Raw genomic sequence first — 57,671 nt, forward strand, 5'->3', positions numbered from 1 at the left:
GTGACCATATTCATCCTGTATCAGGTGCAGATACTCGATCAGCAAATCCCGCCGAACCGGCGCATCGCCCAGCAAAACACGCACATCCGAAAGCGCACCATCCTCATACTGACGACCCTTCGGCGTTCGACGACCCTTGCCCTTTCCAGATTTCCAGACACCTTTTGTATCGTCCAGAGCCATGTCGCCCTCCAAGCTTACAATATTCCTATTGTGAATTTAATTTTCCTATTGGTCAACGCTTGCTTGACCTAAATCTCAAGAACAAATGTTCGGGTGGCAATGGAAACGCCCTTACCGGCCCATCATCTCCGCAGATACGATACCGCCCAGAAATCATCGTGACCCAAGCCGTCATTTTGGGGTGCAAAAACGCCGTTTTGGGAGAACACCTTGGCGAAAACCGAACGCACGCTGTGTCCATAGGTGCGTTGCCATTACGGTTTCTCTCCAAGACGCTCGTCACACCAAAACACTGCCGAATGTGTGCGCAGTCTCCGTGTCGAAAAATCTACATCTACGCCGCGTTGCTTTACGCTGGCATCGTGCCAAGGAATCGTGATTTGCAGCCTTTCGTTGCATGCGTATGATGCCTTTCTCTGTCGTTTGCCCCTCAGATTTCGGGTGTCTCGGCTGAGGATCGGAATGATGCCGTGGGCAAAATTTTATCTAAAGTTTCGTCAAATTTGGCGGGTTGGAACATTATGTTAGATTCTCTCAACCGCCGGACCAGCCACCGAGTTTGGTTAGGGATGATCACATTCCTGGTGCTTTTCATTCTGTTAGGGGTGCCGCTTTCCCAGCGTTTTCAGATCTCAAATATCGGTCCTGAAGAAAATGGATTGATCGAAACCCTGGAGCTTTTCCTGCTGACGTTGGGCGGATTGCTTTGGTTGCCGATCTTCATTTCCGAGCCACATTGGTCGATTCGCGTGTTCGTAGCCAATATTTGCTTTGTCGGCGCGGGACGAGAAATCTCGTGGTTGAAGGTCTATGGTGTAAGCGAAAGAGCGGTTGATATAGCGAAGGCCGGACATCTTGTGGTGCTCGTCGCTTGTCTTCTCTGGGTGGGCGCGTTCTGGATGCGCAAAGACACTCGTTTGCGGCACCTGTTCCAGCAATTTTGGGCCGGGAAAAGAGGCCATTGGCTCATCTTGGGGTTCGTATTGATATTGTCGGGTGATACGTTCGAAAAGGGTCTTTTTGAAAGCTCGTCGCACGTGTTCTGGGAGGAATGGTTGGAAATGATGGGCTATCTGGCGATTTTGCTCGCCGGTGTGTTGCCGAGCTGGGCTATCAGCGAAAGCCGTCCACCAATCCTGTGTCGCGTCGAACAAGACGGCTGACATGCGGCGCTGTGTGTTTTGATATCCGTGAAGCATGGCGTTTGTATCAGTCCAACTTTGACGAATTGTGGTTGATGCTGGTCTGAGGGTCTCGGCTCACTACAAGCTCACTCAGAAAGGTGTCAGCGGCCAATGTGGCCACCAACCCTGTTTCAGCCGCGCATTCATCGCGTTAAGCATCAGCCAATCGCGATTTGCCGCGCCTTTTCGACCAAGACTTCTGCCTGCCGGATCGATGCATAGTCGATGAGGCGACCATCAAGCGATACCGCGCCCTTGCCGGCGGCTTCGGCCTCGGCCATCGCTTTGAGGATGCGTTCGGCGCGGTCGACCTCTTCCTTGGACGGGCTCATCACTTCGTTGGCCAATGCGATCTGGCTCGGGTGGATCGCCCATTTGCCTTCGCAGCCGATCACAGCCGCACGGTAGGCCGCCGCTTTGTAGCCTTCGGGGTCCGAGAAATCGCCGAATGGGCCGTCAATCGGGCGCAACCCGTTGGCGCGCGCGGCGACGACCATGCGCGAGATTGCATAGTGCCACATGTCACCCCAATGGTTGGCCCGATTTCCGTCTGCATCGGGGTCGGTCAGCACGGCATAATTTTCGTTTACGCCGCCGATAACGGTCGTCCGCGCGCGGGTGCTGGCGGCATAGTCGGCGACACCGAAATGCAGGCTCTCGTTTCGCTTGGATGCGGCGGCGATTTCATGGACGTTTTGCATGCCCAAAGCGGTCTCGATAATGTGTTCGAATCCGATACGTTTTTTGAAGCCTTTTGCATCCTCAATCTGGGTCACCATCATGTCGATGGCATAGACGTCCGCAGCGGTCCCGACCTTCGGAATCATGATCAGATCCAACCGCTCTCCGGCCTGCTCCACGATGTCCACCACGTCGCGATACATGTAGTGGGTGTCCAGTCCGTTGATTCGAATCGACATGGATTTGGTGCCCCAGTCGATCTCGTTGAGGGCCTTGATGATGTTCTTTCGCGCCTGCGGTTTCTCATCCGGTGCGACCGCATCCTCAAGATCGAGAAAGATCACATCAACGTCTGATTCTGCCGCTTTTTCAAACATTTGCGGCTGACTACCGGGCACGGCAAGTTCGCTGCGATTGAGCCGAGCGGGGGCCTGCTCGATGGGGTGAAAGCTCATGGGAAAAAGACTCCTGTTCGGGGTTGCATCCAATGCGGCCTATGCAGGAATGAAAAAATCTTTCCTGTCAATCAATATTTGGGGCCGGGTTTTGGCGCAGATCGGAGCTCAGCTATCGCTCTCGTCGGTGCCCTGCCCAGGCAGTCGATTGGAGTAGAAAAACGCGATGGCCTGGGCACGATTCTTGACTGAGAGCTTTTCGTAGAGGTTTGAGAGGTGAAATTTCACCGTGTTGGTCGAGATGCCGAGGGTCTTGGAAAGCTCGCGATTTGTCAGCCCTGTCGAGAGCGCTTCGAGCATGGTGCGCTCGCGGCGCGACAGCGTGTGGATCGGGTCTTTTTGCAGCTCGCGCACGTCGAGAAACGGGAACACCATTTTGCCCGCGGCTACATCGGCGCAGGTGTCGAGCAATCCGGTGACCGTACCGCTGCGATCGACAAATCCGGCGGCACCCGCGGCCATGGCAGCCCGATGTGCGTCGCTGCCTTGGTCGGCGTAAACCACCAGTCGCGGCGCCTGCTCCTGTTCGCGCAAAACCTCGATCAGCTTTGCGCCGCCCAGCACGGGCAGTTTCCAGTCGATCACCCCCACCTGCACTGGCACCCGCATGACCGTGCCAAGAAAACCTTCGGCGGTGGCGCTCGTCGCAACAAGCGAGAATCGCGGGTCGCGTTCAAAGAACTCGGACATTGCCGACAGAACCAGTGGATTGCTGTCTGCGAGCATGACAGAGATCGGAGCGTCGGATTTGTCAACTGCTTGCAATTTAAGCGTTTCCTTGAATATACTACCCATCTAGGTAGGTAAGATTTCGGTACACAATGGTATTCTTACCTGAAAGTATAGGTATTTTCCCACCCAAATAGATACCCAAAAGCAGGAGTATCTTACGTTGTTGAAAAAGTCGAGCGGGTGTTTCCTGACATTAAGCAAAAATAACCGACAGGAACTCGCAGCCATGACCAACACAATCTTTGCGCCGCTGGACATTCCCCACACTCTGGCCGCTGGCCCCGGTCCCGGCAATACCGACCCCCGTGTTCTGGCACGGTTTGCCAGCGCGGGCACTGCGGATCACATGCAGCCGGATGTTCTGCGCGGCATGGTCGAATGCAAGCAAATGCTGCGCGACGTGATGGGCACAGACAACGTTTACACCTTTGGCGTTGCCGGAACGGGGTGGAGCGGTCTGGACGTGATGTTCAGCGCGGTGATGCCCGGCGATACGGTCGTAGTGTTCAACAACGGCACCTTCTCGGGCATTGATGGCCTGACGGTTCGGATGAAAGCCGCCACCGCCGAAGAGCTGCGTGCCGATCCCTTCGATCCAAAACCTGCGTCGGTCACGATCATCGACGTGCCGCACGGTCAATCGGTGACGGGCGAAATCGTCGAGGCAGCCCTCAGCGAACACAAACCCAAATGGGCCGCAATGGCGCATTGGGAAACCGGCTCGGGCCGGGTGAATGATATCCGGGGGTTCTCGGATGCCTGCGACCGCCAAGGAGTCATGGGGTTGGTCGACGCCGTGTCCTCCCTCGGTGTCGAGGACTTCCGCATTGATGATTTCTCGGGGGTCGCAGGCTGGGCGTCGTGCCCGCAAAAAGGCATCTGTTGTTTGCCTCTGACCTATGCGCCGGTTTCGTTTACTGATCGCTATATCGCCGAGTTGCGCAGGACCGGGTGTCGTACCTTTGTGCACAACCCGGTCCTCGAAGCGCGCCACTGGGGCATCGTCGATGGACAGGATGTTGAAAAGGGCACCTATCACCGCACTCACAGCCCCTATGCCGTCGCCGCCTTTCACGAGGCATTGCGGATCACTCTGCAACACAGCGTACCGCAGCGGGCGCGGGACTATGCCTTTCACGAAGCGGCATTGCGCGACGCAGTAACGGCGATGGGCTGCACCGTGACCTCGAACATGACGTCGCTGGTCGTGCTGAATTTGCCCGAGGCCCTTGCTGGGCGCGAGATGGAACTGGTGCAGGCGTGCCGGGCGCAAGGGTTTGGCATCTGGCCGACGCTTTCGGCTCCGGTGCAGGTTCGCATCGGAATCCTGAACTTGCTGACATCAGAGGCAATCGCCGAGATCGTTACGCGTTTTGCCAAGGCGATGCAGGACATGGGAGCGGAGGTCGATCTGATCGCGATCCAAAGCCAGCTCAACCGACATTTCGATACGGCCATCGCCGCAGAATAGGCAACGCTTTGGGAGGAGCTTAGTAATGGATATCCACGAATACCAGGCCAAGGAAGTTCTCAGCAATTTCGGCGTCGCGATCCCACAGGGTGCGCTCGCTTATAGCCCGGAACAGGCTGCCTATCGCGCCCGCGAAATGGGGGGCGAACGTTGGGTGGTCAAGGCGCAGGTTCACGCAGGTGGCCGCGGTAAGGCGGGTGGCGTCAAGGTTTGCGACAGCGATGTCGAGATCCAAGAGTGCACCGATGAGATGTTTGGCAAGAAACTGGTCACGCATCAGACCGGCCCCGAAGGCAAAGGGATTTATCGCGTCTACGTCGAAGCGGCGGTGCCGATCGACCGAGAGATTTACCTTGGCTTTGTGCTCGACCGTTCCAGCCAACGGATCATGATCGTCGCCAGTGCCGAGGGCGGCATGGAGATCGAAGATATCTCTGCCGAACGCCCAGAGAGCATTGTGCGCGCAACCGTCGAGCCCGCGGTCGGTTTGCAGGAGTTTCAATGCCGCGAAATCGCGTTCAAGCTCGGGATCGATGCCGCGATGGTGCAGCAACTCGTGCGCACCTTGCAAGGATGCTATCGCGCGTTCACCGAGCTCGACGCCACGATGGTCGAAATAAACCCGCTGGTTATAACAGGTGATAACCGCATCCTTGCGTTGGATGCCAAGATGACCTTTGACGACAATGCCCTGTTCCGGCATCCGCAGATTTCCGAATTGCGTGACAAGAGTCAGGAAGATCCGCGTGAAAGCCGGGCGGCTGATCGCGGCCTGTCCTATGTCGGACTGGATGGCAATATCGGTTGTATCGTCAATGGTGCCGGTCTGGCGATGGCAACGATGGACACGATCAAGCTGGCCGGTGGCGAGCCTGCAAACTTTCTGGATATCGGCGGCGGTGCAACACCCGAGCGCGTGGCCAAGGCGTTCCGGCTGGTGATGTCGGACAAGAATGTGCAGGCGGTTCTGGTCAACATCTTTGCCGGGATAAACCGTTGCGATTGGGTTGCCGAAGGTGTCGTGCAGGCGCTCCGCGAGGTTCAGGTCGACGTACCCGTTATCGTCCGACTGGCTGGAACAAACGTCGCCGAGGGTCAGAAAATTCTGGCGCAAAGCGGTCTGCCACTGATCCGCGCAACAACATTGAACGAGGCCGCCGAACGCGCCGTGGGCGCATGGCAAAGCGATCTCAACCAAGCGACCAAGGTGAGGGCAAGCTGATGAGCATTTTTCTGGACCGCGACACCAAGGTTATCGTGCAGGGCATTACGGGCAAGATGGCCCGGTTCCACACCAAGGACATGATCGAATACGGCACCAATGTCGTCGGCGGTGTTGTCCCCGGCAAAGGTGGCGAGACCGTCGAAGGCTTGCCGGTCTTTGATACTGTCAAGGATGCGGTTGCCGAAACCGGGGCCGAGGCGACGCTGGTCTTTGTGCCACCTCCGTTTGCTGCGGACAGTATCATGGAAGCCGCTGATGCGGGCATCCGGTATTGCGTTTGCATCACTGATGGCATCCCTGCGCAGGACATGATCCGCGTCAAGCGGTACATGTACCGTTACCCGAAAGAGCGGCGGATGGTGCTGACCGGACCGAACTGCGCCGGAACTATCAGCCCCGGCAAGGCGCTGCTGGGGATCATGCCGGGACATATCTATTTGCAGGGGAATGTTGGCATTGTCGGACGGTCGGGCACGCTGGGCTACGAGGCGGCGGCGCAGCTGAAAGAGCGCGGCATCGGCATTTCGACCAGCGTCGGCATTGGCGGTGATCCGATCAATGGCTCGTCCTTTCGCGATATTCTAGAACATTTCGAAAGCGACGACGACACTGATCTGATTTGTCTGATCGGGGAAATCGGTGGTCCGCAAGAGGCCGAGGCGGCCGAGTACATTCGCGATCATATCAGCAAACCCGTGGTCGCCTATGTCGCCGGTCTGACCGCACCCAAAGGCCGCACGATGGGCCATGCCGGCGCGATCATTTCGGCCTTTGGCGAAAGCGCCAGCGAAAAGGTCGAGATATTGACCGCCGCTGGCGTGACGGTCGCGGAAAATCCGGCGGTGATTGGCGAAACCATCGCGCGTGTCATGCAATAGGAGGGATGTCAGATGACAAAACCTAAGGTTCTGGTAACGCGCCGCTGGCCAGCGGCGGTCGAAGCCCAGCTTAGCCAACATTTCGATGCGGTTCTGAATACGTCCGACGTTCCGATGACGCCAGAGGATTTCAAGGCGGCCCTTGCATCTTATGACGCGGTGCTGCCAACCGTGACCGACAAGATCGGCGCTCCGGCGCTGGAGCTTGCGCGGCCACAGACCAAGATACTCGCGAATTATGGCGTTGGGTTCAGCCATATCGATATGGCGCGGGTTTCCGATCACGGCATCTGTGTGACGAACACGCCGGATGTTCTCAGCGAATGCACCGCCGATCTGGCGATGACGCTCCTTTTGATGGTGGCGCGCCGCGCCGGCGAAGGCGAACGTGAGGTCCGCGAAGGCCAATGGACCGGCTGGCGGCCGACCCATCTGGTTGGAACCAAAGTGTCCGGCAAGACGCTTGGCATTATTGGCTATGGCCGTATCGGCCAGCAAATGGCACGTCGTGCACATCATGGGTTCGGCATGAAAATCATCGTACAGAACCGCAGCAAGGTTGCGCCCGAGGTTCTGGCAGAATGTGGTGCAACCCAGGTGGACAGCATTGACGATTTGATGCCGCTTTGTGATTTTGTGTCGCTGCATTGTCCCGGTGGTCCGGAAAACCGCAATCTGATCAACGCGTCGCGGCTGAACCTCATGCGCCCCGACGCCTTTCTGATTAACACGGCGCGGGGCGAGGTGATCGATGAACTGGCGCTGAGTCAGGCGCTTTGGTTTGAAACTATCGGCGGTGCGGCGTTGGATGTTTTCGATGGCGAACCTCGTATCAACCCTGTGCTACGCGACTGCGACAACCTCGTGATGTTGCCCCATCTGGGCAGTGCAACGCGCGAAGCGCGCGAGGCGATGGGTTTCCGTGTGATTGATAACCTTCGTGACTTTTTCGAGGGCCGCGCCCCGCGCGACAGAGTCAATTGATCGGGGCCGAAGCGGTCACCATAAAGTCCGCGCCCGGGTATGCCGATGGATTGCGGGCAGACCTGTATGAGCTGTGGCGCAATGTGATTGCGCATCGCGCGCCGCATGTTCTGCCCGCGCTGGAAAACGGTCAGGGTCCAATTGGGCATGACACCAATCCGGTGCCGTTTCTTCAAGCGTTGAACATCTGGTTTCATCTCTTGAAGATCGCCGAAGAGAATGCCGATATGCGCACCCGGCGTCTTGTTGAGACGCAGGAAGGCCCGGATGCCGTCGAGGGTAGTTTTGCCCGTGCCCTGGCGCAATTCCCTGATACCTCGGCAGATGATTTCTCTCGCGCTGCGCACACGCTTTCGGTTGGTCCGACCATTACGGCCCATCCGACCGAGGCCAAGCGGGTCACCGTGCTCGAAATTCACCGCCGCATCTATCGTTCGCTCGTCAAACTGGAAACCCAGCGTTGGACGCCGCGCGAACGCGCCGACGTCATGGCCGATATAGAGAGTGAAATTGACCTTTTGTGGTTGACCGGAGAATTGCGGCTGGAACGACCTACACCGGTTGACGAAATCGAATGGGGGCTGCAGTTCTTTCGTGACAGCCTGTTTGATGCGGTGCCCCAGTTTTATGACCGGTTTCAGAGGGCGGTTTCGGAACGCTATGAAGGGTTTCCTGAAACTCGGCCCTGCGTGCGCTTTCATTCCTGGATCGGTGGCGACCGCGATGGCAATCCGAATGTGACGGTGGATATCACCAAGAGGGCGCTTGCCAGATCTCGCGCCACCATTCTGGAAAAGTACCAGACCGACCTGTCGAACGCCGCCAGCCAGTCCAGCATCAGCGTAGCGATTGTGGATATTCCATTGCCTGCCCTCAAAGGACTGCAGGCGGTGATCAAGGGGGCTGGTCCCGATGTCGCGCCGCGCCACGCCAACCCCGGCGAGATTTTTCGCCAAGCGATCAGCGCCATCGGCGCTCGCATTGTCGCCACGCGCGATCAGGCTGGGGAAGGTGCCTACCTTCAAGTCGCCGATTTCGTGTCTGATCTGCGCCGGGTCGAGGCTGCATTTGCGTCGGTCCATGCGGATCGACTGGCCTCGCGCCTGATCCGCCCTATCCGCTGGCGGGCCGAAGTGTTCGGGTTTCGTACGTTTACCCTGGATATTCGGCAAAATTCGTCTTTCACGACCAAGGCCCTTGCCGATATCTGGCAGCGTACCGGTGCCGCGCTGGACTATGGAACAAGCGACTGGTCAGCGCGCTTGCGCCGCGAATTGGGCAGCGCAGATTTGCCGTGGATCGAGCGGACCCAGCTTGCGGATGAAACCCAAGAACTGCTGTCTCTGTTGGATCTTATGAAACAGACGCGCCTTGGAGCGGATCGGCACGCGCTTGGGCCATTCATCCTGTCCATGACGCGATCCTGTGATGATCTGCTGGGAGTGTTTCTGCTCGCCAGATACGCAGGTTTTGGCGCGGAAAAGCTGGATTTGCGTGTGGTACCATTGTTTGAAACCATCGACGACCTGCGCGCGGCTCCGCAGATACTGAATGATCTGCTTGCGGTGCCGTTGGCGCGCCGCAGCCTCAAGGCCGATGGCAATTTGGTCGAGGTCATGCTGGGCTATTCCGACAGCAATAAGGACGGCGGGTTCATGTGCTCTACCTGGGAGCTGGAAAAGGCGCAACGCAACATTTCGCGTGCGCTTGAAGCCCATGGTGTGCGACCCGAGTTCTTTCACGGGCGCGGTGGGTCGGTCAGCCGCGGTGGTGCGCCCACCGAACGCGCCATTGCCGCACAGCCCCGAAACACGATCAATGGCCGACTGCGCACGACCGAGCAGGGCGAAGTGGTATCGTCGAAATTCGCCAATCGGGGAACCGCGCTGCACAATCTGGAATTGCTCGCCTCATCGGTTCTGACGCAGTCGCTGGATACGAGGCCACAACTGACGCGGCCCGAGTTCAATGATGCGCTTGAGGCGCTTTCTGGGATGTCGCAGACCGCCTATTGCACTCTTTTGCGCAAACCCGGTTTCATCGACTATTTCCAACAGGCCAGCCCGGTCGAAGAACTGGCGATGCTGAAAATGGGATCGCGGCCAGCGCGTCGGTCCGGCGCGCAGACGCTGGACGATCTTCGGGCGATCCCCTGGGTATTCGCGTGGTCGCAAAACCGACACCTGATTACCGGGTGGTACGGTTTTGGCACGGCGGTGGCCTCGTTCAGGCGGGTGCGCGGGTCAGAGGGTGACAGGCTTCTGGCAGAGATGCTCAGACATTCTCGTCTGTTCCAGCTGATCGTCGATGAGGTCGAGAAATCGCTGTATCATGCGGATATGGATATCGGCGCGCGTTATGCATCGCTGGTTCCAGATGCGACGGTGCGCAACACGATTTTTGACAGTATACGGCGCTCGTATGATCAGAGTTGCATCGAGCTTCGCTCCCTGACAGGAACACCGGAAATCGGCGCCCGCTTTCCCAACATGTGCACCCGGTTCGGACGCGTTCGTGGCGAACTTGACCGCATACACGAGCTTCAGGTCAGCTTGCTGTCCCGCACACGTCAATCGTCGCAAGACATGGATTCCACCCCGTTGTTGCAATCGATGAACTGCATCGCGACCGGCCTCGGCTGGACAGGGTAATCCCACTTTTCAGGAGATGACACTTATGAATGCCCCGCAAAAACCCAATGGCTTTTTCACGCAATCCTTGACGGCCAGTGACCCCGAACTGTTTGTCACGATCACAGGCGAGCTGGGCCGCCAGCGAGACGAGATCGAGCTGATCGCCAGCGAAAACATTGTCAGTCGGGCGGTTCTTGAGGCGCAAGGCAGTGTCCTGACCAATAAATACGCCGAAGGGTATCCGGGGCGACGTTATTATGGTGGCTGCGAGTGGGTCGATGTGGCCGAGACGCTTGCGATCGATCGTGCGAAGGCGTTGTTTGGCTGCCAGTTTGCCAATGTTCAGCCAAATTCCGGCAGCCAGGCAAACCAAGGGGCCTTTCAGGCGTTGATCGCTCCGGGTGATGCGATCCTTGGGATGAACCTTGCCAGTGGTGGGCACCTGACGCATGGGGCCGCGCCAAACCAGTCGGGCAAATGGTTCAACGCCGTGCAGTATGGCGTGCGCAAAGAAGACAACCGGATCGATTATGAGCAGGTGCAGGCGCTTGCGAGCGAACACAAACCCAAGCTGATCATCGCAGGTGGTTCGGCCATCCCACGTCAGATCGACTTTGCCAAGTTTCGCGAGATTGCCGACAGCGTTGGTGCGCTGTTGATGGTGGATATGGCGCATTTCGCCGGGCTGGTTGCTGCGGGTGAACACCCGTCGCCGTTCCCGCACGCGCATGTCGCGACCACCACCACCCACAAAACCCTGCGCGGGCCGCGCGGCGGCATGATCCTGACCAACGACGAGACGATTGCCAAAAAGGTCAATTCAGCAATTTTTCCGGGCATTCAGGGTGGTCCTCTGATGCATGTGATTGTGGCCAAGGCTGTTGCATTCGGCGAGGCCTTGCGACCCGAGTTCAAGACCTATCAAAAGCAGGTTCGGGCCAATGCGGTTGCCCTAGCGGATCAACTGATGAAAGGCGGGCTTGATATCGTGACCGGTGGTACCGACACGCATGTGATGCTGGTCGATCTTCGGCCCAAGGGCGTCAAAGGCAACTCCACCGAAAAGGCGCTGGGCCGGGCGAACATCACCTGCAACAAGAATGGCATCCCGTTTGATCCGGAAAAACCGACTGTAACCTCGGGCATCCGGCTGGGAACCCCTGCCGGAACGACGCGCGGCTTCGCGGAGACCGAGTTTCGAGCGATCGGTGATATGATCGTCGAAATCGTCGACGGGTTGGCGGCCAATGGGGATGATGGCAACGGTGAGATCGAATCCAGCGTGAAGGACAAAGTTGCAGAGCTTTGTTCACGGTTTCCATTGTACGCCGATCTCTGATCTGCGAGGCTCCGGGCGACCAAGACGAGCAATGCCGTGACAAAAGCAACAGTGATCGACCAGATCGGCGGTGAAACCGCCCTTCGCAAGCTGGTGAATGACTTCTACGACCTGATGGAGACCATCCCCGAGGGGCAATCCTTGCGGATTCTGCACGCCCGGGGCCACGGTATTCCCCTAGCGCGGCTGGAGTTGTTCGACTTTCTGTCCGGGTTCATGGGCGGGCGGCGGCATTACATGGAAAAGCACGGACATATGGATATCAAGCTGATCCATGCGCATGTGCCGATTGCAACCCAGGATGCCGAAGACTGGTTGACCTGCATGGATCGGGCATTGGCGATGAACCAACTGAACGGTCCCGAGATTGACAAGCTGCGCGCTGTGTTCCGCCGGCTTTGTCTGATGTTGGTGAACGATCTGGAGCCTTGGGGGGTCCCGTCGGCGTCACCGGACGCTTCCTGAAACCCTGATCCAAAACGTGGAAAGGCCGCCACCGGAAACTCCGGCAGCGGCCTTTTTTGATTTCTGGAGTGCGTTCAGATGTCGAGTGTGTGCATCTGTTCCCATTGCGAAAAGTGAGACACGAAGGAATTCCATTCTTCACGCTTCATCTTGAGGAAGGCGGCGGAAAACTCTTCACCCATTGCTGCCTTCAGTTCCTTGTCACGGTCGTAGAACCGCAGGGCATCCAGCATATTGAGCGGCAGTTTCGGCGCGCCGCGCACCTTGTGGCCCTCGGCATACATGTCGATGTCGTGACGCTTGCCGGGGTCTGCCTTGGACCGCACACCGCTGAGGCCGGCGGCGATAATCACTGCTTGCAACAGGTAGGGGTTCACCGCGCCGTCGGGCAGGCGCAATTCGAACCGGCCGGGTCCGGGAACACGCACCATGTGGGTGCGGTTGTTGCCTGTCCAAGTGACTGTGTTGGGTGCCCATGTTGCACCGGACATGGTGCGCGGCGCGTTGATCCGCTTGTAGCTGTTCACCGTGGGGTTGGTGATCGCGGCGAGCGCGCTGGCGTGTTTCATGATGCCGCCGAGGAAATGCGCACCTTGCTCAGACAGGCCCAGTTCGGCAGTTTGGCTATCGCCCTTGGCGCCGGCAAAGACGTTGATCTTTGACTCGCTGCCCGGCGCGTCCCACACCGAGATATGCGCGTGGCACCCGTTGCCTGTCAGGCCTTCGATCGGCTTGGGCATAAAGGTCGCGCGAAAGCCGTGTTTCTCGGCAACCGACTTGGCCATGAACTTGAAGAAGCTGTGCTTGTCAGCGGTTTTCAGAACATCGTCGAAATCCCAGTTCATTTCGAACTGGCCGTTCGCGTCCTCGTGATCGTTCTGATAGGGGCCCCAGCCCATCTTCAGCATGTAGTCACAGATTTCGCGTACCACGTCATAGCGGCGCATGACGGCCTGCTGGTCATAGCAGGGCTTGGCAGCGGTATCGAATTCGTCGCTGATCTGCGATCCGTCAGGTGTCAGCAGAAAGAATTCGGCTTCAATTCCGGTCTTGACGTGCATGCCTTCTTCGGCGGCTTCGGCAATCAGTCGCCGCAGCACGTTGCGCGGGGCCTGAGCAACGTCCTCGCCTTCCATCACGCAGTTGGCGGCGACCCAGGCAACTTCGGGTTTCCAGGGCAGTTGAATGACCGATTCAGGATCGGGAACGGCCAGCATGTCGGGATGTGCCGGGGTCATGTCGAGATAGGTCGCAAAGCCAGCAAAGCCCGCGCCATCCTCTTGCATGTCGGCGATGGCTTGTGCGGGCACCAGCTTGGCACGCTGGCCACCGAAGAGATCTGTGAAGGAGATCATGAAGTACTTGATGTTGTTCTGTTCTGCGAAGGCGGCCAGATCTATCGTCACGGTTCGTCTTCCTTTCCCTGTTATAATTAAAAGTGGCGCAGCCTGTTGGCTGCGCCTTGGTGTCCGTTTCAGAAGCCGGATTTGCCGGGGTACCAGTCGGTACCGGCGAGCGGCACCTTGGCCATTGCGGCGGCTTCCATAGTCAGTGCACAGAGGTCTTCTGGTTCGAGGTTGTGCAGGTGGTTGTGCCCGCAAGCCCGTGCAATCGTCTGCGCTTCAAGGGTCAGAACCTTGAGATAGTTCTTAAGTCGTCGACCGCCTTCGACCGGGTCAAAGCGCGCCATCAGGTCAGGATCCTGTGTGGTGATACCCGCCGGATCGCGGCCTTCGTGCCAGTCGTCATAGGCACCGGTGGTGGTGCCTAGCTTTTGGTATTCGCCTTCCCATTTCGGGTCGTTGTCTCCAAGGGCGACCAGTGCGGCAGTCCCGATGGCGACAGCGTCTGCACCAAGTGCGATGGCCTTGGCGACGTCGGCACCGGTGCGGATGCCGCCTGATACGATCAACTGCACTTCGCGGTGCATGCCCATGTCCTGCAGCGCCTGAACGGCGGGACGAATGCAGGCGAGTGTCGGCAGGCCGACGTGCTCGATAAAGACATCCTGCGTCGCCGCGGTGCCGCCTTGCATTCCGTCCAGAACGACAACATCAGCCCCGGCTTTCACTGCCAGCGTGGTGTCATAATAAGGACGGGTGCCGCCGATCTTGATATAGATCGGAACCTTCCAGCCCGTGATCTCGCGGATTTCGAGGATCTTGATTTCCAGATCGTCGGGTCCGGTCCAGTCTGGGTGACGGCAGGCAGAGCGTTGGTCGATGCCCTTGGGAAGGTTGCGCATCATCGCGACGCGGTCGCTGATTTTTTGGCCCAGCAGCATACCGCCACCGCCGGGTTTTGCACCCTGACCGACAACGATTTCAATGGCGTCCGCCTTGCGCAGATCGGCAGGGTTCATCCCGTAGCGCGAGGGGAGGTATTGATAGACCAGCTTGTTCGAATGGCCACGTTCCTCGGGTGTCATCCCACCGTCGCCAGTTGTGGTTGACGTACCGGCGGCAGAAGCACCACGGCCCAACGCCTCTTTTGCAGGGCCGGACAGGGCGCCAAAGCTCATCCCCGCAATGGTCACTGGAATGTCCAGTTCGATCGGGTTCTTGGCAAAACGGGTGCCAAGCGTGACGCGGGTATCGCATTTCTCGCGATAGCCTTCGAGCGGATAGCGTGAGATCGATGCACCGAGGAACAAGAGATCATCAAAGTGCGGCACCCGGCGTTTTGCGCCACCGCCACGAATGTCATAGATGCCTGTCGCAGCGGCACGCCGGATCTCGGCATTGATCGGATTGGTAAACGTCGCGGATTGGATCGGCTCTGTCCGGGGAATGGCGGGCTCTGTCTGATCTTTCATGTCCATCTCCTCAATACGCCGCAGCGTTGTCGACATCGAAATTGTAAAGCTGGCGAGCTGAACCGTAGCGTTTGAATTCTTCTGGCTTGGCATCTGCTCCGGCACGCTCAAGCAGATCGCGCAGGATTTCGATATGCTCGGGGCGCATCTCTTTTTCGATGCAGTCGGCACCAAGGCTCTTCACTGAACCGCGCACGAACAGCCGCGCTTCGTACAGCGAGTCACCCAGTGCGTCGCCGGCATCGCCGCAGACAACCAGATTGCCGGATTGCGCCATGAACGCGGACATATGGCCGATGTTGCCGTGCACGACGATGTCGATGCCCTTCATCGAGATGCCACAGCGCGAACTAGCGTTCCCTTTGATCACCAGCAAACCGCCGTGGCCGGTCGCGCCGGCGTATTGGCTGGCGTCGCCTTCGATGATCACTGTGCCGGACATCATGTTCTCGGCCACACCCGGTCCGGCAGAGCCGTGCACCTTGATCGTGGCCTGGCTGTTCATGCCAGCGCAGTAATATCCGGTCGACCCCATGACGTTGACTTCGATAGGGGCGTCAAGGCCAACCGCGATGGCGTGGCTGCCGCGGGCGTTGACCACTTCCCAAACGGTCTGGTTCGTGTTTTCGGCCTGCGCGTGCAGGGCTTCGTTGAGGGCGCGCAGCCCTTGGGACTCCAAATCAAATGTCTGCATGTCAGTGGTTCCAGAAGTAAACGGTTGCGGGCTCGGGCTCCCAGACACGGGCGGTGTCGATGCCCGGCAAATTGACCAACGCACGGTATTCGCTGCCAAAGGCTACATATTGATCGGTTTCGGCCATAACGGCGGGCTTGCAGGCGATCGGGTCACGGACAACGCCAAACCCATCCTTGGTGCCGACGACAAAGGTAAAGAAACCGTCGAGATCTTCGAGGCTGCTTTCCAATGCTTCGCCCAGCGTGCTGCCGGTCTGCATTTTCCACGTCAGATAGGCGGCGCCGACTTCGGTGTCGTTCTGGGTTTCGATGTGAATACCCTCGCGGCGCAGCTTGCGGCGCAGGCTGTTGTGGTTCGACAGCGATCCGTTGTGCACGAGGCACTGATCAAGGCCGGTCGAAAACGGGTGTGCGCCCAATGTCGTCACGGCGGATTCGGTCGCCATGCGCGTATGGCCGATGCCATGGCTGCCGCTCATCTGGGACAGGTTGAACCGGGCCGCGACATCTTTGGGAAGACCGACTTCCTTGTAGATCTCCATGGTCTCGCCGGTGCTCATGAATTTCACCCCCGGACGCAGCTCCGGCAGCGCCTGACGGGCCTCGGCGATCTTGTCGGCGGGGATTTCAAGTACGGCATGGGTGTCTTTCACCACAACCGCCACAGGCGCATCGATCACCTTGGACAGATCTTCGCCAAGCGTAGCGAAATCGGCGTCCGGCGCATCGGACTGCACTGTCAGCTTTGCTGCTTCTTTGCTCTCGCTACCATAAATCGCGATACCTGCGCTGTCTGGCCCCCGATCTGTCATGGTGACAAGCATGTCGGTCAACAGAGCGCCGAGCTGTGGCTCAAGCGATTTGTCTTTGATGAATAGTCCAACGATTCCGCACATGGCGCCGACCCTTTCAATTAGCTTCTGTCAGACGGTAGCACCGAAATTCAGGCGCATCAACTGATAAGAAACTTTTTTACCTTTTAGGAAAGTGGAGGGCGCCGAACAAGGTCGGCGCCCCATTTGTCTTGTCAGTCTGGTTAGGTCAGTATCGTTCGAGCGCGCGTGTAACCTTTTCCTTGTCGCCCACCCTGCGTGCCTTTTCCAAATGTTCGGACTCACGTTTGAACTGAATACGGTGCCATCCAATCCAGAACGCAATACACAGGACGGTCAGCAGAACTTCAGAGCCCTGAAAGGGATAGATCGCACTCACGTCGGCCAGATCGACGGCCCAGTCTTTGTAACCGATAGTAGACATGTCAGATTCTCCTCTCAGTGTTGCGCCAGAATGGCTTTGTCGGCTTCGATGATCGCCTCTTTGGCGTCTTCGTAGGCGTGGTGCTCGGCGTAATCGAGGCCTTGGAGTTCCACTTCACGCGGGATGCGCAGGACGCCCATTCCAGCCTGGAGTTTGCTGACCAGAAAGGCTGGCAGAAACCCGAGAACGAAGAACATGATCACAGCGCCCAATGTCTGACCCAACGGGTTGACGGTGGCATAGCCCTCGTATGGGGACGAAGGCGCGCCCCAAAGAACGAAACCCGCGATGATCAGACCGACAACGCCGGAATATCCGTGCACGGCGACGGCTCCGACTGCATCGTCCAGCTTGAACCGCTTCTCGACCCAGAAATGCAGGTTGTAGACAATCACAACCCCGACGGCACCGATCAGCATGGCTTGGATCGGGTGATAGAGGTCGTTGCCTGCCGAAGCGGTGATCACCCCGGCAAGCCCGCCCGAGAAGGTCCAGAATGCGTCGCCTTTGCTGACCAGATACGCTGCCATGAGGCCACCTGACAGGGACATCAGGAAATTGAACGTGATCGCGGAAAGTGTGGTCGGCGCGAGGTAGATATTGGTTGCCGTCCAGGTGGTTCCGACGATCTGACCATCAATGACTTCGGGGGCGATAATCGGCACGTTGCATGCCGCATAAAAGCCCCAGAACCCGGTATAGATCAGGAAGATCCCGATGGTCAGCATCCACGGATTGTGCGGTGGAATATCGCGCGGCGTGCCGTCCTTGGCGAATTTACCCAGACGCGGGCCCAACACCATGATCACGCCCAGCGCGTAGCCACCCGCTACGGCATGGATCACACCGGATGCATAAGCGTCGTGGTAGCCAAGGTATTTGACCATCCATCCGGCATAGTGCCAGCCCCACGCTGCGTCGATGATCCAGAAGACCGATCCGATCAGTACGGCGTGAACCCACAGAGCGCTGGAACGGATGCGTTCAATCACAGCGCCGGACACGATCGAGGCCGCGGTCCAAGAGAACAGCAGGAAGGCCGCCCAGAACACGCCGGTGATTCGGTCGTCGAGGTTTGTGGCCATGTTTTGCGACCATGGCAGATTGGCGTCGGCCATTTCGTGGTTCAGCCCGCCAAAGAAAGGAAAATCCGGAAAGGCCCAGTAAATCCACCATCCGAACAGAAAGAATGTAACCGTGACCAGCGGAATGATCATGATGTTTTTCATCAACGTGTGCATGTGATTACGGTTCCGGCTGGCGCCGACTTCGTACATGCAAAAGCCCACATGGATCAAAAACATGAAGACCACGGTCACCCAGTAATAAAACTCGGTGAACACAGTCGTAAGTGCGTTTAGGTTGCCATCCACTTTTTTCATCTCCCTCTTGAAATATTGGCAGCAAATATTGCCTGTCAGTAAACTTTTTTTCATTAACTCTTGCATTTTTTTATTGAGCGATGTCAACTGAAAGCGTCGCTGCCCACGTTTTTTGATGGCAGGGCCAGCAAGAAATCTTCTCAGATTCGAGGAGAAAACCGGCTAAGAATTTTGCAATGCCACCGGGCGTTCAAGTTTCAACAACGCCTTGGAACGATGAAACAATTAGGGATCACATGCATGATCCCGACGACATGGGGAGAATGAAATGACCGCATCCTGGAGATTCTCGACTCTGGCGGACCGGCATCGCGCTTTGGGGTCTGCGCTAGAGGATTGGGGCGGAATGGGTACGGCCTGGACCTACGACAAGGATCAGACCGAAGAATACATGGCGATCCGCACCAATGCGGGGTTCATGGATGTTTCCGGGCTGCACAAGGTGCACCTCGTCGGGCCGCATGCCGAGCATGTGATTGACCGCGCCACCACCCGCAATCCTGAAAAGATCAAACCCGGCCGGTCGTCATACGCGACCATGTTGAACGACGAAGGCAAGTTCATCGACGATTGTGTGATCTATCGCATGGGGCCGAATTCCTGGATGGTCGTGCATGGCACCGGCGGCGGACATGAGCAGTTGACCATGGCAGCAACGGGCCGTGACGTCGATGTGCGCTTTGACGACAATCTGCACGACATCTCGCTGCAGGGTCCCAAAGCGGTCGATTTTCTGGAAGAGCAGGGCGTTCCCGGCATCCGTGACCAAGTCTACTTCAGCCACCAGCACACGACCTTGTTTGACAAGCCAGTTACGATCTCGCGCACCGGATACACTGGCGAACGCGGATACGAGATCTTCTGCCGTGGCCAAGATGCACCGCATATCTGGGACACACTGGTCGAAAAGGGTGCGCCCAAGGGCATCATCCCGACACGGTTTACCACGCTCGACCTGTTGCGCGCGGAAAGCTATCTGTTGTTTTTCCCCTATGACAACTCGGAAATGTACCCGTTCGAGGACGAAAAGGGCGGCGATACGCTCTGGGAACTGGGGTTGGACTTTACCGTATCGCCCGGCAAGACCGGTTTCCGTGGCGCGGAAGAGCACTATCGTCTGAAGGGCAAGGAACGTTTCAAAATCTACGGCGTAAAGCTGGAAGGTGAAGAGCCTGCCGAAGAAGGAGCGCCATTGATGAAAGATGGCAAACAGGTCGGTGTTGTCACCATCGGAATGTATTCCCCATTGAATGAGTGGAACGTCGGTATCGCCCGGATGCCCGTGGATTGTGCGGTGGACGGCACGCAGATGAGCGTCAAGAATTCTGGCGGCGAAATCAAATGTGTTGCTCATTCAATGCCGTTCCACGATCCGGACAAGAAACGCCGTACAGCCAAGGGCTGAGCGGATCGGGCGCGGCGTCAATGCCGCGCCCGAAGCTAATCGAACACTCAAACCAGTGAAGCTATGGAGACCGATAGGCGCATGTCGAAATTCCAGTTTCCCGAAGCCATCAAGAGCCGCCCGGTCTGGGGCACGCTCGAGCCACGCGCTGGGAAGTCACACCTTATGATCGCGGACGCCGAGGGCGCCGAGGCGCTGCTTGATCTGGCGCGTGCCGATGCCAGTCTGATGAGTACGGCTGAAATCGTCTATATCCCCAGAGACACCGGCGAGACCTATGTCGACCAGCTGTCAAAGCTTGGTGCCCTGCATCTCTATGTCGGCCCCAGCTATGAGGCGGCAGTGCCACGTTTGCGCCGTATGCTTAGCGATGCGCATATGGGGCTACAGGTCTATCTAGCAGGCACCGAGGGATTGATGGGGCAGGTGATGTGCGAGGCCACCGACGCCGGTATCCCGCACACCGCCATCCAGACAGAACATCGCGGTTCAGTCGCGCGGCGCATGCAATGCGTCCACTGTAAGGGCATCACCGAAGACGTCATCACGGACCCGTTCGTCTGCTCGCATTGCGGGCTGAACCTGTTTGTGCGCGACCACTATTCCCGTCGGCTCGCCGCCTATCAGGGGGTTTGCATTGATGCAGAAGACCCCGGAAACGTCCCCGAACCGGTGAGGTTGTATTCATGAGTGCCGGAACCAACAAGATCGCCGTGACAGTCACCGATGTCGTGCCGGTCAATGACCTTGTGAAACGGTTTCGTTTCGAGCGCAGCGATGGTGGACCCCTGCCGACCTTTTCCGGCGGCGCGCATACCGTCGTGGAAATGCAGGATGGCGATACCCAACGGCTGAATCCCTATTCTCTGATGTCCGATCCGATGGATCAAACGGCCTATACCATCTCGGTCCGCCGCGACGATGAGGGGCGGGGCGGGTCGTTGTTCATGCACGAACGGGTCAAGCCCGGCGATGCTATGACCATCAGCTATCCGGTCAACCTGTTCTCGCTCGATCTGCGGGCCAAGAAACACCTGATGATTGCAGGCGGGATCGGCATCACGCCGTTTCTCGCGCAGATTAAGCAACTGGATGTGATGAATGGCCGGTTTGAGCTGCACTATGCCTGCCGGACCGAAGCATTGGGATCCTATGTTGACGAGTTGACGTCAAAACATCCCAATAACGTTCATATCTTCTATGACGACAAAAAGCAGACGATTGATCTTGAACACCTTCTGGATGGTCAGCCGCTCGGAACGCATATCTATGTCTGCGGTCCAAAAGGAATGATCAATTGGGTGCGTGGCAAGGCCGCCGATCTGGGATGGCCGCGCGAGGCGGTGCATTACGAGGAATTCCTCGCACCGCAGTCCGGTAAACCGTTCGAGGTCAAGCTGGCGGTCAGTAACAAAGTGGTTCAGGTCGGCGAACATCAAAGCCTGCTGGAAGCGATCGAGGCGGCCGGTGTCGATGCGCCTTACCTTTGCCGCGGCGGCGCTTGTGGTCAGTGCGAAACCGACGTGATCGGGTACGACGGCAAGTTCCTGCACTACGATCACTGGCTGGACGACGATCAACAGGCCAGCGGCAAGAAAATCATGCCATGTGTCAGCCGGTTTGAAGGCAAGACACTGGTACTGGACAGGTAGGATTCACAATGACCATTCAGTTCAATGACGAAACCTTTCGCAACGATTATACGTTCCGCAACTCGGATTGGGCGATCAAACGCTTTCCGTTCCCGTTTCACGAAGACAGCTATATGTATTCGGTCAACATGGAGCAGCACCAGGGCGGACCCAAGGGTTCGATCTATGAAAAGCGTTTTGATGTCGACGAGCACTACCTGGCCGAGATGAAAGACCGCGCGCTGGTGCTGGCCGAAGACCCGCTGCGCTGCCAGTCCCTCCCGCATATGACGTTGGCAGGCTGGGACCTGCTGGAACTGATCATGGTCAGCAAATCCGAAGACTATCCGGATCTCTTTGAGCTGCACCGTGACGGCAACAACTGGCGCTGGATCAACAAGCCGATGGGCATCGACGACAGCTTTGTCTTTATGGACGAGGCGACGCTTCCCTATGGGCCGATGGAATACATCACCCGCCAGACGCAGGGTGACTTTGCGGTGTTGGATCAGCGCGACGACAACCTGTGGATGGATGCCGGCATGGTGACGACCCAGGCCGATTGGTCGCTGGATTTCGACATCGGCATGAACTTTTTTGAATGGCACGCGCCGGTGCCCAAAGCGCACGAGATGGGTATTTTTGTGCGCGCGCTGAAATTCCTGTTGAACATTCAACAAGGGATGCCCGCGCGACGGCTGAACTGGACGATGACGGTCAACCCGCTCTTGGATACCAGCCCTGAAAACTATCACAAATGGGGCATCCAGAAGACGACGCTGACACCAGAGAATGTTGGCGAAAAACAGCATCTGCGGGTGGAACTACAAACGTTCTTCCGGCTGCCACGCTCAAACGCGCTGGTGTTTCCGATCCGTTGCTACCTGATCGCTTTGCAGGACCTCACGACCGTTCCGAAATGGGGTCGCCGCCTGCATCGCGTGATCCGGGATTTGCCGGAAGAGCTAGCGACCTACAAAGGCTTCATCGACAACCGCCCGATGATCCTCGACTACTTGGCCAAGTTTGACGATGGCTTGCCCACGTCCGACGGCATCTGGCCGGATTTGGACAGCGAACCGCCTTTGAAAGCCTAGCCTCAGTTGGCTTGCGGGTAAGAGATTATCGAAAGGTAGCGGGCTGGAAGTTCACCGAGGATTTCCGGCCCATGCGGCGCATCGGCATCAAAAAACAGCGTATCACCGGGTTTCAGAGTGTAAACTTCGCTCCCGTGGCGATAGCCAAGCTCTCCCTCAAGCATATAGATCGTCTCGATCCCTTCGTGTTGGAACGTGGGAAACACATCGGACGCTTCAGTCAGCGTGATCAGGTAGGGTTCAACAACGACACCGCTGGCGTTCGATCCGATGTGACCCAGCAATTGGTATTGATGGCCAGCACGCGTGCCTTCGCGCTCCATTTCGACACCACGACCCGACTGGGTATGAACCGCGCCGCGCTTTTCTTCGAAGCGGCGTAAAAAGGCGGTCAGCGGTACGCTCAGAACGTGGGAAAGTGTCTGCAAGGTGGTCAGCGATGGCGAGGTATTGCCGTTCTCGATCTTGGAGAGCATTCCGATGGACAGACCCGTCGCCTTTGCAAGGTCTGCCACAGTCATGTTCTGTTGCTTGCGAAACGCCCGCACTTCGCGGCCGATCGCCACTTCGAGAACTTTTTCCCGCTCTTCTGTTACGCGGTGCGGGTCCTGGGACAAGGCTTTTGCAGTCATGATTGCGTCCGATTTCTTGCTCACTCTACCCAATACCTCCTAAGTTTCTGACAAGCGAATTTCCAGTGCATGAAATTTGCTTGATCAACACCTGCTATTCCTGTCAGGAAGATTGTAGTGAATGACAGTAATAACACAATCACTTTGGGGTTCTTGATCTTCCCCGGATTTCCGATGTCCTGCCTGACGTCGGCCATCGAACCCCTGCGCGCAGCCAACGAAATATCAGGGGTTCCGGCGTTTGCCTGGAAGTTGATCTCGGAATCCGGCGCCCGGGTGGAGTCGAGCGCGGCTGTCGGGTTCGATCCGGACCTGATGCTTGGCGATGCAACGGGGTTGGACTATCTGTTTCTGCTGTCAGGGCCTCGCGCGGTGTTTGACACGCCAAAGCCTTCCAACGGCCAGTTGCGCAATCTCAGCCGCCATGGTGTTCGCATCGGCGGTGTCAGCGGAGGGGTTTTTCCGCTCGCGCGTTCAGGTCTGTTGGATGGATACACCTGCAGTGTCCACTGGTGTTACGAGGCCGCATTCGCCGCAGAATTTCCGGACCACCGCATCGAAAGCGACGTGATCATCGTGGATCGCAACCGGCTGACCGCATCGGGGGCATCTGCCGTTTTTGATCTGATGCTTGGCCTCATCGACGAAAGACTCGGCGAGGATGTCATGACCGAAGTTGCCTGTTGGTTTCAGCATCCGCTGGTCCGCGGGCAAGGGGTACGCCAGAAGGTGCCGACCGTGCGCCGTGAAAGCACGTCAGACATGTTGCCGCCAGCGGTGAAGCATGCGGTGCAGGTGTTCACCGATCATATCGAAGACACCGTCAACGTTGATGACGTTGCACAGATCGTCGGCCTTTCGCCACGCCAGCTTGAACGCAAGTTCAAGGCGGCGACGGGTCAGAGCCCGTCACACTATTATCGAAACTTGCGGATGAACGCAGCGCGTCAGCTTGTTCTTTATTCAAACGACAGTATATCCAGCATCGCGCTGGCCGTGGGCTATGCGACCACGGCGCCAATGGTGCAACGCTATCGCGAGGCGTTTGGTATGACGCCACAGCAGGATCGACAGAAGATCAACCTGTTCCGCGTCGAAAAGAACCGGTCGATCCCGTCCTAGATTGCGCTGCGGGCGGCTGTGATCAGGGTGTGATGCAGGCTGCCCGCAGAGGATCGTGGGCCTAACACACTGAAATGCTCATCGGCGCGACAGATCAGGAAACAGCCAAGATGCTCCATTCGGTTACGGGTGGTTGTGTTCGCTGCCATGCTCCGCGTATCAGCGTTGCAAAGCAATTCCAGCGTATCGTGGCAGCGCGGGCCAACCAGATCAAAGCGCACCCAGCCATCGGTCTGTTCTGTGACCGAGCCAGCGGCTTGAACGGCTTCTTTTATCTGTGCCGCCAAGTCTTCGTGGCTGTGATGCGGGGCCTCGATCATCCACTGGTCGGGACCCGTCCAGAAGACATAGTACGGTGTGGCATCGGTACATTTCCCGACATCGGGCAATGCAGCGCCGAGTATAGCCTGAGCAGCCTTGCCGCTGTCCACCTCTTGCCCGAGGCGCCCGGCCAAGGACGCCAGCGCCCAATCCGGGCATTCCGAAATCACCAACCCGTCAAAGGTGTCGATCTGCGCGGATGTACCGCCAAGCGCTGTGAGTGCTATCATATCATGCACGGAGACGTTCCCCTTCTGGATCGACGAAATGCGCGGAAACGACTTCGACTTCGATATCGGTGCCGGTCAGCGGGCTGACCAGTCGCAAGGTTTCGCCCATGCGGCTGAGGCCACTCTTGAGAAACCCGATGCCGATCGAGCTATTGAGGATCGGCGAATAGGCGGCCGAGGTGACATAGCCCTGATCATGTGCGGCATCCACCGTGGTGCCCTGCTGCATCAGATGCCCACCGGCCGTCACCTTTTCGGCATTGTTCTTGGGCTTAAAGCCGACAAGGGCCAAGGCATCTTCGGTATTCAGCCCCTCGCGTTCTGACAGGGTGGAGCCGATAGAGTCTTTTTTCTTGGATACCATCCGGCCCATGCCGAGGTTCAGCGCAGTTGTCGTTCCGTTCAGTTCGTTGCCCGCCGCGTGGCCCTTTTCGATCCGCATGACGCCAAGCGCTTCGGTGCCATAGGGAACAACGTCGAATTCTTCGCCCGCCTGCATGATCCGGCGGATCAAAGCATCACCATAGCGTGTCGGCACAGCGATCTCGTAGGCCAGTTCGCCCGAAAACGAAATTCGGAACAGCCGCGCCCGCAGGCCGCCGCAAACTGTGATTTCACCGCAGGCCATGAAGGGAAAGCCTTCGTTGGACATGTCGAACTCGGGATCGACGATCTTTTCCAGCAGTTTACGCGCGTTTAGCCCCGCCACGGCATATTGAGCCCAGGCTTCGGTGGTCGAGATCAACTGCACATCAAGGTCAGGCCAGAGGCACTGACGCACGAACTCCATATGGCGGTACACGGAGACCGCGTTTGCCGTTGTGGTTGTCATCACGAAATGATCTTCGGCCAATCGTGCGGTGGTACCATCATCCATTGCGATGCCATCCTCGCGCAGCATCAGACCATAGCGTGTCTTGCCCACGGCAAGTTTGGCAAACCCGTTTGCATAAACCTTGTTCAGGAACTCTGCGGCATCGGTGCCCTGCACGTCGATCTTGCCCAAGGTTGTCACGTCACACACCCCGACCGAACCCCGCACGGCGCGTACTTCGCGATCAACGCTTTCGCGCCAGGTGGTTTCGCCGGGGCGCGGAAACCACTGCGCACGCAGCCAGTTACCGACTTCGACAAAGACCGCGCCTTGCTCGACGGCCCATTTGTGGCTGGGCGTCTCGCGGACCGGGTGAAAATGCTTGCCGCGCGACCGGCCACCAAAGGCCCCCATCGCAACGGGCGTGTAAGGTGGGCGAAAGATTGTCGTGCCGACCTCGGGGATCGACTTGCCTGCAAGTTCGGCCATGATCGCAAGCCCGCCCATGTTTGACGTCTTGCCCTGATCCGTGGCCATGCCAAGCGTGGTATAGCGTTTCAGATGTTCGACCGAGCGGAAATTTTCCTGATGCGCCAGCTTTACGTCCTTGACGGTCACATCGTTCTGCTGATCCAACCAGGCGCGGCCCTTGCCTTCGCCGACATACCAGAATGGTTGCAGGTTTACGGGTGCATCTTCTGCCTTGGGCAGAGTGATTGCGCGGGCCTTGATGCCGATATCACGCAATGCGGCGGCGGCTTCTTTGGAGCCGGTGCCAAGCGCCGCATGGGTCGAGAATTCACCACTCGCGGCACCCGCAACGCTCTGACCTGTCGGCAAGTCGCCGCCCGGAACGAATGCAGCAATCGCCTCGTTCCAGACAGGGCGCCCGCGTTGATGGCACGTCAGATGCACGTTCGGGTTCCAGCCACCGGATACGCCAAGCGCGCCGCATTCGATGGTGCGTTCGGAGCGGTCAGCCAGCCGCAGCTTGACAAACGACAGCCCCAGACGGCCCGACGTGTCCACGACCTGTGCGCCCGACAATAGCTCGCAATCGGCGATGCGTGGTGCATCGGCGCGAGTGTCGATGACGGCGGCGACGGTGACACCTTTGGCCATCAGATCAACTGCGGTGCGGTGGCCGTCATCATTGTTGGTAAAGATCGCGACCTTCTTTGCCGGTGTCGCAGCCCAACGATTGACATAGGCACGCATCGCTCCTGCCAGCATGATGCCGGGGCGGTCGTTGTTCTCAAAGGAGATCGGGCGCTCGATGGCACCGGCGCACAGCAGGGTCCGCTTGGCGTAGATGCGCCACAGAATTTGCCGCGGTTTGCCGGCGGCAGGAGTTGCCAGATGATCCGAAACCCGCTCGACCGCGCCTTGAATGCCATGATCAAACGCGCCGATCACGGTCGTGCGGGTCATGCAGCGGACATTGGGCAGGGATTGTAGCTCTGCCAAGGTGGCCGCGACCCAATCAGGGCCAGAGTTATCGCCAATGGCAAAGGTTTCGGCATTCAGGCGGCCGCCAAAGGCGAAATCTTCGTCTGCAAGGATCACCCGCGCACCCGCACGTCCTGCTGTCAGCGCCGCTGCCAGCCCCGATGGACCGGCGCCGACGATCAGAAGATCGCAATGCAAGAAGCCCTTGTCGTACTGATCGGGATCTTCTTGCAACGATAACGATCCTAGGCCGGCGGCCTTGCGGATGATCGGCTCATAGAGCTTTTCCCAGAAGGCAGCAGGCCACATGAAGGTCTTGTAGTAGAATCCAGCGGTCAGGAAATTCGAGAATCGGTCGTTGATCGCCATGGCATCGAATTTCAGGGATGGCCAGCGGTTCTGGCTGTTCGCTTCCAACCCATCGAAAAGCTCTGCGGTGGTGGCGCGTGTGTTCGGCTCTTGCCGTGCGCCGCTGCGCAACTCGACCAGTGCGTTCGGTTCTTCGCTGCCAGAGGTCAGGACTCCACGCGGGCGGTGATATTTGAATGACCGGCCCATCAGCCGTACGCCGTTGGCCAGCAGAGCCGAGGCCAGCGTATCGCCGGGATATCCCTGGTATTTCTTGCTATCAAAGGTGAAATTGATCGTCCGGCCAGTGTTGATCTGGCCACCATCAAGCCTGTTTATCTGGCTCATTTGCCACGCCCCTTGCTGCGGGCCACGTCGCGGGCCATTTCGACGGATGTGATTTCGTGGGTCACCGTGTTGCGCGTCACCAACAGCCAACTGCGGTCGCCAACTTCGTGAAACCACAATTCACGGTGGAGACCGGCCGGGTTGTCGCGCTGATAGAGATAGTCGTGGAATTGATCGGCGGCATCGTCGGCCTGCCAGTCCGGGCGATCGATCAGAGATGCATCACCCAAATAGGTGAACTCTTGCGAGTCGCGGAGGCCAAGAAGGGGATGGTCAATAAGCATGTCTCAGCACCTCAATGCAGGTTGGGCTGTGCGCCCATGCCTTTTTCGTCGATCATGTAACCACGACGGAACCGGTCAAAGCGGTAGGCGGTGGCAACCTCGTGTGGCTTGCCGGTGGCGAGCAGATGCGCATAGCACATGCCCGACGCCGGAGTGGCCTTGAACCCGCCATAGCACCAGCCACCGTTGAAATAGAGGCCGTCGATATGGGTGGCGTCGATGATCGGTGAACCATCCATCGACATGTCCATGATGCCGCCCCACATCCGTAGAAGGCGCGCGCGCCCGAGGGCTGGGATCAGCGCCATGCCACTTTCGCAGACGTCCTCGACGACGGGCAGATTGCCGCGCTGGGCGTAGGAGTTGTACCCATCGATGTCGCCACCGAACACCAAACCACCCTTGTCGGACTGGCTGCAATAAAAGTGACCAGCGCCAAAGGTGATAACGCCGGGCAGCACCGGTTTCAGCCCTTCAGAGACAAAGGCCTGCAAGACGTGGCTTTCGATTGGAAGACGCATGTCGGCCATCGCCATCAGGCGACCGGATGAGCCGGCCACACAGGCCGCCACCTTTCCCGCGCCGATGAAACCGCGCGAGGTTTCGACACCTTTGCAGACGCCGTTCTCGACACGAAAGCCGGTCACTTCGCAATTCTGTATGATATCAACGCCGTGGCTGTCCGCGCCGCGCGCATAGCCCCAGGCGACCGCGTCATGACGGACCGTCCCACCCCGATGCTGTGCCAATCCGCCTTTGATCGGAAAGCGCGCATTGTTGAAATCAAGGAACGGATACCGCGCACGGATCTGATCGACACTGAGAAGGTCGGCATCTGCTCCATTCAGGATCATTGCATTGCCGCGCCGCACAAAGGCGTCGCGCTGCGCGTCGCTGTGGATCAGGTTCAGGATGCCGCGCTGGCTGACCATCGCGTTGTAATTCAGCTCTTGCTCCAGACCTTCCCAGAGCTTCAGCGACATTTCATAGAACGGCTCGTTGCCATCGAGAAGATAGTTGGAGCGGATGATCGTCGTGTTTCGGCCCACGTTGCCGCCGCCGATCCAGCCCTTTTCCAGTACCGCGATGCGTTTCTTGCCAAAATGCTTGGCGAGATAATAAGCCGTTGCCAAACCATGTCCGCCACCGCCGATGATGACATAGTCATAATGCGCCTGCGGTTCGGGATCGCGCCAGGCGGGTTTCCAGCCCTTATGACCCGTCAGGGCCTCCTTGATCACCCGCAAACCTGAATATCTCATCGCGACCTCGCTCAATTGCGACACCACGATGCAGCATTCCATCAGCAAATAAGAGTCTGGGATCGGACAAGAACCACGTCAAATGCGACATTGGTCAATTCGGTCGCCGCACTTCTGCCGCCCTGCAAGGATGCTCTGCGCTTGGTTTTCCTGTCAGGGAGGTTCCGCGGGATTGGCTCGTCTGGGAATAAGGGGAGGCCGGTTTCAGCCTCTTGGGGATACTCGGTCGAACCTAGAGCGCTTCGATCTTGTTCTGTATCATCTAACGCTGTCTGAAATCCTAGATTTCACCGTGTTAGATGATGGGTAAGGGTTCTAGTTATAGTCGACACGCAGTATGTGCCACCACTCGCCTTCCCATTCCTAGCGAAGGATCGAGCCGTAGCACGAGATGGTTCTTCAACCGTCTAGAATGCGAAGTTCACACCAACCTTGATCGAGTGATAGTCTGGCGTCGCGGAGGTTGTGTTTCCTGCAGCATCGGAAAGCTCAACTTTTCCGAAGTTGCCGTACTGATACTCTGATCGGATCGACCATTGATCGCTTAGGGCGCGTTCGATCCCGATGCCAACCACATAGCCCGTCTCGGTCACATCTTCTGAAATCGATACCGGGCCAGCGGCTCCAGTGCCAGAAACAGCATAGTCAAAATCACCTCTCGCGACGCCTGCAAACCCATAGACGAGTGTTCGCTCGTCCAAGGTGCGTCCCATATTGAGACGGAGATTAACCGTGTTATTCAGGTCCATCGAAGCATTATAGCCCGCGCCAGAGGTATCCGAGCCAACCGATCCACCTTCCACGCCAAGCTCCACGCCGACCACGTAGGTATCAAACCTCCACCTATACCCAAGATGGATGTCAGCGATGCCGCCGTCGTTTGACAGGGTGCCGATATCGAAACTGGGGGCGTTTCCACGCAGACCGACGCGATCATCTCCCTCAAAGGCATATCCAATGCTGGCACCCACATAGAAGCCATCGAACAGCGCTGAGCTGTTTGGATTTGACGAGGGCGGCACAGTAACGACCGGGTCATCGCCGACCGGCGCAATATTGCCCGCATAAGCCGCGCCCCCGACCATGAGCACACTCACACACGTTGCCTTCAGAATTGAATTCATACCGCTTATCATTCTGGTTCCGCCCTATAACATGATCTGCATTGTTAAATGTTCTTACTGGTCGTCTCTGCCTAGGAAGCTGGCATTCTTTTCCTCATATCAAACCCGCATATTTCCGTTTGCAACGGTATGCAAGTTTGCGAGCCTGAGCTTTGGCGCGGATTTGCGCCACGTCTCAACCGCCCTCACGCCTTACACCGATGGTTTTTAAGGTGCCTGCTCATCTTGTTGCCGCTTGACCCGGGAGCGTACCCTAGGATCCGGATAAGTCCAACGGTCTTGCCTCTGGGCCACTGAAATCTGCGCGGGACTTTGCCAAATTTTGAACACTATGCCCGCGTTGGCCATGTCGGAGGCGGTTATACCATTATAATTGCTGAACGATGATGCGCGATCTTGTCTATGCCGTAAGCGCTGCGGTGTTGGAAGTCGCCTCGAGGCATTGTCATCGTAACGCCAAGATTGCCGCAACGGATGCTAGGTGTATAAAAATGGGATGGCCGACTGTTCCGAGTGTGCAAATTTTTGCTTAGAGGATCGGCCATAGTTTCAGCTGTCGATGCCTCATCGGATGGGCTCCGTGCGGTGGGGCAGTTCGCGAGAACAAGATAAGGGGATCCCCTTAGAATCGTAACGTGCTGATTTTTGAGGGTTGATTTTGGTGCCCAGGAGAGGACTCGAACCTCCACGTCCTTGCGAACACTAGCACCTGAAGCTAGCGCGTCTACCATTCCGCCACCTGGGCAGGTGTCGTGAGGGGAGCCTTTAAGTGGCGGAGCGGGGGGTGTCAATTGGAAATTTCGAAAACCCTCGGGAACGCCAATTTGCGCGCGTGTCGCATCGTCGATACCTGCCTTGGGTCCAGTTTCCGGAACGCGCGGCATTTTTGCGCCTTGTTTGCATGAGTTCGGGGCGGTAGATCCGATGAGACCCAACCTGCAGGGAGCGCTGGCATGTCCAAACTGGTCACAATCTTTGGCGGATCCGGATTTGTGGGGCGGTATATCGCGCGCCACCTTGCGCAAGAGGGTTGGCGCGTTCGGGTCGCGGTAAGGCGTCCGAACGAGGCGATATTCGTGCGTCCCTATGGCGTTGTCGGGCAGGTTGAACCGATATTGTGCAACATTCGCAGCGACGGCTCGGTGGCTGCGGCCATGCAGGGCGCCGACGCGGTTGTGAACTGCGTAGGGATACTGAACGAATCCGGCAAGAACAGTTTTGAGGCAATTCAGACCGAGGGCGCCGAACGCGTCGCGCGCATCGCTGCCGGGCAGGGAATCGCGCGCATGGTTCAGCTGTCAGCCATCGGGGCCGATGCGGAGTCAGATAGCGACTACAGCCGGTCCAAGGGACTTGGGGAAGCTGCCGTTCTTAAGTTCATGCCGGATGCCGTGATCCTGCGGCCTTCGGTCATCTTCGGTGCGGAGGATCAGTTCTTTAATCGGTTTGCCGGTATGGCCCGGATGGGTCCGATCCTGCCGATTGCGGCGGGAGATACGCGGTTTCAGCCCGTTTACGTTGACGACGTTGCCAAGGCCGCCGTCAAGGCGGTGACCGGAGATGCTGCGCCGGGGGTCTATGAACTGGGCGGGCCAGAGATCAAGACGATGCGTGCGTTGATTGCGCAGATGCTTGACGTCATCAGCCGGCGCCGCGTTGTGGTGAACATGCCATTCTGGATGGCGGGGATCATGGCATTCAGTTTTGACATGCTTCAGGCTGCGTCTTTCGGCCTGATCAGCAACGGTGTGCTGACACGCGATCAGCTACGCAATCTTCGCCGTGACAATGTTGTTGCCGATGATGCCAAGGGGTTTGCCGACCTTGATATTGCGCCGGTCGCGATGGAGTCGGTCCTGCCCGAGTATCTGTGGCGCTTTCGGCCGTCTGGCCAGTATGACGCGCTTCAGAAGTCAGCCAGCAACCTGCGGACTTGAGTCACTGTAGGCATAGATCAGCAGCGCGATCCCCAAAATGATCCGATAGATCACGTAAGGTGTAAAACTGACGCTGCGCAGCAGTCGCATCATCAGAGTAAGCGCCAGTAAAGCGGCGAAAAAGGCGAACGCAGCGGCGATGGCCCCATCGCGCATGACCGCGGTGTTGGCGTCCAAGGCGACTTCGGCACCCAACAGGATGCCCGATGCCGCAATTGTTGGTATCGACATCAACATCGCGAGTTTCGCAGCATCTTCACGGGCATAGCCAAGGCGGCGCGCTCCGGTGATGGTAATGCCTGACCTTGAGGTTCCAGGGATCAGGGAAACGGCCTGCCACAGGCCCATGATCAGCGCGTCTTTCAGCGGCCAACTGGTTGCGGTCTTTTGTTGTGTCCCTGTCTGATCGGCCCAGTAGAGAACGATGCCAAAGATCAACATGGTCCAACCGATCACGGCGACTGACCTGAGTACGTCACTGAGCCCGGTGAAATGAAGGACGGCTCCGACCAGTATGACTGGTATCGTGGCGATGATCAGGCCTAGTGCGAGTGCTGCGCCCGGAGTATCGACCTTGCCTGTCAGTAGGCGTGGCAGGCCCAGCAAGCCAACTTTGACGTCGCTCCAGAAGTAGACAACCACCGCGCCAAGCGTTCCAACATGAACGGCGACATCAATCAATTGACCCTGATCCTGCATACCGGTCAGGCCGGGCAAGAGAATCAGGTGACCGGACGAAGAAACCGGCAAAAACTCTGTCAGGCCCTGAATTAGGGCAACAAGGAGCAGTTGAAACAGGGGCATGGTATCGTTCGGCCAAAGACATGAAGCGTTGCACCGATACGTATAAGTGCTTTAGAATAATAAGAAAGATAAAATATAGGTCCGGTATGTTGCCTAATTTAGAGGCTGCTTGCATCAATATCCGGCAGAGCAGTGACAAAGCCTTGTATTTAGGTCAGTAATTCTGACTTTTAATCATTCTGCAAGTCGCTTAAAGACGTTCTCAACCAAGGTATCATGGAGATCTCGCTGTGGCAAAGCAACCAATGCTGAAATTCGTTCAGATCGATCGGGATATGCCGGCCAAACGTGACGCGGGCAAGCGGCGCGAGGATTTTGACGAGATCTATGCCGAGTATGCAGATGCCAAGGCCAAGGAACAGTCAAGCCGGTGCAGCCAGTGCGGTGTACCCTATTGTCAGAGCCATTGTCCGCTGCACAACAACATCCCTGATTGGTTGCGTTTGACAGCAGAGGGCCGGTTGCAAGAAGCCTACGAAGTCAGTCAGGCGACCAACACCTTCCCCGAGATCTGTGGGCGTATCTGTCCGCAGGATCGGTTGTGCGAAGGCAATTGTGTGATCGAACAGTCCGGACATGGGACCGTGACCATCGGCGCTGTCGAAAAGTACATCACCGATACAGCATGGGAAAATGGCTGGGTGCAGCCGATTTCGCCTGCGCAGGAACGGACTGAAAGCGTCGGGATCATCGGTGGCGGCCCGGGTGGCCTCGCGGCAGCGGATGTGCTGCGCAGGGCCGGTGTTCAGGTGACCGTCTATGACCGTCATGACCGTGCAGGCGGTTTGCTGACCTATGGCATCCCGGGCTTCAAGCTTGAGAAAGACGTGGTGATGCGCCGGAACGAACAGCTTGAACAAGGCGGTGTAACGTTCCGGCTGGGCTGTGCCGTGGGTGAGGATATTTCCTTTGAAGAGATTCGGGCGCAGCATGATGCGGTCATCATTGCCACGGGTGTCTATAAATCCCGCGATCTGGCAATGCCCGGAAGTGGATTGCAGGGTATCGAAAAGGCCATTGATTTCCTGACGGTGAGCAACCGCAAGAGTTTTGGCGACACGGTCGAAGATTTCGAGTCCGGCAAGCTGAATGCCCAAGGCAAACGGGTTGTCGTGATCGGTGGCGGTGATACGGCAATGGATTGTGTCCGCACCAGCATTCGCCAAGGCGCCACCAGCGTCAAATGCCTGTATCGCCGGGACCGGGCCAACATGCCGGGAAGCCAGCGCGAGGTGGCGAACGCCGAGGAAGAGGGCGTCATCTTTGAATGGCTCAGCGCACCAAAAGGATTTGCCGGTGACGATGCGGTAACAGGTGTGATGGTCCAGAAAATGCGCCTTGGCGCGCCCGATGCCAGTGGCCGGCAATCTCCGGAAGTCATCGAAGGTGCCGATTACGTCGAAGACGCTGATCTGGTAATCAAGGCGCTCGGCTTTGAGCCGGAAGACCTGCCGACGCTCTGGGAGCAACCGGAACTTGCGGTTACCCGGTGGGGCACCGTTCGGGCCGAATTCACAACCGGCGAAACCGCGCTGGACGGGGTCTATGCCATTGGTGATATCGTGCGTGGCGCGTCGCTGGTGGTTTGGGCCATTCGAGACGGGCGTGATTGTGCAGACGCCGTTCTCAAGCGTCTGAATTCAGGCGCGGCGGCTATCGCCGCTGAGTGAACTGTAAGGGTGCGGATTGCGATCAGCCCAAGGGGTGATCGCTGCCTACGTCGATCGCAATAGATGGACAAAAAAATTGACGGCCAATGGTCAAATTGTCTGACCTACCCAGTTAACATACAAGGTAAACAACGTGAGCTACAGAACGGAGTACAGGGTGCGTCGATCAGCGGTCAGAACGACCGCTGTTGCCGCATTCTCAACTGTCGTTTCGGGTGTAGCAAGCGCCGCGAATTCGGCCGATACGATTACAGTTCCAGCGGGTTGCGAAGCAGTCGTCACTATTGAAAAGGAAAGCTGTGTCGCCACGACGGTGCTCGACTGCGGGACCCATTTCGAAGAGCGCAGCTTTCTGAACGGAGAATTGCACGAGACCCATATTTTCACCAAGGAATGGGCTTTCTCAGGTTATTCACTGAGGGACGGACTGCAGACCGTCGATATTGCATTTGACGAGGGCCACTCAATCACTCTGGCCAATCTGGTGGCGAACGGGACTGCAACCACCGCTCGCAGTGCACAGATCGGAACCGGGCGTTTGAAAGATCTCGAATACCGTCTGACTTCAGAGGCGACCTTGACCGGAGAAACAGTCGAACTCGACGGTTACCCGTTTCAAACAGGCACGCTGCGACGCAGTTTCGAGCGCATAAGCGGCTCGAATGTTCTTGATTTTGAGTTTGAGATCCTGGTGTCAAGCGACCTGGACCTTTTCATTGAAGGCGCATATTCGCGCCAGAACAAGACGAGCGACCCGGAGACACTGGACCAAACGCCAATCTCACTGAAGTTTCCCGACGAACTTGGCTTTTTGGCTTTGAGGCTGGGGGAGGCTTGCAATGGCTGAATTAGAAGGGCGTTGTATGTGTGGTGCGGTGACGGTTCGCGCCACGGCGGGCGCCCCGATCTTGCGTGCCTGTCATTGCGATATGTGCCGCAGATGGACCAGCAGCATGTTCATGACGGTGCCGACCGATCCCGAAACGATCAAGGTTGAAGGACCGGTCCGGACCTATTGCTCGTCCGAATGGGCAGAACGCGCGTTCTGTGAAACTTGCGGATCGGCGATCTGGTACAAGACTGTCGACGACCAAGTTCGAAATCTGGCCGCCGGACTGTTTGACAACGCCGCTGGCAACACAATGAAGCTGGAATTTTATGCTGACAGAATCCCAACGGGCTATGCGCTGAGCGGTGATCACCGTCGGCTGAGCGAAGCCGAATGTCTGGAGCTGTTCGCACCTAAGGATGAAGCGGGGGAGCAATCATGAGCGTTTCAACAACGGGCGGCTGTATGTGCGGCGCGGTGCGTTATACCCTGAAGCAGGCGCCGGATCACATTGGTGCCTGTCATTGCGGCATGTGCCGGAAATTCAGTGGTGGGATCGAACTCGGACTGGACGTGCCGCTTGACGGGATTGTCTGGGAGGGTGAGGATTCCATCCGGATCTACAAATCCAGCGAATGGGCCGAACGTGGTTTCTGCGGAACCTGCGGGTCGAGCCTGTTCTACCGGATCCAGCCGGGCGATATTCTGCCTGAGGGCATGATGAGCCTGTCTGCAGGATCGCTGGATGACATCGGCGACCTGCCGTTGACGCAAGAGGTTTATATCGACTGCAAACCCGATGGCTATGCCTTTGCAGGCAGTCGCAAGCAACTGACAGAACAGGACGTACTCGATTCGGTATCGGCCCCAGAACAAGGAAGCAATCCATGACCAAATATGATGAAAACTGGGCCCGGGCCGAAGCCGAAAAGCGTAAGTGGATGGCCGAGAACGGACTGTATTCCGAAAGTGAAGAGCATTCGTCTTGTGGTGTCGGTCTTGTGGTGTCGATTGATGGCTCCAAGAGCCGTCAGGTGGTCGAATCCGGGATTAAGGCGCTCAAGGCGATCTGGCACCGGGGCGCGGTGGATGCGGATGGCAAAACCGGCGATGGTGCTGGCATTCACGTACAGATCCCTGTGCCGTTCTTTTACGACCAGATCGAACGCACTGGCCACGAGCCGCACCACGACAAGCTGATCGCCGTCGGACAGGTCTTTTTGCCGCGCACAGATTTTGGGGCGCAGGAGAAATGCCGCACAATCGTCGAAACCGAAATTCTGCGCATGGGCTATTACATCTATGGCTGGCGGCACGTGCCGGTCGATGTGACCTGTCTGGGAGAGAAGGCGAACGCGACGCGGCCTGAGATCGAGCAAATCATTCTGTCAAACATCAAGGGCGTCGACGAAGAGACCTTTGAGCGCGAGCTCTATGTGATCCGGCGACGGATCGAAAAGGCGGCGCTTGCGGCTGGGATTGGCGATCTGTATCTCGCCTCGCTGTCCTGCCGGTCGATCATCTACAAGGGCATGATGCTGGCCGAACAGGTTGCGGAATTCTATCCCGATCTGATGGACGAACGGTTTGAAAGCGCGTTTGCGATCTATCACCAGCGTTATTCAACCAACACCTTCCCGCAATGGTGGCTGGCACAGCCGTTCCGGATGCTGGCCCATAACGGCGAGATCAACACGCTGAAGGGCAACATGAACTGGATGCGGAGTCACGAGATCCGCATGGCAAGTTCGGCGTTTGGCGACATGGCCGAGGACATCAAACCGATCATCGCCAACGGGTCATCGGATTCCGCGGCGCTGGATTCGGTTTTCGAAGTGCTGGTGCGTGCTGGACGGTCGGCGCCAATGGCTAAAACTATGCTGGTGCCCGAGAGCTGGTCCAAGCAGGCGGTCGAACTGCCGCAGGCGTGGCGCGATATGTATTCCTATTGCAACAGCGTGATGGAGCCATGGGACGGCCCCGCCGCGCTGGCGATGACCGATGGGCGCTGGGTCTGTGCGGGCCTGGACCGGAACGGCTTGCGGCCCATGCGGTACGTGGTGACCGGAGACGGGCTGGTGATCGCCGGATCCGAGGCGGGGATGGTGCCGATTGACGAGGCAACTGTGCGCGAAAAAGGCGCGCTGGGCCCGGGTCAGTTGCTGGCCGTGGATATGAAGAAGGGCAAGCTCTATCGCGACCAGCAGATCAAGGACAAGATGGCCAAAGCGCTGCCCTTCGGTGAATGGGTTGGCAAGATCAACGATGCTGATGAGGCATTGCTCGGCGTTCAGGAAGCGCCGCTGTTCGATGGGGCCGAGTTGCGCAAGCGTCAGATCGCGGCTGGATATTCGATTGAGGAACTTGAGCAAATCCTGTCGCCAATGGCCGAGGATGGCAAAGAGGCGCTTGCCAGCATGGGCGATGATACGCCAAGCGCGGTTCTGTCCAAACAATACCGCCCGCTGAGCCATTTCTTTCGCCAGAATTTCAGCCAGGTGACCAACCCGCCGATCGACTCGCTGCGCGAGTATCGGGTGATGAGCCTGAAAACGCGGTTCGGCAATCTCAAGAACGTCTTGGACGAAGACAGCAGCCAGACCGAGATCGTGGTTCTAGAGAGCCCCTTTGTCGGCAATTCCCAATGGGGCAAGCTGGTAGAGCAGTTCAACGCTCCCTTTGTCGAGATCGATTGTTCGTTCGAGGCAGGGCCGGGCGCATTGAACGCTGGTCTGGGCCGGATCCGGTCCGAAGCCGAAGACGCCGTTCGGTCCGGTGCCGGGCATATCGTGCTGACCGATCAGTTCTCTGGTCCGGGCAAGGTCGCGATGCCGATGATCCTCGCAACCAGCGCGGTACACAGCCACCTGACACGCAACGGGTTGCGGACATTCTGTTCGCTGAACGTGCGCAGTGCCGAGTGTATCGATCCGCATTATTTCGCGGTGCTGATCGGGTGCGGCGCGACGGTGGTCAATGCCTATCTGGCCGAAGATTCTCTGGCTGACCGGTTGCGGCGCGGCCTGCTCGACGGGTCGCTGACCGAGGCGGTGGCGCGGTATCGCGAGGCAATCGATCAAGGCCTGTTGAAAATCATGGCCAAGATGGGAATCTCGGTGATTTCCTCCTATCGCGGCGGGCTGAACTTTGAGGCTGTGGGACTTTCACGCGCCATGTGCGCCGAGTATTTCCCCGGCATGATCAGCCGAATTTCCGGCATCGGTATCCACGGTATTCAGCACAAGGCCGAAGAGGTCCACGCACGCGGCTGGGAATCCGGTCAGGACGTGCTGCCCATTGGCGGTTTCTATAAGGCGCGCAAATCTGGCGAGAGTCACGCTTGGGAAGCGTCAACCATGCACATGCTCCAGATGGCATGCAACAAGGCGTCGTTTGAGCTGTGGAAACAGTATTCCGCGAGGATGCGGAGCAATCCGCCGATCCATTTGCGCGATTTGCTGGACATCAAACCGCTGAACAAACCGGTGCCGATCGAAGAGGTCGAAAGCATCACCTCGATCCGCAAACGGTTCGTGACACCGGGCATGTCGCTTGGCGCGCTTAGCCCCGAGGCGCACAAGACCCTTAACGTCGCGATGAACCGGATCGGTGCCAAGTCGGATTCCGGCGAGGGCGGAGAAGATCCGGCGCATTTCGTGCCCGAACCAAACGGCGACAATCCGTCAGCCAAGATCAAGCAGGTGGCCAGCGGCCGTTTTGGCGTGACCGCCGAATATCTGAACCAGTGCGAAGAACTTGAGATCAAGGTCGCGCAAGGCGCCAAGCCGGGCGAAGGCGGTCAGTTACCGGGAATGAAGGTCACGGACCTGATCGCGCGCTTGCGGCATTCAACCAAGGGCGTGACGCTGATCAGCCCGCCGCCGCACCACGATATCTATAGCATCGAGGATCTGGCGCAGCTGATCTATGACCTCAAGCAGATCAACCCGCGCTGCAAGGTGACGGTGAAGCTGGTGGCCAGTTCTGGGGTTGGCACCATCGCCGCCGGTGTGGCCAAGGCCAAGGCGGACGTGATCCTGATTTCCGGCCACAATGGCGGCACCGGGGCCAGCCCTGCAACCAGCATCAAATATGCCGGTCTGCCGTGGGAGATGGGTTTGACCGAGGCGCATCAGGTTCTTGCTATGAACAAGTTGCGCGAACGGGTGACGCTGCGCACCGATGGCGGTTTGCGCACCGGGCGCGACATCGTGATCGCAGCGATGCTGGGGGCCGAGGAATATGGCATCGGCACAGCGGCGTTGATTGCGATGGGCTGTATCATGGTGCGTCAGTGCCAATCCAACACCTGTCCGGTGGGTGTCTGCACGCAGGACGAAGCGTTGCGGGACAAGTTCACCGGAACTGCGGACAAGGTGGTGAACCTGATCACCTTCTACGCGCAGGAAGTACGGGAGTTGCTCGCCAGCATCGGCGCGCGGTCGTTGGATGACGTAATCGGCCGGGCTGACTTGCTGAGCCAGGTAAGCCGGGGCAACGCGCATCTGGACGATCTGGATCTGAACCCGCTGTTGATCACCGTCGATGGCGCATCCGACATCGTGTACAATCGCGACAAGGAGCGCAACGCGGTGCCCGACACTCTGGACGCTGAGATCGTGCGTGACGCGGCGCGGTTCCTGCGCGACGGCGAAAAGATGCAGTTGTCCTATGCGGTGCAGAACACCCACCGTACCGTCGGCACCCGCACCAGCAGCCATATCGTGCGCAATTTCGGGATGCGCAACGCGTTCCAGTCCGATCATCTGACGGTGAAACTGCAAGGGTCGGCGGGGCAGTCGTTGGGGGCGTTCGCCGCGCCGGGGCTCAAGCTCGAGGTTTCGGGCGACGCCAATGACTATGTCGGCAAAGGTCTGTCCGGAGGCACAATTGTCGTTCGGCCTCCGCAGGTGAGCCAGTTGCCGGCGGATGAAAACACCATCATTGGCAACACGGTCCTTTACGGCGCGACCGACGGGTACCTGTTTGCGGCGGGCCGCGCGGGTGAACGGTTTGCGGTGCGCAACAGTGGCGCCAAGGTTGTCATCGAAGGCTGTGGGTCCAACGGGTGTGAATACATGACCGGCGGGATCGCGGTGATCCTTGGCACGATCGGCGCAAACTTTGGCGCAGGCATGACCGGCGGCATGGCTTATCTCTACGATCCGGATGGGGCGTCACAATCGCTGATGAACACGGAAACGTTGGTGACATGTCCGGTGACTGTGCCGCATTGGGAAACCCAGTTGGAAGAGTTGATCGAACGCCATGCAGCAGAGACCGGAAGCCGCAAGGCCGCCGACATCCTGCAACACTGGGATATCGAGAAATCGCATTTCCTGCAGGTCTGCCCGAAAGAGATGTTGAACCACCTGCCAGCGCCGCTGAGTCTTGAAGCAACTGCAGTGCCTGCAGAGTAAGTTGCGCATTTGAAAATGAAAACGGCGCCGAAATCGAGTTCGGCGCCGTTTTTCGTTTCAGAGGGTATTTACAGCGAAATCCATGCCGCGTTGCGGGCCGAGGACCGAACACAGGCGTCAACGAATTGCACACCACGCAACCCGTCCAGAATGGTCGGGTAAACAACGTCCGGGCCGGGTTCCTTGCCATCGCGCCGGGCCGTGATCGCCTCTGCGGCCTCGCTGTAGATATTGGCGAATCCTTCAAGATAGCCCTCGGGATGACCCGGCGGAACGCGGCTGAGACGCGCGGCGGCATCACCGGCCCCTGCCCCGTTGCGGGTGATCAACTGTTTGGGCTGCCCGAACGGTGTGAACCAAAGATAGTTGGGATCTTCCTGCGCCCACTCCAATCCGCCCTTGTCGCCATAGAGGCGGATCTTCAGCGCATTTTCATTTCCCGGTGCGACTTGGCTGGACCAGAGCATCCCCTTGGCCCCACCCTTGAAACGCAGCATGACATGCGCATTGTCATCGACCTGCCGACCGGGAACAAAGGCGTCGAGATCGGCGGCGAGGCTGTCGGGCTCCAAACCGGTGACAAAACAAGCGAGGTTGAAGGCGTGCGTACCTATGTCTCCGGTCGAGCCGCCAGCACCGGAACGCGCCGGGTCAGTGCGCCATTCTGCCTGTTTGAAATCCTGTTCAGTGGTGAGCCAATCCTGCGGATATTCCGCCTGCACAACGCGAATGTTGCCGATATCGCCGGCCGCGATCATCGCCCGCGCCTGACGTATCATCGGATAGCCCGTGTAGTTATGCGTCAGGATGAACAGCGCGTCCGAGGATTCCGCCGCTTTGACTAACTTTTTCGCATCGGCCAGCGTAGAGGTTAGGGGCTTGTCACAGATCACGTGAATGCCGCGTTTCAGGAATTCACGTGCGGCGGCGTAATGCACGTGGTTGGGGGTAACGATGGAAACCGCCTCAATCCCGTTTTTCAGGCGTGCCTCGCGGATCGCCATCTGCTTAAAATCGTCATAAACGCGCGGCAGGTTCAGCGCCTCGCCAGAGGCGCGGGATTTTTCCGGCGTCGACGACAGCGCTCCCGCCATCAGTTCAAAGCGGTCGTCGATGCGCGATGCGATGCGGTGGACGCCGCCGATAAAGGCGTCGTTCCCTCCGCCCACCATGCCCAATCTGATGCGTGTCATGTCAGGAAATCCCCAACATCTTACGGTTCGCCGCCTCGTCCGTGCCACCATCGGCAAAGTCATCAAAGGCGCGTTCCGTGACCCGGATGATGTGATCGCTGACAAATGCCGCTCCTTCGCGGGCACCGTCCTCGGGGTGTTTCAGACAGCATTCCCATTCGACAACGGCCCATCCGTCAAAATCATTGGCGGCCATTTTCGAGAAGATTGCACCAAAATCGACTTGCCCATCGCCAAGGCTGCGGAACCGTCCGGCGCGATTGACCCAGGGCTGATAGCCGGAATAGACCCCCTGGCGACCGGTGGGATTAAACTCGGCATCCTTGACGTGGAACATTTTGATCCGGTCTTTGTAGATGTCGATATTGTCGAGGTAATCCAGACATTGCAGCACGTAATGCGACGGATCATACAGCATGTTGCAGCGTGCATGATTGTCGACACGCTCAAGAAACATCTCGAATGTCACACCGTCATGCAGGTCTTCTCCGGGGTGGATTTCATAGCAGACATCGACGCCGTTATCCTCGGCATGGTCCAGAATTGGCCGCCAGCGGCTGGCGAGTTCGTCAAACGCCGTTTCGATTAGGCCCGCCGGGCGTTGTGGCCAAGGATAAATATAGGGCCAGGCCAGCGCGCCCGAAAAGGTCACGTGTTTGTCGATGCCCAGATTGGCCGAGGCGGTGATTGCCTTTTTAACCTGATCCACGGCCCATTCCTGGCGGGCTGCAGGGTTGCCATGCACGCTTGGATCGGCAAAGCCGTCAAAGGCGCTGTCATAGGCTGGATGCACCGCGACCAACTGTCCCTGAAGGTGGGTCGACAAATCAGTGACTTCGATGCCGTTGTCGGCCGCTTGCCCTTTGAAGTCATCACAATATGTTTTGCTGTCCGCCGCTTGCGCGAGGTCGAAGAGCCTCGCATCCCAGCTAGGCACCTGCACGCCCTTGTAACCGCAATCTGCAGCCCATTTCGTGATCCCGTCCCACGAGTTGAACGGCGCCTCGTCGTCCGCGAATTGCGCCAGAAACAGCGCTGGTCCCTTGATGGTTTTCATGATTGATCCTCCCAAATCAGCGCCGCGTCAGTGCGGCATGTTTTCCTTAAGGTAGATGTCGATGCGGATACGTTCCTGCGCGAGGTTGATCGGCATGTTGTCACTGTTCGCGCGCATGATGCGCACGGCGCTGCGCACAAGATGACCGCAGTCCTGACTGATCACCGCATCAAACTCACCCGCCCTCAATGCCGCTCGTGACAATGGTGTCAGTTCATGGGCGATGACCACGGGACGCAGGGTCGGCTTCCACTTGCGGAACGCGCGCAAGAGCCCCTCGTTCCCTGCTGCGGAAGAATAGATGCCGATCACATCAGGGGTGCTGCCTAACGCTTGGGGCACCAGTTCTTCGATCAAGTCGGGATCATCCCGCCCTTCAAGTGAGGCAAGCACCTCAAGGTTTGGAAAATCGCGGGCCATGACCTCGTCAAAACCAAGCCGGCGTTCCAGATGGTCGCGGGCCAGCATTGAACCGGTCAGCACCGCGATCTTGCCTTGCGTATTGCCAAGAAACCGCCCGAGAAGCTGGGCCGCGGTGCGCCCGGCGGCGACGTTGTCCAGACCGACGTAATAATCGCGTTCGGAACTGGGGACATCGGCAACCAGCGATACCACCGTCACGCCATTGGCCTTTAGATGCGCGATGGAATCACGCACCGATGGGGTTTCCGGACCAAAGATGGCGACGCCATCGACCTGCGAGGCGTCGATTGCCTTGATCGCCTCGGCCAATGCAATCGGGTCAAAGGCGGTGACGCGGGTACAGGACAGCTTGGTCCGTTCACGGCGCAGGCTCGCATTCAGTTCCCCGATCTGCGCCTCCATCATCTGAATGAACTCGTTGCTGTTGGAAGGCAGGATAAATGTAAAGTTGTAGACCCGCCCGCGCGCCAGATTGGCCGCCGCCGTGTCGCGGACATAACCAAGTTCGGCAATTGCCTTGTTTACCTTTTGAACGGTTGTCTGTCGTACGCCGGGGCGGGCGTTCAATACACGGTCAACGGTCGCGAGGCTGACCTCGGCGACACGCGCAATGTCGTTGATCGTCGGATTTGCGAGGCGGTCAGGCGAGGGCTTCATGGGTTCTTATTGTCGTCATCACAGGGCTTTGGCCAGCCCTTCAAAGAGCAAGGCCACGGCTTCGGCTCCCGGATCGTTATGGCCGATCAGGTTTTCAGGCGGCACATACGAGGCGCGACCCGCCTTGGCGCGATCCATCGTGGCCGTTGCATCCGCACCCGCCCGCGCGGCGGCTGCGGCTGCGGCAAATCCATCTGGCAACGCCTGCAGCGCGGGGCCAAGCGCGTCGATCATCGTGCGGTCGCCCTTGGCGGCGCCTCCGACTTGGCTGATCCGGTCGAGCCCTGCCATCAAGGCTTGCGATGTGGGTCTGCCATTGGCACAGGCGTCGCCGGTTGCGCCAAAGAAGATCGCAAGGATCACGCCCGATGACCCGCCCATGGTCTGGCTGAGCTCGTTGCCAACCGCGCGGAACAACTGTGTCAGATCGGCCAGCGGCATCCGGTCCAAGGCCCCGTTCAGCGCGCGCGCGGCGGTGGCGAGAGTGCTGCCCGTGTCGCCATCGCCGGATTTCGCGTCCAGCATGTTGAGATCCGTTTCGGCTGATATCAACAGATCACAGGCCTGTTCGATCACGGCGCGGTTTTTTGGATTGCTCGACGGGATCGGTTGTATCGGGCTGAGCCCGTCGGGCAGAGGGCGCGTGGCGACCGGGGTGATATCGACCATTCCGGGCCAGGCGGACAGCTCGACCGGGGCGGCAAGCAGGGTCTTGGTGGTGTCGTCAACGGGCAGTACAGAGACCGAAAACCCATGCATGTCGAGTGATGTCATCAGCGGCGCGGGTCCGATGATGTGCTGCAGATTGGCGGCCTTGGGAGAAGTCGCGAGTTCATGGGCCAGAATACTCATTTCGAGTGGTGTTGTGGAACCAAGATTGTTCAGGAGTGCCACATGCGGTCCGCTGCCGATTTTTGAGGCGAGCCTGTCCAATACAATGTCCATCGCGGTTCTGGCGTCCTTGAACGCAACCTGTTCGACACCTGCCTCGCCATGAATACCTAGCCCAAGTTCGGCCATGCCGGGGGCAATACGGTCTTCCTTGGCAGAACCGGGAACGGTGCAGGTATCCAGCGATTTTCCAATCGACGCCATGTTCGCGATCACGGATTGCGCGGCTTTGGTGATGGTGTCGAGATCGGCCCCATCCTGCGCCATTGCGCCTGCGATCTTGTGGACGAACAATGTGCCGGCCACGCCACGTGATTGTGGCAGGTCGGGCAGGGCGATGTCATCATCGACCACGACCATCGATACCTTGACTCCAAAGGCCCGCGCACGTTCGGCGGCGAGGCCAAAGTTCAGCCTGTCGCCGGTATAGTTCTTGACGATCAAGAGGCATCCCGCCTCGCCAGTGACCGCGAGAATGCCCGCCAGCACCGCGTCAACCGATGGGGAGGCAAAGACTTCGCCGCAAACTGCTGCTGTCAGCATGCCCGCTCCGACAAACCCTGCATGGGCCGGCTCGTGCCCCGATCCACCGCCCGAGATCAATGCGACCTGCGATTTGTCCCAATCCGCCCGGCAGACCACCTTGATGTGCGGATAGCCATCCAGTCGGGACAATGCGCCGCCAGAGGTGGCAATGAGACCGTCAATCGCGTCTGTAACAAGGGTTTCCTTAGCGTTGATGAACTGGTTCATGGTCTCTCCCTACTTAGCGGATGCGATTGCCTTGCGCGTCAAAACACAGCGGATTGCGCGGCGCGATCTTTATGTGCGCGCCGGGCTGATAGTCGGTGTCGGGGGCGGCGATGGTGGTGATGTCATGCCCTTGCAGGGACAGATGCAGACGGGCCTGATCGCCCAGATGCTCGACCCGTTTGATCGTGGCGTCCTGACCTGTGCCCTGAGTGATATGTTCCGGGCGCATCCCGATCCGGTTGGTGCCGGTTGGGACGTTGCCAAAGATGTCGGCAGGCAGGATGTTGATCCGGGGCAGGCCCAGACGGCTGGCGACATAGAGGCTGTTGGGGTTCTCGTAAATCTCGCGCGGGCTGCCGAATTGCACGAGCCTGCCGTTGTCGAGAACGCCGACATGAGTGGCCATGGTCATCGCTTCGATCTGATCGTGGGTCACATAGAGCAGCGTCGCACCGAGCGAGGCGTGGATGCGTTTGAGTTCGATCCGCAGATCGGTGCGCAACTTGGCATCCAGCGAGCCGAGCGGTTCGTCCATCAGATAGATCGAAGGGTCACGCACCAACGCACGGCCGATGGAAACCCGCTGCATTTCGCCACCGGATAGGGCGGTGGCCTTGTTATCAAGCTTGTGACTGATCTGAAGCACGCTGGCGACCTCGGCCACCTTGCGTTCTATCTCGTCAGCCGGGGTGTTAAGGATCGGCGATTTCAGCGGAAAGGCGAGGTTATCGCGCACCGACAGATGTGGGTAGAGCGAATATTGCTGAAACACCATCGCGACATCGCGTTGCGCCGGCGTCTCGGTGCCCACATTGCGCCCGCCGATCCAGACTTCGCCGCTATCCATTGTTTCGAGTCCCGAAATCAAGCGCAGCGTGGTCGTCTTGCCTGCGCCGGTCGGGCCAAGCAGGACAACGAATGCGCCATCGGGGATCGTCATGGTCATATCCGCGACACCGATGTCATCGCCAAAGGATTTCGATAGGTTCTTGAGCATGACTTCAGCCATGGGCGAGCACCTCGTTGTTCAGGGCCGAACGCAGAGCAGCGCCGCTGTTTTCGTCAAATAGGGTGATCTTGCGGGCGTCGAATGTGAGGCCGACGGTTTCGCCGACTGTTGCGGTCTGGGCGCTGTCGATCCGGGCCTTGAGTTCGCCATTCGCAGTTGCCAGCGTGATGATCTGGGTGGTTCCAAGATATTCCGAGGCAAGAACCTCGCCACGATAGGGACCGTTGTCGGTCAGGGTTACGTGTTCGGGACGGACACCAAAAACGAGGTTTCCGGTTGTCCCCTCGATCTGGCGGGGCACGCCGAGGGCCGCACCATTCAGTGACACCGATGTGGACCCTTCGGCAAGGGTGCCGTTGAACCGCAGAAAGTTCATCGACGGAGACCCGATAAAGTCGGCAACGAACATAGTCGCCGGTTTGTCGTAGATTTCCTGCGGCGTGCCGAACTGTTCGACCACGGCATTGTTCATGACGACGATCTTGTCGCCCATCTGCATCGCCTCAAGCTGGTCGTGGGTGACATAGACCGTAGTAGCGTTCATTCGGTCGTGCAGGGCGCGCAGCTCTTCGGCCATATGTTCGCGAAACTCAGCATCCAGTGCGCCAAGCGGTTCGTCCATCATGAACGCCTTGGGATCACGCACAATGGCGCGGCCAAGGGCCACCCGCTGACGATCCCCACCGGACAACCCGCCGACAGGGCGATTAAGGATGTCCTGAATTCCGAGAATGTCCGCGACCTCGTTGATTTTGGCCTTGATCTGCGCGCGGGGCATGCCCTGACTGATCAATGGATAGCTGAGGTTCTTGCGCACGTTCAGATGCGGGTACAGCGCGAACATCTGAAAGACAAAGGCGATGTCGCGCTGGCTGGGTGGCTTTTGGCTGATTTCCTCGCCGTCGAGATAAATCTGCCCCGAGGTCGGCAGCTCCAGCCCGGCGATCATCCGCAGGGTGGTGGTCTTGCCACAGCCCGATGGACCAAGCAGCATGAAAAACTCGCCATCCTCGATGGTAAAGCTGGATTCCCGAACGGCGGTGAAATCGCCGAATTCCTTGCGGATGTTTTCTATGACGATCTGGGCCACGGGGTCAGTCCTTGAAATGGGACACGATGATGAACATCACGGTGCCCACCAATGTGGTGATGAAAGAGTAGGTAAAGGCCCAGAGCACAAACGGCTGCATCAGCATGAACACACCCAGACCGATCAGGATGGTCGCCAGCATCTCCCATGGACCACGGCGCAGGTTCAGCAGGCCGGTGAAAAAGTTGCTCATTTGCGGACCGCTCCGAATGTGATCCCGCGCAGCAAGTGTTTGCGCAAGAGGATGGTAAAGATCATGACCGGCAACAGGAAGATCGTGGCGCCCGCGGCCACGGCGGGCCAGTCAAGCCCACCAACGCCGATGATCGTCGGGATGAAGGGTGGCGCGGTTTGAGCGGTTCCCGAGGTTAGCAGAACAGCAAAGGCGTATTCGTTCCACGCAAAGATCAGGCAGAAGATCGCGGTCGAGGCGATGCCCGTTGCGGCCTGCGGGAGCACGACTTTGTAGAACGCCTGAAACCTTGTGTAGCCGTCGATCAGCGCTGCCTCTTCGTATTCACGGGGGATCTCGTCTATGAATCCTTTGAGCAACCAAACCGCGAGCGAGATATTCACCGCCGTATAGAGCAGGATCATCCCCAGATGGGTGTCTGAAAGGCCCAGTTGCCGGTACATCAGGAATATCGGGATCGCCACCGCGATCGGAGGCATCATCCGGGTACTGAGGATGAAAAACAGCAAGTCATCGGCGAGCGGTATCTTGAAACGTGAGAACGCATAGGCGGCGAGCGTGCCCAGCACGATGCTCAGGAACGTTGAGCCAAACCCGATGATCACCGAATTCAGAAACCGTTCGCCGAATTTGGACGGGCCAGCAATGACCATGTCGTATTCACGGACAATCTCTTCGTACCAGGTTTCTGGCGGGTTCGCTTCGAGGTACTCTTTGGTCTGCCGGGTGCGGGTGGTGAAGAGGTTCACATAGCCTTCGAGCGTGGGTTCAAACACCACCTTGGGCGGATAGGAAATCGCATCGGACGGTGATTTGAACCCGGTCAGCATGATCCACGCCAGCGGCACCATGGTGATCAGCGCATAAAGGATGACCAGCGTGCCGGCGAACCATTTCGACCGGGGGCTGGGTTCGGTGACTGAAAAGCTGCTCATGATACGATGCCTTTGGGGCGTGGTTTGGTCTGGATGGCGAGGTTATGCATGATCACCGCTCTTTCACCTTGTTCAGTGCCTTCACGTAAATGCTCGCAAGACCAAACACGGTGACAAACAAGATGATCGCATAGGCCGAGGCATAGCCGGTGCGCCATTTTTCGAACGCTTCACGCTTGAGGTTGATCGAGGTGAGTTCTGTGGTCGATCCCGGACCGCCACCGGTGAGTTGCACGACAAGATCGAACATCTTGAAGTTTTCGATGCCGCGAAACAGAACGGCCAGCATCAGGAAGGGCAGGACCATCGGGACGGTGATGGTAAAGAACTGGCGGAGTTTTGAGGCTCGGTCGATCTCGGCAGCCTCGTAGATATAGTCGGGAATGGATCGCAGCCCGGCGAGACAGATCAGCATCACAAAGGGCGTCCACATCCAAGTATCAACGATGACAATCGACCACGGGGCGAGATCGACCGAGCCGAGCATCTCGAAACTGGACGCCTCCTTGCCTGTAAAGAATCCGACGACATAGTTGAAAAGTCCGATTTGTGGTTGGTAGAGGAACTTCCAGAAGTTTCCGACTACGGCGGGGGACAGCATCATCGGGAGCACTATAATGGTGGTCCAAAGGTCGTTGCCCTTGAATTTCTTGTTGATCAGGTAGGCCAGCGTGAAACCGATGAGCACCTGAAAGAAGATCGTCCAAAACAGGAAATGCGCGGTGGCCTGCATGTTCAGCCAGATGTCGCTGTCCGTCAGGATCCGTTCATAGTTGCGGGTTCCGATCCATTCGACCGGGCGATTCCGGTTGGCCTTGAAGTTGGTAAAGCTGAGCCGAACGGTCCAGATCAATGGGAAGATATTGATCGCCAACAATAGAAAGATCGTCGGGCCGACAAAAATCCATGCGATTGCACGGTCACTGAGACCTCGTATCTTGCGTGCGACCCCCGGGGGTGTGGCGGCAGCAGCGCGGTTGGCGGTGGTCTCGGACATATCGCTGGATCCGGTGTTCAGAGTGCAGGGAGGGCGTGCCCCGGAATGATTTCCGGGACAGCCGGTCTTAGTTGGCCCTGTGACACAGGGCAGTCAGACGGGTTAGAGCTTGCCTTCGTCCTCAAAGACTTCGGTCCAGTCTTCGATCAGCAGATCAAGCGCCTCTTGTGCCGTGCCCTGATCGGCAACTACGTAGTCGTGCATGCGCTTTTGCATCGCGAGCAACAGTTCGGCATAGGCAGGCTCTTGCCAAAAGTCCTGTACCGCGCCCATGGCGACGAGAAAGTCGCCGGCAAAGGGTGCGCTATCAACAAATGTCGGGCTTTCCAGCACAGCGTTATGCGCCGAATAGCCGCCCAGATCCCACCATTTCTGCTGAATTTCCGGTTGAGCGAACCACTTGATATACTCAAGCGCCGCGTCCTGCTTGTCAGAGTATGACACAACCGAGATGCCCTGACCGCCAAGCGTCGACCCGGCCTGATTCTGCGGCGGGTTCACGAAAAAGTCGATCTTGTCGCCACCGGTATTTGGATCGGCATAGAGGCCTGGAAAGAACGCGAACCAGTTCATCGCCATCGCGACCTGACCGGATTTAAAGGCATCAAGGCTCTCGCCCATGTAGGAGTTGGTATAGCCTGGCGGCGTCGCGGTTTCGTAGAACTCCTTGTAGAACTCCAGAGCTTCGACGGCTTCAGGCGAGTTGACTGCACCCTCCATGTCATAGGAGCCGGGCGTGTTTTCGTATTTGAAACCCCAAGGATAAAGCGCCCCGGTCACACCCATGGTGATGCCTTCGGACCCGCGCTCGGTAAAGATCGCGGCGCCATAGACGGTTTGTCCGTCAATTTCGCGCTCTTGAAAGAACTGTGCGATTTCCAAAAGTTCCAATTGGGTCGTGGGTTCTGCCAGATCGCGCCCCGTTTCTTCTTTGAACGCAGCCTTGATGTCGTCACGCTCGAACCAGTCCTTGCGATAGAACCAGCCGTTCGCGTCGCCCATCGCAGGCAGCGCATAATAGTTGGGCGTGCCTTTGGGCCAAGTGGAATAGGCATAGACAGTCGCGTCGGCAAAATCGCTCATCGCGATGCCCTCGGCGTCGAAAAAGTCGTTCAGTTTGACGTAATGGCCATTCTCGGCGCCGCCACCAATCCACTGGCTGTCCCCGATCAACAGATCGCAGAGCTGGCCGCCGGAATTCAGTTCATTCAGCATCCGATCAGCAAAGTTGGGCCAGGGTACGAACTCAAAGCTCATCGTGTGGCCGGATTCGGCTTCGAATTCCTTGCTGAGTTCGACGAGGGCATTCGCCGGGTCCCAAGCGGCCCAGCAAAGGGTCAGATCATCGGCCTGCGACACGCTTGCAAATGATGCGGCGGCAAGGCTGATCGCACTGGCAGATGCCAGTTTCAACGTTTTCATGAATTTTCCTCCCAATTGAGACGTGGCGACTTCTTCCGGTCCCCGAATCGTCGTTCAGATGATTCAAACGCTAGATGAGGTGCGTACCTCATGTCTATATTTTTCTGAGGTGCGTACCTCATGGTGAGGCGTGATGATCTTTATCATTCTGATATCTAATGAAATTGGAAGGCGCGGAATTTTCTGGCAGTTACAATTATAGCGAGGACTGCGGTATCCCGGCAATGACGGCGGCAGCGATTTTACCGGAGCCGACGCGTCCCTCAAACGGTGACGCAGGTGGTTCAAAACGACGCAATTCTCGCTTGATAGCCAAGTATACTTGCTCTGATGATCGAAAACTGTTAGCGCTATCATTGATGCCAACATAGAGATTCTGTGCGAACTTGGCGGGCCTGTTTCGGAAATGACATCAGGTTTGCCGCGCCCGAGGAAATTGCAGGCGTGTGTAACAGTGTGTGGTCAGGGGAAAGTAAAACGTTGCCAATGGCCCTCTTTTTCATCCAATCTTTGTAGGCCCTGTTCTGTGGGAGGAAGTCCAGAATGCTCTTGTGTTGTGGCGAAGCGTTGATCGACATGATCGAGTCCCGAGGGGCTGATGGCAGGGTTTCCTACTCGGCCCATGTCGGAGGTGCGATATTTAACACCGCCATTGCGTTGGGACGGCTGCGTATCAGTCCGGGTTTTCTCTCCGGACTATCGCAAGACATGTTCGGCACCCAACTGCTGGAGGCGCTGAAGGCGTCGCATGTTGATGTTTCCCATGTGATCCTGTCGGACCGGCCGGCGACACTGGCGTTTGTTCAGCTGACCGATGGCCACGCGGTCTATACGTTTTATGATGAGAATACGGCCGGACGCATGCTTGATCCGTCCGAATTGCCGGAGATTCCTGAAACCGTCAACGCGCTCTATTTTGGCGGCATCAGCCTGATCAGCGAGCCCTGCGGTGAATTCTATGCTGCGTTGGCAGAACGCGAGGCGGCTGATCGCGTGATCGCGCTGGACCCGAATATCCGACCCGGATTCATCCGTGACGAACCACGTTATCGCGCGCGTCTTGAGCAGATGCTCGGATTGGCGGATATCGTCAAGGTTTCCGATGAGGATTTGAACTGGATCGTGCCGGGATCGGGGTCTTTGGCGGAAAAGATCGACGAAATTCGGGCCAGAGGCGCAAAGCTGGTCATTCTGACCAAAGGCAGCGCCGGAGCCTCGGGCTGGTTGCAAACCGGTGGCGAAACCTCGGTCGTGGCGCAGCGGGTCGAGATGGTCGACACCGTGGGCGCCGGCGATACGTTCAACGCTGGCGTGCTGGCGCATTTGCAGCAAGCGGGCGCACTCGACAAGGCCGCGCTAAGCGATATTGGGCCCGATTTGCTGCGTGACGCATTGGCATTCGGCACCCGTGTTGCCGGAGTAACCGTGTCGCGGGCCGGGGCGAACCCTCCCTGGGCGCAAGAGCTCGAATGAATACAGATATACCTAGAACACTTACGTGCGGCGAACGCGCCCCACCTATCCGGAACAGGACACACAGATGCCCGATACGCTGAGAGTAGATTTTGACCAACCGGCGCTGACCCAATCGATGCTGCGCCATCTGCGCAGTTCGCTGGGCAAGGACCCGGAACATGCGACCACTTATGATTGGCGAATGTCGCTGGCGTTGTCGCTGCGCGATATGGTCGTTGAGCCATGGTTCGCTTCGACGCGGCGCACATACGAGGCCAAAGGCAAGAGGGTCTATTACCTGTCGATGGAATTCCTGATCGGCCGTCTGATCGAGGACGTCGCAATCAATCTCGGCGTGGAAGAGATGGCGGCGGCCGCACTTGCGGAACTTGGTCAGGACTATGACAGGATTGTTGCAGATGAGCCGGATGCGGCGCTCGGCAATGGCGGACTCGGGCGGTTGGCCGCCTGTTTTCTGGACAGCTTGTCGACATTGGGCATTCCGGCCTATGGCTATGGTATCCGCTACGAGCACGGGCTGTTTGAGCAGCATTTCAAGGACGGTGCACAAATCGAGACAGCCGAGAAGTGGCTGGCGCAGCGACATGCCTGGGAGTTCGAACGCCCTGAAGTGTCGATCCCCATTCACTTTGGTGGCTACGTCAGCAAATGCGGCGAGAAATGTGTCTGGCACAGCGACGAAACCGTTCTGGCGCAGGCCTATGATACGCCAATTGTCGGTTGGCAGGGCAAGTGGGCGAACACGCTGCGTCTTTGGGCTGCGAAACCGGTAAAGCTGTTTGATCTCGAAAGCTTTAACCGTGGAGACTACCTTGGCGCGTCTCAGCCCGAGGCGTTGGCACGCACGATCAGCCGTGTACTCTATCCGGATGACACGACCGACAAGGGTAAGGAACTGCGACTGAAGCAGGAGTATTTCTTTACCGCAGCCTCGATCCAGGACCTGTTGCGCCGGTTTCTGGCCGAAGGGTTCGAGATCGACACCCTGCCGGACCACGTGGCAATCCAGCTAAACGACACGCATCCCGCGATTGCCGGACCGGAACTGGTGCGGATACTGGCGGATGATCACGGTCTCACGATGGCGCGCGCGATTGAAATCGCCCGCAAGACGCTGGCCTATACCAACCACACCTTGCTGCCCGAGGCGTTGGAGCGCTGGCCCGAGGGGCTGTTTGCGCGCATTCTGCCGCGCCATCACCGCATCATCGAGATCATTCAGGACGCCCATTTCGCCGCCGCCGGAACGAAGGTCACGATCATCGAACACGGTCAGGTCAAGATGGGTGAATTGGCTTTTGTCATGGCGCACAAGGTCAATGGCGTGTCGGCGTTGCATTCTGAACTGGTGAAGGAAACCGTGTTCCATGATCTGCACGTTGCCTATCCCGATCGGATCATCAACCAGACCAACGGTATCACACCGCGTCGCTGGCTCTATTCCTGCAACCCGGCGCTGCGGTCGTTGATCGACGATACCATCGGTCAGGGTTGGGCAGATGATCTGGAGCGGCTTACCGAACTGCGGCCCAGCGTCGAGGATGCGGCATTCCGCGAGGCTTATGGAGCTGCCAAGCGTAGCAACAAGGAACGGCTGGCGGATTGGCTGAAAACGCGCGACGGGGTCATCGTGAACCCGGATGCGATGTTTGACACGCAGATCAAGCGCATCCACGAATACAAACGCCAACTGATGAACATCCTCGAGACGATTGCCCTCTGGAATGACATCAAGGACAATCCGAATGGCGACTGGACACCACGGGTCAAAATCTTTGGCGGCAAGGCGGCACCCGGTTATGTCATGGCCAAATCGATCATTCATCTGATCAACGATGTTGCCAAGACGCTGAATGACGATCCGAAGACCCGCGAGCTTTTGCAGGTGGTCTATCCAGAGAACTACAACGTCTCGATGGCGGAATTGCTGATACCGGCCTCGGATCTGTCTGAACAGATTTCGACGGCTGGCAAAGAGGCATCAGGTACAGGCAACATGAAACTGTCCCTGAACGGCAGCCCGACGATTGGCACGCTGGACGGGGCCAATGTGGAAATCCGCGATCACGTCGGAGCCGAGAACTTCTTTCTATTCGGCCTGACCGCGCAAGAGGTGACAGAGCGTCGGGAGCAACCGGGTTATGCCCGTGCGGCCATCGGGGCCAGCCCGCGCCTGACCCGCGTTCTGGGGCAGATCGCAGATGGCACGTTCTCGGGTGGTGACAGCGATCGCTATGCCGCGTTACTGCGCAATGTCTGGGATCACGACTATTTCTTGGTGACCTGTGACTTTGACAGCTATTTCGACACTCAGCGTAAGGTCGATGCCGTTTATCGCGATCCAGAGGCGTGGACGCGGATGGCGGCACTGAACACGGCCGGCATGGGGTGGTTTTCGTCTGATCGCACGATCCGGGGGTATGCGACAGACATCTGGAACGCGCGCTCGCTGAAGGTGTGAGAACGACAAGGGGGGAGCAAGTCAATGATCCGAACTGAGGACGCACAGGCAATTGCAGAGGGGCGGTTTTCCGACCCGTTTGCAGTGTTGGGCCTGCACGAGATCGACGGCAAGCTAAGTGTGCGCTGTTATCATCCGGATGCCGACCGGGCCGAGGTCTTGGATGCCAAGACCGGCCGCCGGATCATGACGCTGGAAGGTCACCCGGACGCGCCGGGCTTGTTTCATGGTATCGCGGCGCGACGCCGAAAACCCTTTGCCTATCGCCTGCGCTTTGGTGCCGGGGATGAGGTGTGGGAGGCGCAGGACCCTTATCGTTTTGGTCCGGTTCTCGGCGAGATTGATGAATACCTGATCGGCGAAGGTGCGCATCAGCAGCTTTGGAAGGTATTGGGAGCCCACTTGGTGACCCACGAGGGCAGCGAGGGAACCCATTTTGCAGTCTGGGCACCCAACGCAAGCCGTGTTTCGGTCGTTGGCGCGTTCAATAACTGGGACGGTCGCCGCAATGTCATGCGACGCCGTGGACAGACAGGGGTTTGGGAATTGTTCCTGCCCGACGTTGGTGAAGGCGCGGTTTACAAATACGAACTTTTGGATGGTGCTGGCGGGCTGTTGCCGCTCAAGGCGGATCCGGTTGGGTTCGGTTCGGAGCATCCGCCGAAAACGGCGTCGGTGGTGCGGGAATTGGACCGGCATGACTGGCTGGATGCCGACTGGATGGCAAAGCGTCAGTCGCGGCATCGCCCGGACGCGCCGGTTTCGATCTACGAAGTACACTTGGGCAGCTGGCGCCGCGTACCGGAAGACGGCAATCGCCCGCTGTCCTATCAGGAACATGCCGAGCAACTGGTCGGTTATGCCAAGGACATGGGGTTCACCCATATTGAGTTGATGCCAGTGTCTGAATTCCCGTTTGACGGCTCGTGGGGTTATCAGCCGGTTGGACTATTTGCACCGACCATTCGACACGGTACGCCCGAAGAGTTTCAGGCCTTTGTCGACGCCTGCCATGGCGCCGATATGGGGCTGATCCTGGATTGGGTTCCGGGCCATTTCCCGACCGATCAGCACGGGCTGGGCCAGTTTGATGGCACCGCGCTCTATGAACACGCGGACCCCCGCGAAGGGTTCCATCAGGATTGGAGCACGCTGATCTACAACTACGGGCGTCGCGAGGTTGCCAATTATCTGACCGCCAATGCGCTGTACTGGATGCAGGAACACCACGTTGATGGGCTGCGGGTCGATGCGGTGGCGTCGATGCTGTATCGCGACTATTCGCGCGAAGCAGGGCAATGGGTGCCCAACGAACATGGCGGTCGCGAGAACCTCGAGGCGATCGCGTTCATGCAGCAGATGAATACCCTGACCTATGGGGCGGACGCCGGTATCATGACGATCGCCGAGGAAAGCACCGCCTTTCCGGGGGTGAGTGCGCCAGTCGATGCGGGCGGGCTTGGCTTTGGGTTCAAGTGGAACATGGGTTGGATGAACGACACGCTGTCCTACATCAGCGAGGATCCGATCAATCGCAAATACCATCATAACAAGCTGACGTTCGGCTTGCTCTATGCTTTCTCCGAAAATTTTATCCTGCCAATCAGCCATGACGAAGTGGTGCATGGTAAAGGCTCTCTCTTGGACAAAATGCCGGGCGACGGGACTACCAAGTTTGCCAATCTGCGGGCCTATCTGGGTTTCATGTGGGGTCATCCCGGCAAGAAACTGTTGTTTATGGGCTGCGAGTTTGCTCAGGGTCGCGAGTGGAACCACGACTCCAGCCTTGATTGGCATTTGCTGGATCATCCCGACCACAAAGGCATTCAGACGCTCGTGCGCGATTTGAACAAGGTCTACCGGGACATGCCGGCGCTGTATCAACGCGATGCACAGCCTGGCGGGTTCGAGTGGGTCGAAGAACACGCGGCCGATGAATCGATCATCGCTTGGGTGCGCCATGGCGAGGACGGCGTACCTCCTGCTTTGATCGTCACCAACTTTACG

The 57,671-nt window shown here is 58.0% G+C and carries 47 protein-coding genes, 1 tRNA gene and 1 pseudogene (1 of these 49 running past the window's edge); 22 read left to right on the forward strand and 27 right to left on the reverse strand.

What is annotated here, in order from left to right; all coding sequences use genetic code 11:
* A pseudogene (locus tag ABJO75_RS07410) lies at window positions 1-183 on the reverse strand (NADH-quinone oxidoreductase subunit F); the annotation flags it as partial.
* Between the two features lie 470 nt (window positions 184-653).
* Between ABJO75_RS07410 and ABJO75_RS07415 the strand changes: the two are divergent.
* On the forward strand, window positions 654-1,346 hold the full coding sequence (locus ABJO75_RS07415; RefSeq protein ID WP_348125713.1) for a hypothetical protein: 693 nt from the start codon (window positions 654-656) through the stop codon (window positions 1,344-1,346).
* 179 nt (window positions 1,347-1,525) lie between these two features.
* On the opposite strand, the gene ABJO75_RS07420 is transcribed toward ABJO75_RS07415, so the two are convergent.
* Window positions 1,526-2,503: a CoA ester lyase gene (locus ABJO75_RS07420; protein ID WP_348125715.1), complete on the reverse strand. Its 978-nt coding sequence runs from the start codon at window positions 2,501-2,503 to the stop codon at window positions 1,526-1,528.
* Window positions 2,504-2,611: 108 nt separating this feature from the next.
* Window positions 2,612-3,229, reverse strand: a complete 618-nt coding sequence (locus ABJO75_RS07425) for a response regulator transcription factor (protein WP_348125815.1) — start codon at window positions 3,227-3,229, stop codon at window positions 2,612-2,614.
* 232 nt (window positions 3,230-3,461) lie between these two features.
* On the opposite strand from ABJO75_RS07425, the gene ABJO75_RS07430 reads away from it, so the two are divergent.
* The 7 genes from ABJO75_RS07430 to ABJO75_RS07460 are packed head-to-tail and all read left to right on the forward strand — an operon-like array spanning window position 3,462 to window position 12,230.
* Window positions 3,462-4,706 (forward strand): aminotransferase, encoded by a 1,245-nt coding sequence (locus ABJO75_RS07430; protein ID WP_348125717.1) that lies wholly within the window; start codon window positions 3,462-3,464, stop codon window positions 4,704-4,706.
* Window positions 4,707-4,731: 25 nt separating this feature from the next.
* A complete protein-coding gene (locus ABJO75_RS07435; RefSeq protein ID WP_348125719.1) occupies window positions 4,732-5,928 on the forward strand; it encodes a malate--CoA ligase subunit beta in 1,197 nt (398 codons plus the stop codon).
* Window positions 5,928-6,809, forward strand: coding sequence for a succinate--CoA ligase subunit alpha (sucD, locus tag ABJO75_RS07440; RefSeq protein ID WP_348125721.1), 882 nt, complete (start codon window positions 5,928-5,930; stop codon window positions 6,807-6,809). The genes ABJO75_RS07435 and sucD overlap by 1 nt, the downstream gene beginning before the upstream one ends.
* Before the next feature lie 12 nt (window positions 6,810-6,821).
* On the forward strand, window positions 6,822-7,793 hold the full coding sequence (locus ABJO75_RS07445; protein WP_348125723.1) for a D-glycerate dehydrogenase: 972 nt from the start codon (window positions 6,822-6,824) through the stop codon (window positions 7,791-7,793).
* Entirely contained in the window at window positions 7,790-10,444 is a 2,655-nt protein-coding gene (locus tag ABJO75_RS07450; RefSeq protein WP_348125725.1) for a phosphoenolpyruvate carboxylase, read from the forward strand. Before ABJO75_RS07445 ends, ABJO75_RS07450 begins: the two co-directional genes overlap by 4 nt.
* Before the next feature lie 25 nt (window positions 10,445-10,469).
* On the forward strand, window positions 10,470-11,765 hold the full coding sequence (gene glyA / locus ABJO75_RS07455; RefSeq protein ID WP_348125817.1) for a serine hydroxymethyltransferase: 1,296 nt from the start codon (window positions 10,470-10,472) through the stop codon (window positions 11,763-11,765).
* A gap of 36 nt (window positions 11,766-11,801) precedes the next feature.
* Window positions 11,802-12,230, forward strand: a complete 429-nt coding sequence (locus tag ABJO75_RS07460) for a group II truncated hemoglobin (protein WP_348125727.1) — start codon at window positions 11,802-11,804, stop codon at window positions 12,228-12,230.
* Between the two features lie 74 nt (window positions 12,231-12,304).
* On the opposite strand, the gene glnT is transcribed toward ABJO75_RS07460, so the two are convergent.
* From glnT to ABJO75_RS07490, 6 genes are all read right to left on the reverse strand, one after another.
* Window positions 12,305-13,636, reverse strand: a complete 1,332-nt coding sequence (glnT, locus tag ABJO75_RS07465) for a type III glutamate--ammonia ligase (RefSeq protein WP_348125729.1) — start codon at window positions 13,634-13,636, stop codon at window positions 12,305-12,307.
* Between the two features lie 68 nt (window positions 13,637-13,704).
* Window positions 13,705-15,045, reverse strand: coding sequence for an FMN-binding glutamate synthase family protein (locus ABJO75_RS07470; RefSeq protein WP_348125731.1), 1,341 nt, complete (start codon window positions 15,043-15,045; stop codon window positions 13,705-13,707).
* A gap of 10 nt (window positions 15,046-15,055) precedes the next feature.
* Window positions 15,056-15,739, reverse strand: a complete 684-nt coding sequence (locus ABJO75_RS07475) for a GXGXG domain-containing protein (RefSeq protein ID WP_348125732.1) — start codon at window positions 15,737-15,739, stop codon at window positions 15,056-15,058.
* A gap of 1 nt (window position 15,740) precedes the next feature.
* On the reverse strand, window positions 15,741-16,637 hold the full coding sequence (locus ABJO75_RS07480; protein WP_348125736.1) for a glutamine amidotransferase family protein: 897 nt from the start codon (window positions 16,635-16,637) through the stop codon (window positions 15,741-15,743).
* A 145-nt stretch (window positions 16,638-16,782) separates the two neighbouring features.
* Window positions 16,783-16,998: a hypothetical protein gene (locus tag ABJO75_RS07485; protein ID WP_348125737.1), complete on the reverse strand. Its 216-nt coding sequence runs from the start codon at window positions 16,996-16,998 to the stop codon at window positions 16,783-16,785.
* A 14-nt stretch (window positions 16,999-17,012) separates the two neighbouring features.
* On the reverse strand, window positions 17,013-18,371 hold the full coding sequence (locus tag ABJO75_RS07490; protein WP_348125819.1) for an ammonium transporter: 1,359 nt from the start codon (window positions 18,369-18,371) through the stop codon (window positions 17,013-17,015).
* A gap of 277 nt (window positions 18,372-18,648) precedes the next feature.
* On the opposite strand from ABJO75_RS07490, the gene ABJO75_RS07495 reads away from it, so the two are divergent.
* From ABJO75_RS07495 to ABJO75_RS07510, 4 genes are all read left to right on the forward strand, one after another.
* Complete coding sequence (locus ABJO75_RS07495) at window positions 18,649-19,785, forward strand: aminomethyltransferase family protein (protein WP_348125739.1); 1,137 nt, start codon at window positions 18,649-18,651, stop codon at window positions 19,783-19,785.
* Between the two features lie 63 nt (window positions 19,786-19,848).
* The gene (gene dmmA / locus ABJO75_RS07500) at window positions 19,849-20,475 is read left to right on the forward strand and encodes a dimethylamine monooxygenase subunit DmmA (protein ID WP_348125741.1); all 627 of its coding nucleotides are present in this window, start codon (window positions 19,849-19,851) and stop codon (window positions 20,473-20,475) included.
* Window positions 20,472-21,437 carry a PDR/VanB family oxidoreductase gene (locus tag ABJO75_RS07505; protein WP_348125743.1) on the forward strand — a complete coding sequence of 322 codons (966 nt, stop codon included), beginning with the start codon at window positions 20,472-20,474 and terminating at the stop codon, window positions 21,435-21,437. The genes dmmA and ABJO75_RS07505 overlap by 4 nt, the downstream gene beginning before the upstream one ends.
* 8 nt (window positions 21,438-21,445) lie before the next feature.
* Window positions 21,446-22,513: a DUF3445 domain-containing protein gene (locus tag ABJO75_RS07510; protein WP_348125746.1), complete on the forward strand. Its 1,068-nt coding sequence runs from the start codon at window positions 21,446-21,448 to the stop codon at window positions 22,511-22,513.
* A 2-nt stretch (window positions 22,514-22,515) separates the two neighbouring features.
* Here the strand turns inward: ABJO75_RS07510 and ABJO75_RS07515 are convergent, their stop codons facing one another.
* Entirely contained in the window at window positions 22,516-23,145 is a 630-nt protein-coding gene (locus ABJO75_RS07515; protein WP_348125749.1) for an XRE family transcriptional regulator, read from the reverse strand.
* 117 nt (window positions 23,146-23,262) lie between these two features.
* Here ABJO75_RS07515 and ABJO75_RS07520 point away from each other — a divergent pair, with 117 nt between their 5' ends.
* On the forward strand, window positions 23,263-24,267 hold the full coding sequence (locus ABJO75_RS07520; protein WP_348125751.1) for a GlxA family transcriptional regulator: 1,005 nt from the start codon (window positions 23,263-23,265) through the stop codon (window positions 24,265-24,267).
* On the opposite strand, the gene ABJO75_RS07525 is transcribed toward ABJO75_RS07520, so the two are convergent.
* The 6 genes from ABJO75_RS07525 to ABJO75_RS07550 all read right to left on the reverse strand — a co-directional run bounded on the left by ABJO75_RS07525 (window position 24,264) and on the right by ABJO75_RS07550 (window position 31,192).
* Window positions 24,264-24,818 carry a sarcosine oxidase, gamma subunit gene (locus ABJO75_RS07525; RefSeq protein WP_348125820.1) on the reverse strand — a complete coding sequence of 185 codons (555 nt, stop codon included), beginning with the start codon at window positions 24,816-24,818 and terminating at the stop codon, window positions 24,264-24,266. The two genes, ABJO75_RS07520 and ABJO75_RS07525, sit on opposite strands and share 4 nt — an antisense overlap.
* Before the next feature lies 1 nt (window position 24,819).
* Entirely contained in the window at window positions 24,820-27,777 is a 2,958-nt protein-coding gene (locus ABJO75_RS07530; protein WP_348125753.1) for a sarcosine oxidase subunit alpha family protein, read from the reverse strand.
* Window positions 27,774-28,061, reverse strand: coding sequence for a sarcosine oxidase subunit delta (locus ABJO75_RS07535; protein WP_348125755.1), 288 nt, complete (start codon window positions 28,059-28,061; stop codon window positions 27,774-27,776). Before ABJO75_RS07535 ends, ABJO75_RS07530 begins: the two co-directional genes overlap by 4 nt.
* 11 nt (window positions 28,062-28,072) lie before the next feature.
* The gene (locus ABJO75_RS07540) at window positions 28,073-29,323 is read right to left on the reverse strand and encodes a sarcosine oxidase subunit beta family protein (RefSeq protein WP_348125757.1); all 1,251 of its coding nucleotides are present in this window, start codon (window positions 29,321-29,323) and stop codon (window positions 28,073-28,075) included.
* A 407-nt stretch (window positions 29,324-29,730) separates the two neighbouring features.
* Window positions 29,731-30,420: an outer membrane beta-barrel protein gene (locus tag ABJO75_RS07545; RefSeq protein WP_348125759.1), complete on the reverse strand. Its 690-nt coding sequence runs from the start codon at window positions 30,418-30,420 to the stop codon at window positions 29,731-29,733.
* A 686-nt stretch (window positions 30,421-31,106) separates the two neighbouring features.
* A tRNA-Leu gene (locus ABJO75_RS07550) sits at window positions 31,107-31,192 on the reverse strand.
* Between the two features lie 208 nt (window positions 31,193-31,400).
* Here ABJO75_RS07550 and ABJO75_RS07555 point away from each other — a divergent pair.
* A complete protein-coding gene (locus ABJO75_RS07555; protein WP_348125761.1) occupies window positions 31,401-32,384 on the forward strand; it encodes a complex I NDUFA9 subunit family protein in 984 nt (327 codons plus the stop codon).
* Here ABJO75_RS07555 and ABJO75_RS07560 read toward each other — a convergent pair.
* Entirely contained in the window at window positions 32,361-33,188 is an 828-nt protein-coding gene (locus tag ABJO75_RS07560; protein WP_348125762.1) for an undecaprenyl-diphosphate phosphatase, read from the reverse strand. The two genes, ABJO75_RS07555 and ABJO75_RS07560, sit on opposite strands and share 24 nt — an antisense overlap.
* Window positions 33,189-33,418: 230 nt before the next feature.
* On the opposite strand from ABJO75_RS07560, the gene ABJO75_RS07565 reads away from it, so the two are divergent.
* The 5 genes from ABJO75_RS07565 (at window position 33,419) to gltB (ending at window position 41,107) form a co-directional block, all read left to right on the forward strand.
* On the forward strand, window positions 33,419-34,858 hold the full coding sequence (locus ABJO75_RS07565; protein ID WP_348125765.1) for an NAD(P)-dependent oxidoreductase: 1,440 nt from the start codon (window positions 33,419-33,421) through the stop codon (window positions 34,856-34,858).
* Window positions 34,859-34,991: 133 nt separating this feature from the next.
* Complete coding sequence (locus tag ABJO75_RS07570) at window positions 34,992-35,705, forward strand: hypothetical protein (protein ID WP_348125767.1); 714 nt, start codon at window positions 34,992-34,994, stop codon at window positions 35,703-35,705.
* On the forward strand, window positions 35,698-36,129 hold the full coding sequence (locus tag ABJO75_RS07575; RefSeq protein ID WP_348125768.1) for a GFA family protein: 432 nt from the start codon (window positions 35,698-35,700) through the stop codon (window positions 36,127-36,129). The genes ABJO75_RS07570 and ABJO75_RS07575 overlap by 8 nt, the downstream gene beginning before the upstream one ends.
* A complete protein-coding gene (locus ABJO75_RS07580) occupies window positions 36,126-36,578 on the forward strand; it encodes a GFA family protein (protein WP_348125771.1) in 453 nt (150 codons plus the stop codon). The genes ABJO75_RS07575 and ABJO75_RS07580 overlap by 4 nt, the downstream gene beginning before the upstream one ends.
* Window positions 36,575-41,107 (forward strand): glutamate synthase large subunit, encoded by a 4,533-nt coding sequence (gltB, locus tag ABJO75_RS07585; protein ID WP_348125773.1) that lies wholly within the window; start codon window positions 36,575-36,577, stop codon window positions 41,105-41,107. The genes ABJO75_RS07580 and gltB overlap by 4 nt, the downstream gene beginning before the upstream one ends.
* Before the next feature lie 68 nt (window positions 41,108-41,175).
* On the opposite strand, the gene ABJO75_RS07590 is transcribed toward gltB, so the two are convergent.
* From ABJO75_RS07590 to ABJO75_RS07635, 10 genes are all read right to left on the reverse strand, one after another.
* A complete protein-coding gene (locus ABJO75_RS07590) occupies window positions 41,176-42,300 on the reverse strand; it encodes a Gfo/Idh/MocA family oxidoreductase (RefSeq protein ID WP_348125775.1) in 1,125 nt (374 codons plus the stop codon).
* A 1-nt stretch (window position 42,301) separates the two neighbouring features.
* Window positions 42,302-43,357, reverse strand: coding sequence for a sugar phosphate isomerase/epimerase family protein (locus ABJO75_RS07595; protein WP_348125777.1), 1,056 nt, complete (start codon window positions 43,355-43,357; stop codon window positions 42,302-42,304).
* 27 nt (window positions 43,358-43,384) lie between these two features.
* Window positions 43,385-44,437 carry a LacI family DNA-binding transcriptional regulator gene (locus tag ABJO75_RS07600; protein WP_348125778.1) on the reverse strand — a complete coding sequence of 351 codons (1,053 nt, stop codon included), beginning with the start codon at window positions 44,435-44,437 and terminating at the stop codon, window positions 43,385-43,387.
* An 18-nt stretch (window positions 44,438-44,455) separates the two neighbouring features.
* Complete coding sequence (locus ABJO75_RS07605; protein ID WP_348125780.1) at window positions 44,456-46,081, reverse strand: dihydroxyacetone kinase subunit DhaK; 1,626 nt, start codon at window positions 46,079-46,081, stop codon at window positions 44,456-44,458.
* Between the two features lie 13 nt (window positions 46,082-46,094).
* Complete coding sequence (locus ABJO75_RS07610) at window positions 46,095-47,090, reverse strand: ABC transporter ATP-binding protein (RefSeq protein ID WP_348125782.1); 996 nt, start codon at window positions 47,088-47,090, stop codon at window positions 46,095-46,097.
* Entirely contained in the window at window positions 47,083-48,180 is a 1,098-nt protein-coding gene (locus tag ABJO75_RS07615; protein WP_348125784.1) for an ABC transporter ATP-binding protein, read from the reverse strand. The genes ABJO75_RS07610 and ABJO75_RS07615 overlap by 8 nt, the downstream gene beginning before the upstream one ends.
* 4 nt (window positions 48,181-48,184) lie before the next feature.
* Entirely contained in the window at window positions 48,185-48,373 is a 189-nt protein-coding gene (locus ABJO75_RS07620) for a hypothetical protein (protein WP_348125787.1), read from the reverse strand.
* Window positions 48,370-49,308 (reverse strand): carbohydrate ABC transporter permease, encoded by a 939-nt coding sequence (locus tag ABJO75_RS07625; protein WP_348125788.1) that lies wholly within the window; start codon window positions 49,306-49,308, stop codon window positions 48,370-48,372. Before ABJO75_RS07625 ends, ABJO75_RS07620 begins: the two co-directional genes overlap by 4 nt.
* A gap of 52 nt (window positions 49,309-49,360) precedes the next feature.
* Window positions 49,361-50,305 (reverse strand): sugar ABC transporter permease, encoded by a 945-nt coding sequence (locus tag ABJO75_RS07630; RefSeq protein ID WP_348125789.1) that lies wholly within the window; start codon window positions 50,303-50,305, stop codon window positions 49,361-49,363.
* Window positions 50,306-50,407: 102 nt separating this feature from the next.
* On the reverse strand, window positions 50,408-51,727 hold the full coding sequence (locus ABJO75_RS07635; RefSeq protein ID WP_348125791.1) for an extracellular solute-binding protein: 1,320 nt from the start codon (window positions 51,725-51,727) through the stop codon (window positions 50,408-50,410).
* Between the two features lie 543 nt (window positions 51,728-52,270).
* Between ABJO75_RS07635 and ABJO75_RS07640 the strand changes: the two genes are divergently transcribed.
* The 3 genes from ABJO75_RS07640 to glgB form a co-directional block, all read left to right on the forward strand.
* Window positions 52,271-53,200, forward strand: a complete 930-nt coding sequence (locus ABJO75_RS07640; protein WP_348125793.1) for a carbohydrate kinase — start codon at window positions 52,271-52,273, stop codon at window positions 53,198-53,200.
* Window positions 53,201-53,267: 67 nt separating this feature from the next.
* Window positions 53,268-55,664: a glycogen/starch/alpha-glucan phosphorylase gene (locus ABJO75_RS07645; protein ID WP_348125796.1), complete on the forward strand. Its 2,397-nt coding sequence runs from the start codon at window positions 53,268-53,270 to the stop codon at window positions 55,662-55,664.
* 24 nt (window positions 55,665-55,688) lie between these two features.
* Window positions 55,689-57,671 carry the 5' portion of a 1,4-alpha-glucan branching protein GlgB gene (gene glgB, locus ABJO75_RS07650; RefSeq protein ID WP_348125798.1) on the forward strand. 213 nt of this gene lie beyond the right edge of the window, so 1,983 of the gene's 2,196 nt are visible here — the first part of the coding sequence; the start codon lies at window positions 55,689-55,691; its stop codon lies off the right edge, out of view.

This window comes from Sedimentitalea sp. (genome assembly GCF_039973035.1).
In the GTDB taxonomy this organism is placed as follows: domain Bacteria; phylum Pseudomonadota; class Alphaproteobacteria; order Rhodobacterales; family Rhodobacteraceae; genus Sedimentitalea.

Bases quoted from the DNA above. Each gene is read 5' to 3' on its own strand.
- ABJO75_RS07625 (WP_348125788.1), bottom strand. From the start codon at position 49,308: ATGAGCAGCTTTTCAGTCACCGAACCCAGCCCCCGGTCGAAATGGTTC.
- ABJO75_RS07480 (WP_348125736.1), bottom strand. From the start codon at position 16,637: ATGTGCGGAATCGTTGGACTATTCATCAAAGACAAATCGCTTGAGCCA.
- ABJO75_RS07515 (WP_348125749.1), bottom strand. From the start codon at position 23,145: ATGACTGCAAAAGCCTTGTCCCAGGACCCGCACCGCGTAACAGAAGAG.
- ABJO75_RS07435 (WP_348125719.1), top strand. From the start codon at position 4,732: ATGGATATCCACGAATACCAGGCCAAGGAAGTTCTCAGCAATTTCGGC.
- ABJO75_RS07425 (WP_348125815.1), bottom strand. From the start codon at position 3,229: ATGCTCGCAGACAGCAATCCACTGGTTCTGTCGGCAATGTCCGAGTTC.
- ABJO75_RS07610 (WP_348125782.1), bottom strand. From the start codon at position 47,090: ATGGCTGAAGTCATGCTCAAGAACCTATCGAAATCCTTTGGCGATGAC.
- ABJO75_RS07510 (WP_348125746.1), top strand. From the start codon at position 21,446: ATGACCATTCAGTTCAATGACGAAACCTTTCGCAACGATTATACGTTC.
- ABJO75_RS07535 (WP_348125755.1), bottom strand. From the start codon at position 28,061: ATGCTTATTGACCATCCCCTTCTTGGCCTCCGCGACTCGCAAGAGTTC.
- ABJO75_RS07645 (WP_348125796.1), top strand. From the start codon at position 53,268: ATGCCCGATACGCTGAGAGTAGATTTTGACCAACCGGCGCTGACCCAA.
- ABJO75_RS07470 (WP_348125731.1), bottom strand. From the start codon at position 15,045: ATGAAAGATCAGACAGAGCCCGCCATTCCCCGGACAGAGCCGATCCAA.
- ABJO75_RS07485 (WP_348125737.1), bottom strand. From the start codon at position 16,998: ATGTCTACTATCGGTTACAAAGACTGGGCCGTCGATCTGGCCGACGTG.
- ABJO75_RS07525 (WP_348125820.1), bottom strand. From the start codon at position 24,818: ATGATAGCACTCACAGCGCTTGGCGGTACATCCGCGCAGATCGACACC.
- ABJO75_RS07605 (WP_348125780.1), bottom strand. From the start codon at position 46,081: ATGAACCAGTTCATCAACGCTAAGGAAACCCTTGTTACAGACGCGATT.
- ABJO75_RS07495 (WP_348125739.1), top strand. From the start codon at position 18,649: ATGACCGCATCCTGGAGATTCTCGACTCTGGCGGACCGGCATCGCGCT.
- ABJO75_RS07595 (WP_348125777.1), bottom strand. From the start codon at position 43,357: ATGAAAACCATCAAGGGACCAGCGCTGTTTCTGGCGCAATTCGCGGAC.
- ABJO75_RS07555 (WP_348125761.1), top strand. From the start codon at position 31,401: ATGTCCAAACTGGTCACAATCTTTGGCGGATCCGGATTTGTGGGGCGG.
- ABJO75_RS07580 (WP_348125771.1), top strand. From the start codon at position 36,126: ATGAGCGTTTCAACAACGGGCGGCTGTATGTGCGGCGCGGTGCGTTAT.
- ABJO75_RS07445 (WP_348125723.1), top strand. From the start codon at position 6,822: ATGACAAAACCTAAGGTTCTGGTAACGCGCCGCTGGCCAGCGGCGGTC.
- ABJO75_RS07430 (WP_348125717.1), top strand. From the start codon at position 3,462: ATGACCAACACAATCTTTGCGCCGCTGGACATTCCCCACACTCTGGCC.
- ABJO75_RS07630 (WP_348125789.1), bottom strand. From the start codon at position 50,305: ATGTCCGAGACCACCGCCAACCGCGCTGCTGCCGCCACACCCCCGGGG.
- ABJO75_RS07575 (WP_348125768.1), top strand. From the start codon at position 35,698: ATGGCTGAATTAGAAGGGCGTTGTATGTGTGGTGCGGTGACGGTTCGC.
- ABJO75_RS07420 (WP_348125715.1), bottom strand. From the start codon at position 2,503: ATGAGCTTTCACCCCATCGAGCAGGCCCCCGCTCGGCTCAATCGCAGC.
- ABJO75_RS07505 (WP_348125743.1), top strand. From the start codon at position 20,472: ATGAGTGCCGGAACCAACAAGATCGCCGTGACAGTCACCGATGTCGTG.
- ABJO75_RS07620 (WP_348125787.1), bottom strand. From the start codon at position 48,373: ATGAGCAACTTTTTCACCGGCCTGCTGAACCTGCGCCGTGGTCCATGG.
- dmmA (WP_348125741.1), top strand. From the start codon at position 19,849: ATGGAGACCGATAGGCGCATGTCGAAATTCCAGTTTCCCGAAGCCATC.
- ABJO75_RS07640 (WP_348125793.1), top strand. From the start codon at position 52,271: ATGCTCTTGTGTTGTGGCGAAGCGTTGATCGACATGATCGAGTCCCGA.
- sucD (WP_348125721.1), top strand. From the start codon at position 5,928: ATGAGCATTTTTCTGGACCGCGACACCAAGGTTATCGTGCAGGGCATT.
- gltB (WP_348125773.1), top strand. From the start codon at position 36,575: ATGACCAAATATGATGAAAACTGGGCCCGGGCCGAAGCCGAAAAGCGT.
- glyA (WP_348125817.1), top strand. From the start codon at position 10,470: ATGAATGCCCCGCAAAAACCCAATGGCTTTTTCACGCAATCCTTGACG.
- ABJO75_RS07540 (WP_348125757.1), bottom strand. From the start codon at position 29,323: ATGAGATATTCAGGTTTGCGGGTGATCAAGGAGGCCCTGACGGGTCAT.
- ABJO75_RS07475 (WP_348125732.1), bottom strand. From the start codon at position 15,739: ATGCAGACATTTGATTTGGAGTCCCAAGGGCTGCGCGCCCTCAACGAA.
- ABJO75_RS07635 (WP_348125791.1), bottom strand. From the start codon at position 51,727: ATGAAAACGTTGAAACTGGCATCTGCCAGTGCGATCAGCCTTGCCGCC.
- ABJO75_RS07600 (WP_348125778.1), bottom strand. From the start codon at position 44,437: ATGAAGCCCTCGCCTGACCGCCTCGCAAATCCGACGATCAACGACATT.
- ABJO75_RS07560 (WP_348125762.1), bottom strand. From the start codon at position 33,188: ATGCCCCTGTTTCAACTGCTCCTTGTTGCCCTAATTCAGGGCCTGACA.
- ABJO75_RS07590 (WP_348125775.1), bottom strand. From the start codon at position 42,300: ATGACACGCATCAGATTGGGCATGGTGGGCGGAGGGAACGACGCCTTT.
- ABJO75_RS07530 (WP_348125753.1), bottom strand. From the start codon at position 27,777: ATGAGCCAGATAAACAGGCTTGATGGTGGCCAGATCAACACTGGCCGG.